This is a genomic window from Flavobacterium sp. FG68 (genome assembly GCF_057808895.1).
Genome location: NZ_JBMDIY010000005.1, coordinates 115,343 through 173,013, shown reverse-complemented (window position 1 = coordinate 173,013; position 57,671 = coordinate 115,343). Strand labels below are relative to the sequence as shown.

The 57,671-nt window shown below is 32.6% G+C and carries 54 protein-coding genes (1 of these 54 cut by a window edge); 28 read left to right on the top strand and 26 right to left on the bottom strand.

Annotated features, from left to right (window positions below; translation table 11 throughout):
* The first annotated feature begins 248 nt into the window (after positions 1–248).
* The 12 genes from ACODSB_RS05310 (at position 249) to ACODSB_RS05255 (ending at position 8,756) form a co-directional block, all read left to right on the top strand.
* Positions 249–926: a Crp/Fnr family transcriptional regulator gene (locus ACODSB_RS05310; RefSeq protein WP_488936255.1), complete on the top strand. Its 678-nt coding sequence runs from the start codon at positions 249–251 to the stop codon at positions 924–926.
* A gap of 315 nt (positions 927–1,241) precedes the next feature.
* Entirely contained in the window at positions 1,242–1,838 is a 597-nt protein-coding gene (locus ACODSB_RS05305; protein ID WP_488936254.1) for a peroxiredoxin-like family protein, read from the top strand.
* 7 nt (positions 1,839–1,845) lie between these two features.
* Positions 1,846–2,304: a YHS domain-containing (seleno)protein gene (locus ACODSB_RS05300; RefSeq protein WP_488936253.1), complete on the top strand. Its 459-nt coding sequence runs from the start codon at positions 1,846–1,848 to the stop codon at positions 2,302–2,304.
* 9 nt (positions 2,305–2,313) lie between these two features.
* Positions 2,314–2,694, top strand: a complete 381-nt coding sequence (locus ACODSB_RS05295; protein WP_488936252.1) for a DoxX family protein — start codon at positions 2,314–2,316, stop codon at positions 2,692–2,694.
* Positions 2,695–2,699: 5 nt separating this feature from the next.
* Positions 2,700–3,188 (top strand): DinB family protein, encoded by a 489-nt coding sequence (locus tag ACODSB_RS05290; protein ID WP_488936251.1) that lies wholly within the window; start codon positions 2,700–2,702, stop codon positions 3,186–3,188.
* Positions 3,176–3,886: an NRDE family protein gene (locus tag ACODSB_RS05285; RefSeq protein ID WP_488936250.1), complete on the top strand. Its 711-nt coding sequence runs from the start codon at positions 3,176–3,178 to the stop codon at positions 3,884–3,886. Before ACODSB_RS05290 ends, ACODSB_RS05285 begins: the two co-directional genes overlap by 13 nt.
* 11 nt (positions 3,887–3,897) lie before the next feature.
* Complete coding sequence (locus ACODSB_RS05280; RefSeq protein WP_488936249.1) at positions 3,898–4,932, top strand: D-alanine--D-alanine ligase; 1,035 nt, start codon at positions 3,898–3,900, stop codon at positions 4,930–4,932.
* Between the two features lie 2 nt (positions 4,933–4,934).
* The gene (locus ACODSB_RS05275) at positions 4,935–5,591 is read left to right on the top strand and encodes a hypothetical protein (RefSeq protein WP_488936248.1); all 657 of its coding nucleotides are present in this window, start codon (positions 4,935–4,937) and stop codon (positions 5,589–5,591) included.
* A 27-nt stretch (positions 5,592–5,618) separates the two neighbouring features.
* Positions 5,619–6,590, top strand: coding sequence for a M20/M25/M40 family metallo-hydrolase (locus tag ACODSB_RS05270; protein ID WP_488936247.1), 972 nt, complete (start codon positions 5,619–5,621; stop codon positions 6,588–6,590).
* 35 nt (positions 6,591–6,625) lie between these two features.
* Entirely contained in the window at positions 6,626–7,303 is a 678-nt protein-coding gene (locus ACODSB_RS05265; protein WP_488936246.1) for an SDR family NAD(P)-dependent oxidoreductase, read from the top strand.
* 77 nt (positions 7,304–7,380) lie between these two features.
* The gene (locus ACODSB_RS05260; protein ID WP_256636110.1) at positions 7,381–7,986 is read left to right on the top strand and encodes a SprT-like domain-containing protein; all 606 of its coding nucleotides are present in this window, start codon (positions 7,381–7,383) and stop codon (positions 7,984–7,986) included.
* A 179-nt stretch (positions 7,987–8,165) separates the two neighbouring features.
* Complete coding sequence (locus ACODSB_RS05255; protein WP_488936245.1) at positions 8,166–8,756, top strand: hypothetical protein; 591 nt, start codon at positions 8,166–8,168, stop codon at positions 8,754–8,756.
* A 97-nt stretch (positions 8,757–8,853) separates the two neighbouring features.
* On the opposite strand, the gene ACODSB_RS05250 is transcribed toward ACODSB_RS05255, so the two are convergent.
* The 6 genes from ACODSB_RS05250 to gcvP form a co-directional block, all read right to left on the bottom strand.
* On the bottom strand, positions 8,854–9,615 hold the full coding sequence (locus ACODSB_RS05250) for an ABC transporter ATP-binding protein (protein ID WP_053470781.1): 762 nt from the start codon (positions 9,613–9,615) through the stop codon (positions 8,854–8,856).
* Complete coding sequence (locus ACODSB_RS05245; protein ID WP_053470782.1) at positions 9,615–10,361, bottom strand: MlaE family ABC transporter permease; 747 nt, start codon at positions 10,359–10,361, stop codon at positions 9,615–9,617. The genes ACODSB_RS05250 and ACODSB_RS05245 overlap by 1 nt, the downstream gene beginning before the upstream one ends.
* An 80-nt stretch (positions 10,362–10,441) precedes the next feature.
* Complete coding sequence (locus tag ACODSB_RS05240; protein ID WP_488936244.1) at positions 10,442–11,290, bottom strand: glycosyltransferase family 2 protein; 849 nt, start codon at positions 11,288–11,290, stop codon at positions 10,442–10,444.
* A 127-nt stretch (positions 11,291–11,417) separates the two neighbouring features.
* The gene (locus ACODSB_RS05235; RefSeq protein WP_488936243.1) at positions 11,418–11,942 is read right to left on the bottom strand and encodes a methyltransferase; all 525 of its coding nucleotides are present in this window, start codon (positions 11,940–11,942) and stop codon (positions 11,418–11,420) included.
* 153 nt (positions 11,943–12,095) lie between these two features.
* The gene (locus ACODSB_RS05230; protein ID WP_488936242.1) at positions 12,096–13,154 is read right to left on the bottom strand and encodes a 3-oxoacyl-ACP synthase III family protein; all 1,059 of its coding nucleotides are present in this window, start codon (positions 13,152–13,154) and stop codon (positions 12,096–12,098) included.
* Between the two features lie 329 nt (positions 13,155–13,483).
* Positions 13,484–16,333 (bottom strand): aminomethyl-transferring glycine dehydrogenase, encoded by a 2,850-nt coding sequence (gcvP, locus tag ACODSB_RS05225; protein WP_488936241.1) that lies wholly within the window; start codon positions 16,331–16,333, stop codon positions 13,484–13,486.
* A 211-nt stretch (positions 16,334–16,544) separates the two neighbouring features.
* Between gcvP and ACODSB_RS05220 the strand changes: the two genes are divergently transcribed.
* Positions 16,545–17,351 carry a UbiA prenyltransferase family protein gene (locus ACODSB_RS05220; protein WP_488936240.1) on the top strand — a complete coding sequence of 269 codons (807 nt, stop codon included), beginning with the start codon at positions 16,545–16,547 and terminating at the stop codon, positions 17,349–17,351.
* A gap of 351 nt (positions 17,352–17,702) precedes the next feature.
* Here the strand turns inward: ACODSB_RS05220 and ACODSB_RS05215 are convergent, their stop codons facing one another.
* The 9 genes from ACODSB_RS05215 to ACODSB_RS05175 all read right to left on the bottom strand — a co-directional run bounded on the left by ACODSB_RS05215 (position 17,703) and on the right by ACODSB_RS05175 (position 23,493).
* Complete coding sequence (locus ACODSB_RS05215) at positions 17,703–18,098, bottom strand: DUF1090 family protein (RefSeq protein ID WP_488936239.1); 396 nt, start codon at positions 18,096–18,098, stop codon at positions 17,703–17,705.
* Positions 18,099–18,168: 70 nt separating this feature from the next.
* Positions 18,169–18,624, bottom strand: coding sequence for an SRPBCC family protein (locus tag ACODSB_RS05210; RefSeq protein WP_488936238.1), 456 nt, complete (start codon positions 18,622–18,624; stop codon positions 18,169–18,171).
* Between the two features lie 181 nt (positions 18,625–18,805).
* Positions 18,806–19,711: a TIGR01777 family oxidoreductase gene (locus tag ACODSB_RS05205; protein ID WP_488936237.1), complete on the bottom strand. Its 906-nt coding sequence runs from the start codon at positions 19,709–19,711 to the stop codon at positions 18,806–18,808.
* 117 nt (positions 19,712–19,828) lie between these two features.
* On the bottom strand, positions 19,829–20,611 hold the full coding sequence (locus ACODSB_RS05200) for a fatty acid desaturase family protein (RefSeq protein ID WP_488936236.1): 783 nt from the start codon (positions 20,609–20,611) through the stop codon (positions 19,829–19,831).
* Positions 20,612–20,676: 65 nt separating this feature from the next.
* On the bottom strand, positions 20,677–21,063 hold the full coding sequence (locus ACODSB_RS05195) for a hypothetical protein (protein ID WP_053470792.1): 387 nt from the start codon (positions 21,061–21,063) through the stop codon (positions 20,677–20,679).
* Positions 21,064–21,068: 5 nt separating this feature from the next.
* Complete coding sequence (locus ACODSB_RS05190) at positions 21,069–21,428, bottom strand: hypothetical protein (protein ID WP_488936235.1); 360 nt, start codon at positions 21,426–21,428, stop codon at positions 21,069–21,071.
* A gap of 19 nt (positions 21,429–21,447) precedes the next feature.
* Positions 21,448–22,185 (bottom strand): YqjF family protein, encoded by a 738-nt coding sequence (locus ACODSB_RS05185; protein WP_488936234.1) that lies wholly within the window; start codon positions 22,183–22,185, stop codon positions 21,448–21,450.
* Positions 22,182–22,532 (bottom strand): hypothetical protein, encoded by a 351-nt coding sequence (locus ACODSB_RS05180; RefSeq protein WP_488936233.1) that lies wholly within the window; start codon positions 22,530–22,532, stop codon positions 22,182–22,184. The genes ACODSB_RS05185 and ACODSB_RS05180 overlap by 4 nt, the downstream gene beginning before the upstream one ends.
* A 457-nt stretch (positions 22,533–22,989) precedes the next feature.
* Positions 22,990–23,493: a GbsR/MarR family transcriptional regulator gene (locus ACODSB_RS05175; RefSeq protein WP_053470795.1), complete on the bottom strand. Its 504-nt coding sequence runs from the start codon at positions 23,491–23,493 to the stop codon at positions 22,990–22,992.
* Positions 23,494–23,878: 385 nt separating this feature from the next.
* Between ACODSB_RS05175 and ACODSB_RS05170 the strand changes: the two genes are divergently transcribed.
* The 3 genes from ACODSB_RS05170 to ACODSB_RS05160 all read left to right on the top strand — a co-directional run bounded on the left by ACODSB_RS05170 (position 23,879) and on the right by ACODSB_RS05160 (position 26,581).
* Complete coding sequence (locus ACODSB_RS05170; RefSeq protein ID WP_488936232.1) at positions 23,879–24,211, top strand: hypothetical protein; 333 nt, start codon at positions 23,879–23,881, stop codon at positions 24,209–24,211.
* 332 nt (positions 24,212–24,543) lie between these two features.
* A complete protein-coding gene (locus ACODSB_RS05165; protein ID WP_488936231.1) occupies positions 24,544–24,957 on the top strand; it encodes a DUF1842 domain-containing protein in 414 nt (137 codons plus the stop codon).
* Between the two features lie 139 nt (positions 24,958–25,096).
* Complete coding sequence (locus ACODSB_RS05160; RefSeq protein ID WP_488936230.1) at positions 25,097–26,581, top strand: hypothetical protein; 1,485 nt, start codon at positions 25,097–25,099, stop codon at positions 26,579–26,581.
* An 82-nt stretch (positions 26,582–26,663) separates the two neighbouring features.
* Here the strand turns inward: ACODSB_RS05160 and ACODSB_RS05155 are convergent, their stop codons facing one another.
* Both ACODSB_RS05155 and ACODSB_RS05150 read right to left on the bottom strand, forming a co-directional pair.
* Positions 26,664–27,323, bottom strand: coding sequence for a SanA/YdcF family protein (locus ACODSB_RS05155; protein WP_488936229.1), 660 nt, complete (start codon positions 27,321–27,323; stop codon positions 26,664–26,666).
* Positions 27,324–27,479: 156 nt separating this feature from the next.
* On the bottom strand, positions 27,480–29,507 hold the full coding sequence (locus ACODSB_RS05150) for a M3 family metallopeptidase (RefSeq protein WP_488936228.1): 2,028 nt from the start codon (positions 29,505–29,507) through the stop codon (positions 27,480–27,482).
* Between the two features lie 222 nt (positions 29,508–29,729).
* On the opposite strand from ACODSB_RS05150, the gene ACODSB_RS05145 reads away from it, so the two are divergent.
* The gene (locus ACODSB_RS05145; protein ID WP_488936227.1) at positions 29,730–30,398 is read left to right on the top strand and encodes a hypothetical protein; all 669 of its coding nucleotides are present in this window, start codon (positions 29,730–29,732) and stop codon (positions 30,396–30,398) included.
* A gap of 159 nt (positions 30,399–30,557) precedes the next feature.
* On the opposite strand, the gene purE is transcribed toward ACODSB_RS05145, so the two are convergent.
* From purE to ACODSB_RS05120, 5 genes are all read right to left on the bottom strand, one after another.
* Entirely contained in the window at positions 30,558–31,043 is a 486-nt protein-coding gene (purE, locus tag ACODSB_RS05140) for a 5-(carboxyamino)imidazole ribonucleotide mutase (protein WP_012022518.1), read from the bottom strand.
* A 364-nt stretch (positions 31,044–31,407) separates the two neighbouring features.
* Positions 31,408–32,562: a 5-(carboxyamino)imidazole ribonucleotide synthase gene (locus ACODSB_RS05135; protein WP_488936226.1), complete on the bottom strand. Its 1,155-nt coding sequence runs from the start codon at positions 32,560–32,562 to the stop codon at positions 31,408–31,410.
* A 291-nt stretch (positions 32,563–32,853) separates the two neighbouring features.
* On the bottom strand, positions 32,854–33,435 hold the full coding sequence (locus ACODSB_RS05130; RefSeq protein ID WP_235992122.1) for a hypothetical protein: 582 nt from the start codon (positions 33,433–33,435) through the stop codon (positions 32,854–32,856).
* Complete coding sequence (locus tag ACODSB_RS05125; RefSeq protein WP_488936225.1) at positions 33,436–35,526, bottom strand: TonB-dependent receptor family protein; 2,091 nt, start codon at positions 35,524–35,526, stop codon at positions 33,436–33,438.
* Between the two features lie 157 nt (positions 35,527–35,683).
* Positions 35,684–36,958, bottom strand: a complete 1,275-nt coding sequence (locus ACODSB_RS05120) for a PQQ-dependent sugar dehydrogenase (RefSeq protein ID WP_488936224.1) — start codon at positions 36,956–36,958, stop codon at positions 35,684–35,686.
* A gap of 185 nt (positions 36,959–37,143) precedes the next feature.
* On the opposite strand from ACODSB_RS05120, the gene hpt reads away from it, so the two are divergent.
* From hpt to obgE, 4 genes are all read left to right on the top strand, one after another.
* Positions 37,144–37,674 carry a hypoxanthine phosphoribosyltransferase gene (gene hpt / locus ACODSB_RS05115; protein WP_488936223.1) on the top strand — a complete coding sequence of 177 codons (531 nt, stop codon included), beginning with the start codon at positions 37,144–37,146 and terminating at the stop codon, positions 37,672–37,674.
* Positions 37,675–37,748: 74 nt separating this feature from the next.
* On the top strand, positions 37,749–38,321 hold the full coding sequence (locus ACODSB_RS05110; protein ID WP_053470808.1) for an adenylate kinase: 573 nt from the start codon (positions 37,749–37,751) through the stop codon (positions 38,319–38,321).
* A gap of 215 nt (positions 38,322–38,536) precedes the next feature.
* A complete protein-coding gene (locus ACODSB_RS05105; RefSeq protein ID WP_408611614.1) occupies positions 38,537–39,811 on the top strand; it encodes a hemolysin family protein in 1,275 nt (424 codons plus the stop codon).
* A gap of 145 nt (positions 39,812–39,956) precedes the next feature.
* On the top strand, positions 39,957–40,958 hold the full coding sequence (gene obgE / locus ACODSB_RS05100) for a GTPase ObgE (RefSeq protein ID WP_180861082.1): 1,002 nt from the start codon (positions 39,957–39,959) through the stop codon (positions 40,956–40,958).
* A gap of 118 nt (positions 40,959–41,076) precedes the next feature.
* Here the strand turns inward: obgE and ACODSB_RS05095 are convergent, their stop codons facing one another.
* Positions 41,077–41,607 carry an outer membrane beta-barrel protein gene (locus ACODSB_RS05095; RefSeq protein ID WP_053470811.1) on the bottom strand — a complete coding sequence of 177 codons (531 nt, stop codon included), beginning with the start codon at positions 41,605–41,607 and terminating at the stop codon, positions 41,077–41,079.
* A gap of 312 nt (positions 41,608–41,919) precedes the next feature.
* Between ACODSB_RS05095 and ACODSB_RS05090 the strand changes: the two genes are divergently transcribed.
* Complete coding sequence (locus ACODSB_RS05090; RefSeq protein WP_488936222.1) at positions 41,920–44,064, top strand: S46 family peptidase; 2,145 nt, start codon at positions 41,920–41,922, stop codon at positions 44,062–44,064.
* A 228-nt stretch (positions 44,065–44,292) separates the two neighbouring features.
* Here the strand turns inward: ACODSB_RS05090 and ACODSB_RS05085 are convergent, their stop codons facing one another.
* The gene (locus tag ACODSB_RS05085) at positions 44,293–50,844 is read right to left on the bottom strand and encodes an alpha-2-macroglobulin family protein (RefSeq protein ID WP_488936221.1); all 6,552 of its coding nucleotides are present in this window, start codon (positions 50,842–50,844) and stop codon (positions 44,293–44,295) included.
* A gap of 206 nt (positions 50,845–51,050) precedes the next feature.
* Here ACODSB_RS05085 and ACODSB_RS05080 point away from each other — a divergent pair, with 206 nt between their 5' ends.
* From ACODSB_RS05080 to ACODSB_RS05065, 4 genes are all read left to right on the top strand, one after another.
* The gene (locus tag ACODSB_RS05080; RefSeq protein WP_488936220.1) at positions 51,051–52,406 is read left to right on the top strand and encodes a UDP-N-acetylmuramate--L-alanine ligase; all 1,356 of its coding nucleotides are present in this window, start codon (positions 51,051–51,053) and stop codon (positions 52,404–52,406) included.
* 130 nt (positions 52,407–52,536) lie between these two features.
* Positions 52,537–53,226 (top strand): RadC family protein, encoded by a 690-nt coding sequence (gene radC, locus ACODSB_RS05075; RefSeq protein ID WP_488936219.1) that lies wholly within the window; start codon positions 52,537–52,539, stop codon positions 53,224–53,226.
* A 3-nt stretch (positions 53,227–53,229) separates the two neighbouring features.
* Complete coding sequence (locus ACODSB_RS05070; RefSeq protein ID WP_488936218.1) at positions 53,230–53,916, top strand: YjjG family noncanonical pyrimidine nucleotidase; 687 nt, start codon at positions 53,230–53,232, stop codon at positions 53,914–53,916.
* Positions 53,917–53,918: 2 nt separating this feature from the next.
* Positions 53,919–54,668 carry a hypothetical protein gene (locus ACODSB_RS05065; protein WP_488936217.1) on the top strand — a complete coding sequence of 250 codons (750 nt, stop codon included), beginning with the start codon at positions 53,919–53,921 and terminating at the stop codon, positions 54,666–54,668.
* 13 nt (positions 54,669–54,681) lie between these two features.
* Here ACODSB_RS05065 and ACODSB_RS05060 read toward each other — a convergent pair whose 3' ends face one another.
* The gene (locus ACODSB_RS05060; RefSeq protein WP_053470818.1) at positions 54,682–55,959 is read right to left on the bottom strand and encodes a replication-associated recombination protein A; all 1,278 of its coding nucleotides are present in this window, start codon (positions 55,957–55,959) and stop codon (positions 54,682–54,684) included.
* Positions 55,960–56,121: 162 nt separating this feature from the next.
* Between ACODSB_RS05060 and ACODSB_RS05055 the strand changes: the two genes are divergently transcribed.
* Both ACODSB_RS05055 and ACODSB_RS05050 read left to right on the top strand, forming a co-directional pair.
* Positions 56,122–56,895: a rhomboid family intramembrane serine protease gene (locus ACODSB_RS05055; RefSeq protein ID WP_488936216.1), complete on the top strand. Its 774-nt coding sequence runs from the start codon at positions 56,122–56,124 to the stop codon at positions 56,893–56,895.
* Between the two features lie 61 nt (positions 56,896–56,956).
* Positions 56,957–57,463: a hypothetical protein gene (locus tag ACODSB_RS05050; protein ID WP_488936215.1), complete on the top strand. Its 507-nt coding sequence runs from the start codon at positions 56,957–56,959 to the stop codon at positions 57,461–57,463.
* A gap of 2 nt (positions 57,464–57,465) precedes the next feature.
* Here ACODSB_RS05050 and ACODSB_RS05045 read toward each other — a convergent pair whose 3' ends face one another.
* Positions 57,466–57,671, bottom strand: the 3' end of a protein-coding gene (locus ACODSB_RS05045; RefSeq protein ID WP_488936214.1) for a DUF2490 domain-containing protein. The gene runs 595 nt beyond the window's last position; 206 of the gene's 801 nt are visible here — the last part of the coding sequence; the start codon falls outside the window, past its right edge; the stop codon is at positions 57,466–57,468.

Genomic DNA, 57,671 nt, shown 5'->3' with positions numbered 1-57,671 from the left:
TCAGGCTTTCTGCTTCGAAAGGGTTTTTTGTTGTCCAGCTAAACTATAATTTGAACGCTGATGACGCGGATTCGCTATCGCGAAGACACAGATTGACGCGGATTTTTTATTTTCAAAAATAATAGAAATCCGTTTTATCATCGTTTTCGCGGTAGCGAATCTGTATAATCCGCGTGCTTAAAACTTATCAGAAAGATAATCACGCAATTGTTAAATTAATTACATTTACACCAACAGATTTAATTTTTATGTACGAAGATTTAAAATATTGGTACTTGCGGGATCATAAATTGTTTAGAACGTTGAGCTATTCACAAATCAAGCAATTGTGTATTATTACCGGTTTTAAAAAAGCAGCAAAAGGAGAAATTATTTATTTTTCTTCTTCGGATGTTCCTCGTATCTTTTTACTTAAAAAAGGGAATATAAAAATTGTTGCCATTGATGATGATGGCAATGAAACGATAAAAGACATTATTCAAAAAGGAGATTTATTTGGCGAATTGACTTTAGAAACAGATAATAAAGTCGAAGAATATGCAAAAGTACTTTCTGATGATGTTGTAATCTGCAGTTTTTTAATGTCTGATTTTGAAGATTTATTGCTGCGAAATCCAACATTGGCTATTTCATATACCAAATTTGTTGGTTTAAAAATGAAGCGTGTTAAAAATAGTTATGCCAATTTAATTTCTAAAGATGCCAAAACGAGATTGTACCAATTCCTAAAAGACTGGGCAGAACAAGAAGGCGTTAGAAACGGAAACACGGTAGCTATTGAAAACTATTTAACCCAAAATGATATTGCGCAAATCATCTGTACTTCAAGACAGACGGCTACGCAATTACTAAATGAAATGGAAACGAACCAGCTGTTAAGTTACAACAGAAAAGAAATTATCATTCAGGATATAACCAAATTATAGTGAATCTGTTGTGTGTAATTAATTTTAACACATAGAAACATAGATTTAGCACTATCAAAAAAGGCGTTTCACTTATTTAAAATGCACATAGAGAGTTATGTGTTAGAAACAAGTTTCTTTTAATATTCTTTTGCGACACATTATACCTATGTTTCTATGTGTTAAATAATATTTTATGACCTAAGTGAGGCTAATAGATTAAGTATACACTCAATGAATTATAATTATTTTAAGCGAAGTGTAAATTAGACGACATTTTGCTTTTTCATAGTGCAATAATTTTACATCATCAAAAAGATGTAAAACCACTATACTATGAAAAAAATGCTTTTAATTTTTGTGGCAGCGCTAACCTCGGCTGCTCACGCGCAAAGCGAGATTCCTAAATCTGCGCTCGATATTGCTCCTTTATTAATAGGAGAAAAAATCCCGGAGTTTACTTTAAAAACTGCTGAGAATGCAGATGTAAACCTTTCAGAATTACTTAAAAAGAAAAAAACAGTTCTTGTTTTTTATCGCGGCGGCTGGTGTCCGTATTGCAATTTGCATTTACAGTCATTGGCTGGAGCCGAAAAACAAATTATCGACTTAGGTTATCAAATTATAGCCGTAAGTCCGGATTCTCCAGAAAATTTAAAAATCACAGAAGAAAAGGACAAAGTAAAATACACCTTACTTTCTGACTCAAAAGGAGAATTGATAAAAGCGGTAGGAATTGCTTATCAGGTTCCGGAAAACTACAAATCAGTAATTAACGTACATTCTAAAGGAATCAATACCAGTTTGCTGCCTGTTCCTTCTGTTTTTGTTGTTAATACTGAGGCCGATATCCTTTTTGAATATATCTCGCCAGATATTAAACAGCGCATTTCCACAGAATTATTAGTGTCAGTATTAAAAAACCTTAAATAAAACAAAGATGAAAAAGATAGTATTATTGTTATTGATTTTAGTTTCAGGCAGTTCATTTGCTCAAAATGATGCCAAAAGAGTTAGCCAGTATAATTTAGAAAATAAATTAGGGATTCAGGGTTATGATCCGGTTGGCTATTTTAATCAGGGAAAAGCAGTTAAAGGGAAAAAAGAAATTTCAACTTCATATCAGGGAGTGACTTATAATTTTTCATCAGCAGAAAATAAAAATGCGTTCTTGAAAAATCCATCAAAATATGAACCTCAATATGGCGGATGGTGTGCGTATGCAATGGGAAGTGAAGGAAAAAAAGTAGAAATTAATCCGGAGACTTTTAAAATCAGCGATGGAAAACTTTATCTGTTTTACAATGCTTATTTTAATAATACCCTAAAAAGCTGGAACCCGGATGAAGCAGAGTTAAAAGTGAAGGCTGATAATAACTGGAAAAAAATATACAAATAACCCAAAGCCATGAAAAACGAAATTATACAATGGATTTTGAGAATAACGGCTTCGGTAATTTTATTGCAAACCTTGTTTTTTAAATTCAGCGGAGCAGAAGAAAGTATTTATATTTTCTCGACTTTAGGTGTAGAACCTTACGGAAGAATTGGTTCTGCAATTACCGAATTGATTGCCGCAATTTTGATTTTAATTCCCAAAACAACATGGCTTGGCGCACTTGGCGCAGCCGGAATTATGATTGGCGCTATTCTGTCACATTTATTTGTTTTAGGAATTGAAGTTCAAAACGACGGCGGATTACTTTTTGCTTTAGCTGTTATTACGCTATTATGCAGTTTAGGTTTGCTTTATTTCAATAAGAACAAATTGTTTAATCTTCTAAATTAAAAGTTATGTTACTAAAATCAATACGTCGCAGTTTAGATGAGTTAACGGATTTATTAAATCAATTATCTGATAAAGATTATTCAAAATCTTGTCAGGCTTTAAGCAATGCCACAATTGGCGAGCACACAAGACATATTCTGGAAATGTTTCAATGTCTTCAAAATGGCTATGAATCGGGAATTATAAATTATGATAACCGCGAGAGAAATATCAGAATTCAAACGGAGACCGAATTTGCAAAACAATGCATTACCGAAATTAAAGCGGGTTTGCAAAGCGAGAATAAAATAATGTTTCTGGAGCAGTTTATTGACGGACTTAATATGAGAATTCAAAGTAATTATTACAGAGAATTGCTTTATAATCTGGAACACTGCGTGCATCATCAGGCTTTAATAAAAGTAGCTGTACTGAAATTTGAAAATATTTTAGTAGATGACAATTTTGGCGTAGCGCGCTCGACTATAGAATATAGAAAACAATGTGTACAGTAAGTTTTATTAATAATAACGGAGTTGCCATTATTACTTCAAACCGGGACGAAAAAGTAATTCGTCCCGGTGCTGTTGTGCCCAGAAATTATTGTCACAATGGTAAAAATATAATGTATCCAAAAGATTCAAAAGCGGGAGGAACCTGGTTTGCAATGGATGAAAACGGAACTGTTTTGTTTTTATTAAATGGCGGAATTACAAAACACATTCCGGTACTTCCGTATAGAAAAAGCCGTGGATTAATTGTTCTGGATATTATTGAAAAGGATTCACCAAAGGATTTTTGGAAACAAATTGATCTCCATAATATTGAACCTTTTACGCTGGTTCTGTATCAGGAAAAAATGTTGTATGAGTTGATTTGGGATGGTTTCAGTAAAAGAACGACAAAGCTGGATGAAACTCAAAACCACATTTGGTCATCGGTTACTTTATATCCTGAAGAAATTAGAAAAGAAAGAGCCAATTGGTTCTTTGATTTTGTAAAAGATAAAAATGAAATCTCGGCTCTGGATATGCTGGATTTTCATAAAAATACACACAGCGATGACACACAAAACGGTTTGATCATTAACAGAGAAAATATGATGAAAACCTTAAGTGTGACGCAAGTAGTGACAGAACAAAATAAAGGCGCAATGAAATATTACGATTTAATAAAAACAGAAGATTTTTCAACCTCTTTTATTCGAATTTAAAATGTAAACCTATGAAACTATTTTTTCACAAAGTAACCAATTGGGAATATTGGCCCTTTCAGGTTTTATACATTCCTATTTATTTTCTTTGGGCGTATTATGCAGTCAAAGCAAGATCAATTTTCTTCTTTAATGCCTCCAATCCCAAAATTAAAAATGGCGGTTTTATTATGGAAAGTAAAAAACAGATTTACGATTTACTGCCCAAAAAACATTATCCCAAAACAGTTTTGATTCGGGAGAAATCGGAGTTAAAAGATATTGTCAATTTATTGGTCGAAAAACAAATTTATTTTCCTTTAATCGCAAAACCAGATATTGGCTTGCGTGGTTCCGGCGTAAAGAAAATCAAAACAGTTTCTGAATTGACTGATTATGCGAGTAAAGCAAATTTTGATTTTTTACTGCAAGATCTTATTCCGTTTGAAAAAGAAGTCGGCATTTTTTACGTACGCCGTCCGCTTCAAAAAAACGGAAAAATTACAGGAATTGTTTCTAAAGAATTTTTGATCGTAACCGGTGACGGAAAATCTACAATTGAAGATTTAATCAAACAAACTCCCAGATTTGAATTGCAGTTTGAGGTTTTAAAAGAAGAATATGGAGAAGAATTGCAGCGAATTTTACCTAAAGATGAAACATTAAATTTAGTTCCGTTTGGCAATCATGCACGAGGTGCAAAATTTCTTGATGGCAGCGATTGGATTACACCAAAATTGACAAAGACAATTGATGAAATTGCAACTCAAATTCCGGGATTCTATTTCGGACGTTTTGATATCATGTATAACACATTTGAAGAATTAGAGCGAGGAGAAAATTTTCAAATTGTAGAACTTAACGGAGCCGCGAGCGAACCTACGCATATTTATGATCCCAAACATTCCGTATGGTTTGCCTGGAAAGAACTGGCAAGACATATTACGTATATGTATGAAATAAGTGTTGAAAACCATAAAATGGGAGTTCCATATTTAGATTACAAAGTAGGAATGCGCGAGTACAAACTGCATTTGGCGCAAAACAATAAAATCATGAATTTTTAAAAATGAAAAGTTTAAAAAATAGCTTAGTTGGATTTCTCGTGAGTTTTCTCGGATCAATTCCGTTAGGATATTTAAACCTTGTTGGCTTAGAAATTTATACCAAATCAGGACTTCATGATTTAGTTTTCTTTTTATTCGGAGTTATTGTAGTAGAAACTTTTGTTATTTATTTCACGCTGCTTTTTGCTAAACAACTCACTAACAATAAAAAATTAATGAAGATTATTGATTTTTTTGCGGTAGGATTTATGTTTGTTCTGGCCTTTGCTTTTTATTTCAATTTTAATCAGGAAACAAAATCAAACGGAATTTTACAGAACTATTTAATCTATTCTCCGTTTGTAATTGGGATTATTTTAAACTGTTTCAATTTTTTACAGCTTCCTTTTTGGGCGAGCTGGAATTTATATTTGCTTAACGGAAAGTACATTACCATCGAAAGAAAGTTAAAATATTATTATATTGCAGGAACTTTGATTGGTGTTTTTTTTGGGATGTTTAGTTTGATTGTAATTTTGCAGACTTTTTTTCAAAAAACGAATCATTTTTCAGAGTATATAATGCCGGTTTTTATTCCCGCTTTTTTCATAATTCTGGGAAGTATTCAGGTATTTAAAGTGTATAAAAAATATTTTAAATCAGCAGCTTTAGAAGTTTAAAAGCTAGAGTGCATCAAATTTTCGTTTATGAAAAAACTATACTTTCTACTTCCATTTGTTTTTATTGCCTGTAAAACGAGTACATCGACTGTCAATCAAAAAGAAACAAAACCAGAATCAACTGAGATCACATATAAAGTGGAAGAATCTGAAGTTTCTGATTTTTTAAAATATCTTTCTTCGGATGAATTAGAAGGACGTGAAACGGGAACAAAAGGAATAGAAAAAGCAGCAGTTTTTTTAGAAGATTTCTTTAAAAAGAATAATGTAAAACCGTATTTTGCTTCTTATCGAGATACCTTGACTAATTTTAAATCTCCGGCTTTTAATATTGTTGGCGTTTTAGAAGGAACAGATCCGGTTCTTAAAAACGAATATGTTGTTTTAAGCGCACACTACGATCATATCGGAATTGAAAAAAAGAAACAAGCTGATCAAATTTTTAATGGTGCCAATGATGATGCTTCGGGCGTAACGGCTGTGGCGCAATTGGCAAAATATTTCAGTAAAACCCATTCCAATAAAAGAAGTATTCTTTTTGTGTTTTTTGCCGGAGAAGAAAAAGGTCTTTTGGGATCAAAAAGTATGGCTCCGAAACTAAAAGCAAAGAACTTCAATTTATACACACAATTAAATATCGAAATGATTGGCGTTCCTATGAAACGTGATTATTTGGCTTACATTACAGGTTTTGATAAATCGAATATGGCCGAAAAAATAAATGAATATACTGGAAAAAAGACAATTGGTTTTTTACCAAAAGAAGCCGAATATAAATTGTTTTACAGATCTGATAATTATTCGTTTTTTGAAGCTTTCGGGAAACCGTGTCAATCGATAAGTACTTTTGATTTTGAAAATTTCGATTTTTACCACCACGTTTCAGATGAATTTAAAGTAATGGATATTCCGCACATGACGGCTTTTATTCAGGAGTTTTTACCAGCAGTAACTAAAATTGCAACAACTCCAACAGAAGAAATTACAATGAATAAATAACAGTCCATTATTTTGGTTTTGCTTATTTTTGCTGCATGAAAAATATTATTGTTACTGGAACGAGTAGAGGAATTGGATATGAATTAGCATTGCAGTTTGCCAATGCCGGAAATCAGGTTTTGGCGATTTCGAGAAAAATTCCAAAAATACTTTTAGAACATCAAAACGTAACCTGCTTATCAATTGATTTAGCAAATGAAACGGCGTTGCAGGAAGTAGAAAATTTTCTTTCTTCAACATGGAAAAAAGTCGATGCTGTAGTTCATAATGCTGGAGCTTTATTATTAAAGCCTTTTGCAGAAACCACACAAGCGGATTTTGAAAGTATTTATAAAGTAAATGTTTTTGCTGTAGCAAATCTTACCAGAATTTGTCTGCCGTATTTACAAAAAGGAAGCCACGTTGTAACAATAAGTTCAATTGGCGGTGTAAGAGGAAGTTTAAAATTTGCCGGATTAGCAGCTTACAGTTCAAGTAAAGGTGCAGTCATTACTTTAACCGAATTATTAGCAGAAGAATATAAAGAGAAAGGTATTTCATTTAATGTTTTAGCTTTGGGTTCGGTTCAAACAGAAATGCTGAATGAAGCTTTTCCAGGTTATCAAGCTCCAATTTCTGCGGAAGGAATGGCGACTTATATTTATGATTTTACATTGAATGGTAATAAATATTTTAATGGAAAAGTTTTAGAGGTTTCGTCAACTAATCCGTAATTGAAATTCCAATTTTTAAATTCCAAATTCCAATTGAAAAACAACTCATAACTCATACTTTATAATTCATAATTATTTTGAGCGATACATTAGCAAAATATATTCCGGAACATGCAGTAAAGCCTGTTTTTGATTTGATTGTAGCCAATCAGGTTCATCTTAAAATCGTAAATGAGCGTCAGACGCGTCATGGCGATTATAGGAGAGGGCCGAGCGGTAAACATGAAATTACGGTTAATGCGAGTTTAAATAAATACCGATTTTTGATTACACTGATTCATGAGATTTCCCATTTAGTTGCTTTTGAGAAATTTGGACGAAATATAAAACCTCACGGAAATGAATGGAAATATTCTTTTCAACGTTTAATGGTTCCGTTTATAAGACCAGAAATATTTCCGAGTCATTTACTGCCTTTGCTGGCGCGACATTTTAAAAATCCTTCGGCAAGTAGTGATACAGATACTACTTTATCTTTGGCACTAAAACAATATGATTTAACCAATGATAAGAACTATGTTTTTGAAATTCCCTACGGAAGTGTCTTCCGAATCAAAAATGGTAAAATATTCAAGAAAATAGCCGTTAGAACCAAACGTTTTGAATGTCTCGAAATAAGCTCAGGAAAGACCTATCTATTTAACCCAAATGCTGAGGTTGAACTTCTGCCTGGTAATCATTAGAATATAAAAATTCCAATATATTAAATTCCAAATTCCAATTTTATTAAGATTGGGATTTGGAATTTTTTTATTGAGATTTCCCCAATTTTATTGAATTTTAAAAACGGTTAGTTTTACGTATAAATAAGATATTCGATTTGTCTATATTTAGAAAATTATTTCATTCTTATAAATAGATTATGATAAAAAAACTACTTAAGATTATTTTTGTTTTAATGCTTTCCAATTCACTTTATGCACAAGAAACCAATGATTCAGAATTAAAACCCAAATCAAATCCCATTATTTATGTTGAGGCTTTTGGAGGTTTTGTCGGAATGAAACATTTTGGTCTTGCTGGCGGAGGCGAATTAAATTATCAATATAAGAAACATCTTTTTACTTTACGGTATTCGCATGAATCGGGATATGTAAAACAAGATAGTGTTTTTGCTTTCTCAAGTGTAGAAGACAATGATGAATATGCCATTTTATATGGAAAAAGATGGCTGACCAGAAATCATTCTTATAGTGTTTCTGCCGGAATAAGTTCTAATAATTTAAAGCTGTCTTTCAAAGATTCTGATGATAATTATTATTATCAATATAAAAGATTTGTTGGTGTGCCATTCGAAGCTAACTTTAAGTGGTTTGCACCTAAGAAAAGATCTAGTTTAATATTTAATGCATTAACTCCCAGTATTGGACTTAAGCTGTTTGGCAGCATATCTAAGAATAGTTTTGTGGGAGCAGGACTGGTAATTGGATTTGGATTACCAAAAGAATATTAAATCACATCAGAACTAAAATCTCAATATATTAAATTCCAAATTCCAATCTTAATAAAATTGGAATTTGGAATTTAATATATTGGAATTTAAAAAACTTCTAGCCTTTCAAATAAGCCTCACGTACTTTTTTAAACAAGTTTGAAGAATAAACAAATTTGACAATGTCTTTGTTGTCTGTTATGAATATTTCTTCTTTAGTTCCCTGCCACGCTTTTACACCTTTTTTAAGGAAAACGATATTCTCTCCAATTTCCATTACAGAGTTCATATCGTGCGTATTAATTACAGTTGTGATGTTGTATTCTTCTGTAATTTCCTTAATCAAATTATCAATCAAAGTTGAGGTATTTGGATCAAGACCAGAATTAGGTTCATCGCAAAACAAATACTTTGGATTATTTACAATCGCACGGGCAATCGCCACACGTTTCTGCATACCTCCAGAAATCTCAGAAGGAAGTTTTTTATGTGCATCAACCAAGTTTACTCTTTCTAAAACAAAATCAACGCGTTCTTTTATTTTAGCTTTATTATCGTTTGTGAACATCTTTAGAGGGAAAGCGACATTTTCTTCAACAGTCATTGAGTCAAATAAAGCACTTCCCTGAAAAACCATTCCAATTTCAGTTCTTAATTCTCTTTTTTCATCTGGATCTAATTCAGAATAAACTCTTCCGTCAAATTCAATTGTTCCAGAATCCGGGGTATGAATTCCTAGTAAAGTTTTTAATAAAACAGTTTTCCCAGATCCACTTTGTCCAATAATCAAGTTGGTTTTTCCAGTTTCAAAAACCGTCGAAACGCCTTTTAAAACTTTGCTGTCACCAAATGATTTTTCTATGTTTTTTACTTCGATCATTATCCTAATAATAATTGAGTTAATATATAATTAAAAAGAATAATACAAACCGATGTCCAAACAAATGACACCGTACTTGCTTTACCCACTTCTAATGCTCCACCTTTCATGTAATATCCGTGAAAAGATGGAATTGTAGCTAATAACATTGCAAAAATTAAAGTTTTAATGAAGGCATATGTAATGTGAAACGGAATAAATTCCATTTGAGCACCCTGAATAAAATCCTGACTGGTCGAAAATCCGCCGTATGCACAAGCAAGCCATCCGCCAAAAATTCCCAAAAACATACTAATCCCAATTACAAAAGGGTACATTAATAAAGCTACTATTTTAGGAAAAACAAGATAGTTTAGGGAATTAACTCCCATAACTTCTAAAGCATCGATTTGTTCTGTAACACGCATTGTCCCGATACTTGAAGTAATATAAGATCCCATTTTTCCGGCCATAATTACCGAAATAAAAGTAGGAGCAAACTCCAGGATTACAGATTGACGTGTAGCAAAACCAATTAAATATTTTGGGATTAAAGGATTAGTTAAGTTTAAAGCCGTTTGAATGGCTACAACTCCTCCAATAAAAAAAGATATAAAGCAAACGATTCCAAGAGAGTCAATAATTAAATCATCAATTTCTTTAAAAATCAAATTTTTCATAACAGGCCATTTGGTCTGTTTATTGAAAATTTCTTTAAGCATTAAAAAATATCTTCCTATTTGGGATAAATAACGAATTAGCATCATAAGTTTTACAAATATTGGCTAAATTAAGGATTAGTTTACAGTTTACCGTTTCACTTTACAGTTTTTTAAGTTTTAAAAAACTAGAAAAGCTTTTGTTTCATTTTTTGTAAACGGTAATTTCTAATAAATTTAGCTTGTTCAGAGGTAACTAATAAAGGAGTTTTAGCTTTTTTAGCTTTCAAAAATCCTTTGATATAATCTAAAAAGAGGAAAGGTTTTTTCTTCATCATCGCCAGTTTTGCCGAAGCAATTGCTGTGATCCAAAAACCATAACCTAAAGTATAAAAAGCTTCGCCTTGTTTATAACGAGCTGTTTTGTTGTAATTAGCGCCTGTTGGTTTTAAATGTTTTACATGTAAAGATTCATCGGTAACAATTTTCCAATCATAATATTTACAAAGTAATTCATCAACCGTGTCCCAGCCCATAGCAGGTTTTAAACCGCCAATTTGCTGATAAGTTTCTTTTCTATACGCTTTTAAAGCACCGCGAATATGATCTTTATCGGTTAGGTTTTCAAGAACCCATTCGCCGTTTTTGTCGATATAACAAAATCCGCCAACCATTCCGATTTTTGGATCAGATTCGAAATGTTTAATTATAGTTTCAAAATAATTAGAAGGAAAAATTAAATCCCCGTCTATTTTTACAATAATATCGTAATCCTGATCCAAAGTTTCAAAACCTTTCTGGAAAGCCTGAATTACTTTACTTCCCGGAAGGTGAATCGCATCTGAAGTTTTGTTTACAACAGAAATGAAAGGATTTTCCTTTGCAAAACTCAAAACAACTTCTTCTGTTTTATCAGTAGAATTGTCATTTACAACCACAACTTTTGATGGCAAAACAGTCTGTGAAACCAATGATTGTAAAGTCAGGCCAATTAAATCTTGCTCGTTGTGCGCGGGAATGACGATGTAATATTTCATTTTAAATTCCAATTTTTTAAAAATTCCAAATTCCAATTCTCGAGAATAAATCCCAATCTTCTAAAATTCCAAATTCCAATCTTACCGATATGGTTAAATTGGAATTTGGAATTTAAATATTGGATTTTTATTTTATTTTTTCAGCAACAACAAGATAATATCTTGGAGTGAAATATCTTAATAAGGGTCTCAATCCAAACTTTTTTACTGGGTGTGTAAACTGTAAACGGTCTGTTATTTTCCATCCCGTTTTTTCTAAAAGCCAGTCTAACTGCCAGTCTTCAAATTCATGATAATGTCTGTCCCACATATCAGTTTTAGAGCGATATGCCGGAGAAAACCATAAACGTAACGGAATTGAAATTAGCAATTTATCACATTTTACATTTTCTAAAATCGTGTATGGATTTAGTAAATGTTCGAAAATTTCAAATGCCGTAAAAACAGTATAGTCTTCTGTTTGTAAAGCCGTTTGATCGTTGTCTAAATCTTCGCCTTTTGTGTTTTTCACCGTATAACCATTTTCTTCCATTATTTTAGAAAACGGATTTGGAACACCAAAATCAAAAATGGTTTCTGATGTGCTAACGTGCTTTTGTAAAAACTCTAAGGTAAGTTTGAATCTCTTATTCGGAAATGTTTTTTCGTACATTTTTTATTTTTTATCAGCAAAGGCGCAAATATACTAAAAAAGTCCGCACTATTAAGATGCGGACTTTTTTAGTTTTCAGTCTCAGTCACAGTTTACAGTCTGTTAAACTGAATACTGTGACTGTAAACTGAGACTAGTGTCTATAAACTGAGACTAGTGTCTATAAACAAAAGCATTGATATTCATTCCGGCTCCTACAGAAGCAAAAATGATAACATCGCCTTTGTTGATTTCTTGATTTTCAATTTTTCCTTGTAGAATCAAATCGTATAAAGTTGGAACGGTTGCAACACTGCTGTTTCCTAAATCATGAATACTCATTGGCATAATATCTATAGGAGCCGTTTTATCGTATAATTTGTAGAAACGTTCGATAATCGCTTCGTCCATTTTTTCATTTGCCTGATGAATCAGGATTTTTTTCACATCGTCGATGGCAATTCCGCTTTGATCCAAACAGCTTTTCATTGCTAATGGAACGTTGCTCAAAGCAAATTCGTAGATTTTACGACCGTACATTTTGATGTATTTAATATCCGGATCTAAATCTGGATTGTATGATTTTCCGAAGAAAAGATAATTTGCTTCATCATTAGCATAAGTAGCACTTTCATAAGATAAAAGACCAGCTTCATCAGTAGAAGCTTCTAAGATAGAAACTCCGGCTCCATCAGAATAAATCATCGAATCACGATCGTGATCGTCAACAACTCTCGAAAGCGTTTCTGCACCAATTACCATAACTCTTTTTGCCATTCCAGATTTGATAAAAGCGTTTGCTTGTAAAACACCTTCAATCCAGCCCGGACATCCAAACAGAATATCATAAGCCACACATTTAGGATTTTTGATACCTAATTTGTTTTTAACACGAGTCGCTAAACTTGGCAAAATATCAGTTTGATGCGTTCCGGTTTTTACATCGCCAAAGTTGTGGGCAAAAATAATGTAGTCTAAAGTTTCGGCATCGATTCCTGCATTTGCAATTGCTTTTTCAGCTGCAAAAAAAGCTAAATCTGATGCTGTATATTGAGGTTCGGCATAACGGCGATTTTCAATTCCGGTAATCCCTTTAAATTTTTTTATTACGACTTCATTCGGGTAACCAAAAGGGGTTCCATCTTCATTCAAAAAAATATGCTTGTCAAAATCTGTGTTTTTTACTTCTAAATTAGGAATATAACTCCCAATGCCAATAATTTTTATTTTCATTTTTTCCCTTAATTATCCGATAAATTTCCTGCTAAAGTATAAATAAAAACATGATAACTATCATAAAAAATACTATGCATGCATATAATTATGAAATAACTATTTTTTGAATGATATAATGGTTATTTTCTAATGATTTTTTAATTTTTCCGAGATTTCAAACGATTGAAGTCAAAGTGGTAGTAAAAGTTTTTTTTGTTTCAAGTTTCTCCCAAGGCTTCGGGATCAGGTTTTTGTTTAGACTTGAAACCTGAAACTTGAAACAAAAACAAAACCCGACAAGTTTTCAAAACTTGTCGGGTTTGAATATTTATAAGAAAAATAATTTCTTAGTTTTCCATGTAAGCTTCGATAGGAGCACAGCTGCAAACTAAGTTTCTGTCACCGTAAGCATCATCTACACGACGAACTGATGGCCAGAATTTATTGTCAGCGATATATTCTAATGGATAAGCCGCTTTTTCTCTGGTATAAGGGAAATCCCAAGAATCAGTAGTTAACATTGCCAATGTGTGAGGTGCATTTTTCAATACATTGTTTTTATCATCAGCAGTTGCAGCTTCAATCTCTTTTCTGATTGAGATAAGAGCATCACAAAAACGATCTAATTCTGCTAAATCTTCAGATTCAGTTGGTTCGATCATTAAAGTTCCTGCTACAGGGAAAGAAACCGTAGGAGCGTGGAAACCATAATCCATTAAACGTTTTGCGATATCACCAACTTCAATTCCGTTTTCTTTAAACGAACGACAATCTAAAATCATTTCGTGAGCTGCTCTTCCGCATTCTCCAGTATAAAGAATTGGGTAGTGTCCTTCGAAACGAGATTTCATGTAGTTAGCATTCAAAATAGCGTGTTCAGTAGCGCTTTTTAATCCTTCAGCTCCCATCATTGTGATATAACCGTAAGAAATCAAACAAACTAAAGCCGATCCGTAAGGTGCAGATGAAATAGCTGTAATGGCTTGTTCGCCGCCTACTTTTAAGATTGGGTTTGTTGGCAAGAACGGAACTAATTTTTCGTTCACACAAATTGGTCCAACTCCAGGTCCACCGCCACCGTGAGGAATAGCGAATGTTTTGTGTAAGTTTAAGTGACAAACGTCAGCACCAATTGTAGCAGGATTTGTTAATCCAACTTGTGCGTTCATGTTTGCACCATCCATATATACTAATCCGCCATTATCGTGGATTAATTTTGTGATTTCGATAATTGAAGATTCGAAAACCCCGTGAGTAGAAGGATACGTTACCATTAAACAAGATAAATCATCTTTATGTTCAATTGCTTTTTCTCTTAAATCTTCTACGTCAATATTTCCTTCTGGAGTCGTTTTAGTAACAATGATTTTCATTCCGGCCATCGCTGCAGAAGCAGGATTTGTTCCGTGGGCTGATGATGGAATTAAACATACATTACGGTGACCTTCGTTTCTTGACAAATGGTAAGCACGAATCGCCATTAAACCTGCATATTCCCCCTGAGCTCCAGAGTTTGGTTGTAATGTTGTTCCTGCAAATCCGGTAATTACATTTAATTGCTGCTCTAATTTTTTAAGCATTGTGATGTAACCTTCTGCTTGCTCAACTGGTGCAAACGGGTGAATGCTGTTCCAGTTTGGCATTGATAAAGGCAGCATTTCAGAAGCTGCATTTAATTTCATCGTACAAGAACCTAATGAAATCATCGAATGATTCAACGATAAATCTTTACGCTCTAATTTTTTGATATAACGCATTAACTGACTTTCTGAATGATGATTATTGAAAACATCATGCGTTAAGAAAGATGATGTTCTTTCTAATGAAGCCGGTAATTGACTTGCAGTTGCTAATTCAGAAACAGTGAAAGTTTCTTTTCCTAAAGCCTCAGCAAAAATCGCAATAATTTGGTTGATGTCTGTAATTGAAGTTGTTTCGTTTAATGAAATAGAAACAGAGTCAGCATCAGGATAGAAGAAGTTTACTTCGTTTTTTTCAGCAACAGCTTTTACTTTTTGAGCGTCTGCTTTTACTAAAATAGTGTCAAAGTAAGCCGTGTTAGTTTGGAAAACTCCTAATTTATTTAAAGCTTCAGCAGTAGTAACCGCCGATGCGTGAACTTTGTTTGCAATATATTGTAATCCTTTTGGTCCGTGGTAAACTGCATACATTCCGGCCATAACCGCTAATAAAACCTGAGCTGTACAAATATTTGAAGTTGCTTTTTCACGTTTAATGTGCTGCTCACGAGTTCCTAAAGCCATACGTAAAGCGCGGTTTCCATTTACATCAATAGAAACTCCAATAATACGACCTGGCATAGATCGTTTATATTCGTCTTTAGTCGCAAAAAATGCAGCGTGAGGACCACCGTAACCCATTGGTACACCAAAACGTTGTGAAGTTCCAACCACTACAGCAGCTCCCATTTCTCCAGGAGAAGTTAAAGCAGCAAGTGATAAAATATCGGCAGCAAAGGCAACTTTGATTTCATTTTCTTTTGCTTTAGCAACAAAAGCGCTGTAATCGTTTACCTGACCATATTTTCCCGGATATTGTAAAATCGCTCCAAAAAACTCAGTTGAAAAATCAAAAGTTTCATGGTTTCCAACAACTAATTCAATTCCAATAGGAGTTGAACGTGTTTGCAGTACCGATAATGTTTGTGGTAAAATTTCTTCAGAAACGAAGAATTTGTGTGTATTGTTTTTCTTTTGATCTCTCGTACGGACATCAAAAAGTAAAGCCATAGCTTCTGCAGCAGCAGTACCTTCATCTAATAAAGAAGCATTTGCAATTTCCATTCCTGTTAATTCGATAACAGTAGTCTGGAAATTTAAGATAGCCTCTAAACGACCTTGAGCAATTTCTGCCTGATAAGGTGTATAAGCTGTATACCATCCCGGGTTTTCGAAGATATTTCTTTGAATTGGCGCAGGAACGATAGTTGGATGATAACCCAAACCAATATACGATTTGAATACTTTATTTTTCTTTCCTAATTCCTGAATATGATTTGCAAATTCGTATTCCGTCATTGCAGGATCTAAATTCAAAGGCGCTTTTAAACGAATATCGTCCGGAAGGGTTTCGTAAACAAGTTGTTCGATCGAGTCAACACCAATGGTTTGTAACATGTGTTGAAGATCTGTTTCTCTTGGACCAATGTGTCTTAAAGCAAAAGCATCTGTTTTCATCTGTAGCAGTCTATTTTTTAAAGATCAAAAGTAATTTCCCGAGTGTTTCTATGCGATTTCACAAGGTTTATTACATTTTATAGTAAATGTGTTGTTTTTTTGTGGCGCAAAATTAAGTATTATTAATAATTTAATGGGTATTTTTAACTTCAATTTTTATCAAATTTATAACTAAAGAGTTGATTTGTTACCAATTGATTAGATTTGAGGCATGAAACTTCTAAAACAAATATTAGATTTTTATTTAAACAGCAGTATTCACGTGGCTTTATCGTGTTATGCTTTGGTTCGGATTACTTTTCATTTCTTTCATATTCAGTATGATGAACCTATGGCATTGTTTGTTTTTTTCGGAACAATTGTAGGATATAATTTTGTAAAATATGATGCTTTGGTTCGGGTGAAAAGAAAACCGGTTGGGATTCATTTAAAAATTATTGCTGTTTTAAGTTTCATTTCGGTGATTTTAGTTGGCTATTATTTTTTCCATTTAAAAAGAATTACACAAATTGTTTCCGTAGTAATTTTTGCTATAACGGCACTTTATACTTTACCATTTTTCCCAAACAGAAAAAATGCCCGAAACTGGGCGGGAGTAAAAATCTACATTGTAGCACTTTGTTGGGTAGGAGCGACTTTGGTTTTGCCGTATATAAATGCCGAAATTCCGTTTACAGCCAATTTTTTTATAAAATGCATTCAGCGTTTTGTTTTGGTTTTTGTGCTGATTTTAGTTTTTGAGATTCTGGATTTAGCAAATGATGATCCGCATTTACAAACCGTTCCGCAAACCATTGGCGTAAAACGAACTAAGATTTTAGGATTTTCACTTTTGGTCCCGTTTTGGGTTTTAGGAATTTTGTCTTTTACACTTCATGATCTTATTATCAACCTGATAATGGTTTTGACTTTGATGTTGTTTATTTTGTTTGCCAATACAAATCGATCTAAATATTATACTTCTTTTTGGGTCGAAAGTGTGCCCATCTTTTGGTGGCTGATGATTGCGTTTTTATAAATAAGGCATTCAAGTTTCTAAATGATTTGGGCGTGTCCCTTCGGGTCGGGCTTTCGGCTAAATTCCCGATTAACAAAAACTACGGCTGAAAAAGCCTTGTTTTTCTAAATCGGGAGATACCGCCTCTATCCCTCACGCAAACCGTACAATGAGAAAATTCATTTTTAAAAGAAGATTTGTTGCCATAATCTTGTCATTTCGACGAAGGAGAAATCTCCGCGAGAAGCTCGACAAAGATTGGATTCTCGTTGCGGAGTTACTTGTGGATATTTCTCCTTCGTCGAAATGACAAGATTGCGTTTAAATATTGGGCTTTGCCAAATTAATTTAAAATCTTCGAGAGCGAAAAATCTATTTCGTTTTTTGTTCAGCAAGCGCTTTATTTAATTCAACTTTAGCTTCATTTAGTTTCTTTCTTTTTTTGTCGATTTTTTCTTTGCTTTCTTTGTCTTTAATCGCTTCGTTCAAATCGGCAGTTCTTTCGTTTACTTTTTGCTGTTTCTCTTTTACTTTTTTGTCCAGATCTTTATTGACTGTTTTTGTGGTACAGTTTTTCTTAGTCTGCGCGATAGCATCTTCAACACCTTTTATCTGGTTTTGATTTCCTGCTTTTTTAGCAGCGGTTAATTTTGTATTTAACTCACATAATTTTCGTTCGCAGCCTTTTAAAGATGTACAATTGCTTTGCGAAAATCCAATAAAAGAAACAGTAAAAAGAAGTACAGTTAATATCGTTTTTAATTTCATAAGTATGTTTTTGATTAATTTATCTGAATCATTCACAAATGAATTACTTAATAAAAGTAAGAAAATTATCTTAACTAAGTTTTTCCGAAACTTCTTTCAGAACCTTATTTCTTTCCAAAAGAAAATTAGTCATATGTTTTTCTAAAAATAAAATATCAAAAAGTTCTCCGAAAATCCCAAACGGAGTTTCGTACTGTAATACATCTTTCATGATTGTTACGCCATTTTGTTCCTCAAAAATATGTTCATGTCTGAAAGATTTGAATTTTCCTTCTTCCATTTCATCCACAAAATAATCATAGAAATCCATTACGGGAATTCGGGTTTTGTGTGTAAGATAAAATCCGAAATGTTTGCCACGCCAGGTTACCGTTTCGTTTAAATTTATTAAACCAGAAGTTACACCGGCAATTGCTTTTTCTTTTGTGGGACTTGCAGATTGTTGGTGAATATCAATATTTCGTGAAGCATCAAAAACGATTTGTTTTGGTGCTTTTATTTTTGTTGTGAGGTGTATTGTTGTCATGATTTGTTAGGTTTAAGTTTTTTTTGCACAATCTTGTCATTTCGACGAAGGAGAAATCTTCGCAAGTAACTCCACTATGTGAATCCAATCTTTGTCGAGCTTCTCGTGGAGATTTACTTCGTCTGTTCGCTATCGCTCGAGTCTCCTTCGTCGAAATGACAAAATTGTCTGAATTTGGGATTTATATTAAATTTTCAAAAGCATTATCAATATCTCCAAACTTAAATTGGAATCCATTTTCCAAAAGCCTTTTCGGAATCACATTTCTACTTTTTAAAACGAGTTCTGTTTCTGTTCGAATAAAAAATGCTCCAATTTCTAGAAAGAATTTGTTAAGCGGAATTCCAAAAGGAAAACCAACAGCTTTTCGAAGTTTCTGCATAAAATCAACATTTCGAATAGGTTCGGGAGAAACCACATTTATAACGCCTGTAATTTCTTTTTGAATAATAAGATCAACCGCATTCGCAAAATCTTCTTCATGAATCCAGCTTACAAATTGATTTCCTTTTCCTTGTTTTCCTCCAAAACCAATTTTAGCCAAAGTTTTCAACGGAATTAAAGCACCGCCATTTTTGCCTAAAACAATTGAAGTTCGCAAAGCCGTTTTTAAGGTATTGGGAGTTTCTGTTTTAAAGAATGCTTTTTCCCAGGAAAGCGCAACATTTATAGAAAAATCATTCCCAATTTCGCCATCAACTTCATCCATTTGTTTGTCTAAAGAAAAACGATAGATTGTTGCTGTTGAAGAATTCAGCCAATGTTTCGGCGGATTTTTGCAATTCAAAACAGCTTTGTTTAAAATCTTGGTACTTTCAATTCTAGACCAAAGAATTTCTTTTTTATTCTCTTTAGTATAACGACAATCAACAGATTTTCCGGCGAGATTAATTAAAACCGTCGCATTCTCCAATTCATTTTCCCAACCAGATAAAGTTCTGGCATTCCAGTTTATATATTTAATTCCATCAATTGTCTGAGATTTTCCTCGGGTCAGAATTACAATTTCTTCAAATTTATCTTTAAAATGATTGACTAAAACTTGTCCGAGAAAACCTGTTCCGGCTGCGATTATGAGTTTTTTCATTGGGTGTAGATTTTTTGCCACTAATTGCACGAATTTTTACTAATTTTTTTGGAAATGTTTTTGTTGAATATTAATTCGTGAAAATTCGTGCAATTATTAGCAAACTATATTTTACAATTAAAAAGTATTCTTTTTTTCAATATCTGGAAATACATTATCAATTCTTTTTGCCAGTTCTGGTAATTTAATTGTTGGAACTGCCGGAAATAAATGATGTTCTAAATGATAAAACATGCTGAACGTAATTTTGTTTTTCCAGCCTTCTCGTTGTGTTCTGGCAAATTCCGGAGAATCTTCTGTATCATGATGCACGGTCCAGACAGCAAAGAAAGCCATTAAAAATTCGGCGAAGATCATTATAATAAAATGATAGATCAGGAAATGAATTTGAAAATAGAAAATTATAAAGGTTACTACAGCAATTGAAACAAGCTCTAAGATTACATTTTTAACATAATTTCTATTTCCTTTCTGCAATGTTACTTTATGAATCAAAAACATATGAATTGGTCCATAAAGAATAGCGCCGTACCAAGTCATTTTAGCTGATTTTCCTTCGTAATCTTCATCAGATAAACAATATTTATGATGTCGTATATGATTGAATTTAACGGCATGAATTGAAACCATCAACAAAATACTGTTTGAATAAAGCGTAAACCAGGTTAAAAATTTATTTGTTCCTAATGAATTGTGAAAACCATTATGTACTTGTCTTAATCCGGCTAGAAAGAAAAAAGCTGAAAAAGGAATCGCTGCTAAATAATATCCAAAATAAGCAAGCGTCATAGAAACTAGAAACCACGGAATTGTCAAGTTGTTTTCAATTAGCATTTCTTTAAGGCTAAGCGTTTTCAAATCTTTCCATTGCACTTTTTTGAGTATTTCCTGATGTGTCATTTTTTATGATTTAAGGTTTTCTTTAAACCTAACAGATTTTTAAGTCTGTTAGGTTTGATTTGAAGTTAAGCTTTAAAGACCAATCTTTCTTCTCTTTGAGCTTCTTTGGCTTTTCGTTTTCCTCTAAAAAAGAAATACAAATTGAAGAATAACATGATGCCAAGATAAATAGAAAAACCGCCAATTTTATAACTTAAGTTTTCAATTAATTCCTGATAACTGTCTCTATATAATTGCATTTCTAAGATCATTAAGGCAAAACCAATGTTTAAAAGATAAAATCCGGTTTCAAAAAGTTTGTTAGTTGCCTCAGCAATTTCTTCCCGGCCTTTAAAGATGTCAAGCATAAAGATTTTTCCATTTTTAAAAAGCGTTTTAGAAACGTAATAAGTTAGAAATAAAGCGACTGGTAAATAAATACTGTAACCGATTAAGATTTTTGTAGTTTCCATAATATTTAGTTTTTGTTGTTATGAATTAGTTTTTGAATGTATTTTGTTATAATTAAAATGTTGAGGTAATGCAGAATTGAAATAATAAAAATTATGACAGCTGTTTTTATGCAGATAGTTTCAATCAATTGTGTTGATGAAATAATTTTCTGCCAGGAAATTAAAGTCATAGCACAATAACCAATATTTAAAAGGTAATAAGCTAAAAGCAAAATCTGATTAATTTTTTGGCAAATGTCAGCATGATTCGGGATTAAATCTGCCACATAAATATTTCCGTTTCTGTAGCAGACTTTTCCAACTTTTAGAATGATGAAAGTCGTAATGCTGAGATATATTAAATATCCAATGATGTTGAAATTCATGACTGGTTTTGTTTATGGGTTAATACATTTCTTCTAAAACTGGAATTGCTTGTAGCTTTCTCTTATTTTTAACTGTAATTTTTGAGCCTTTAGCCATGAAAACTGAAGTTGGCTGCATGTACTGAAGAAATGTAAAATCGTTTCCATAAGTTTTTTCAAAATCAATATCAATTGTATGATTTAAAACTTCCAATTGCTCCCATCTTGGATGAGTGACTTCATATTCAAAAGCTATTTCTTCATCAATTTTTGTATATCCAAAATAATGTTCTGTTATAAATTCAGCTTCAGAATCAACTTCAATTTGAGTTAAGGCATTTTTAGTTTCCAGTTGAATTGTATTACATTTTTGATTATTCTTCCATTGATAAATAAAAGTATTAGTATTCTCATTCTCAATAATTTCATGTCTCATTTTTTGAGTTTCATAATGTTCCTGATACAAAGTATTAGCGATAAAAGTTATGGCGCTTTTAGGAACAATCTCTTTAATGAAAACTACACCGCGTTTCCATTCGCCATTTTCAAAGCGTTTTACATAAAATCTTAAATTAACTTCTTCAAAATCTACATGAAACGGAACTTTCAATCCTAAAACCTTTGTGTTTCTAAACATAAAACTAACTAAGCTTACATAACATTTGTTATTCCAGATATCAATCTCAGTTCCAGCGGGAAGATATTTTTCTAATATTTCAGCATCAACTTCATAATTGAAAAGTGCTAAATTTTTCCATTCTGCTTTTAAGAAGTTCATTTGTGTGCTTTTTTATAAATTATTATTGAAAGGTATAATGCGAGGACAGCTGGCATTCCAAATATGAAATGTTTTTTAAAAAAGTAATCGGGTAAAAAAGGGTTGATAATAAATAAGGTTATAAAATAGAAAATAACTCCGTATACATATAATTGAAGATTTCTATCTCTTGGCTCATCGGCAAGCATACTTCCTCCAATTGCAACCTGAAATAATCCTGTCAAAATGCTCAAAAGCAATCCATATACAAAGAGGCCAGAAAGAGGGGAATTATCTAAAAGACCAATCAGGATTAAAATAGCTGGAACTCCGGTAAAAAAATAATTAAGGTGATTTATTGCTTTCATGGTTATGGATAGTTTTTAAGTTTGATGAAAAAAGAATTTTGAGAAATTTCAGATCACAGATCCTAAATCTTCGCATTTAATTAGTATTCTATAAAAATAAATGGCAGTAATATTCGGAATTAGAGTTACAAAAACAACTTGTAAAAAATCATTCCACATTATGAAATTAAAAAATGAGAAAAGAATGATCGCATTTAGAATCGTAACTGTCCAATATATTTTTATTTGTTTTTTAATTTTATAGTTCTTTGGTTTTGAAAATATTTCAATACTTAAAAAAATTGCTGAAATTAATTGTATTATTAATAAAAATGCTTGTCCGGCAAAACGTAAATAACATGTTAAATAGAAAAGAAAACAGATTATTAGGGCAAATTTGTTTATGCTTTTTGTTGGTATCATAGTTATTGATTGTTTTAAACTTTCAGAAAAAAATGAAAGTTTTGATTAAATTTTTTTACTTCATCATTTTTATAACTAATTTCCCTAACCAGTTTTCATTGAATTCAGTCATTTTATCTAACATATTATCTGCCTTTAAAACGAAATCGTATAATTTGGAAGTTTGATCCACAAAGTGTTTTTCTTCTGCAGAATCTTTTGCTTCAATTGTCGAAACTTCTTTTAAGATTTTAAGAGCAGGTTTGATTTCTCTTTTGCTTCTTTCTCTGGAGATTTTTGCTGCTAATTCATCTAAATCTTTTTCGGCAGTAAAAAATTCTCTTCTTTCTCCTGCTTTAAATTCTTTATATACAATTCCCCAATCCATTAATCCTCTCAGGTTCATGCTTGCATTTCCGCGTGAAATCTGCAGTTCTTCCATTATGTCTTCCATAGAAACAGCTTCGTTTGAGATCATTAATAAAGCGTGGATTTGTGCCATCGTTTTATTAATTCCCCATTGAGAACCTAAAGCTCCCCAGGTTTGTACAAACTTATTTTTTGCTTCTTTGAATTCCATAGATCAAAAGTAATTAAAAGTTTTTAAACTTTCAAAAATAATTGAAAGTTTATTTTCGATTATTTTTTTATTCTTTTTTAGACTAAATAAAAACGTGTTTCATGTATTGATTTTAATTAATTGATAACCAATATTCTCTGTTCTGCGGCAATTTTTTTATTTGGCTAATACATCTGCAATAATTTTGAAATCAGAAAAAAATAAGCTAGCAATCTTTTTTTCAAAGCTTGTTTCAAGTTGAAAAGAATAAATTTTATGACATTCTCCCTGAAACAGCAAATCAAACAAAATCACTAAGTGAAGCTGTCTCGCACAGAAAAAAAGCGGCTGCGTAAACCGAAAAGCAGAAATAGAGTAGGTCATAAAATTTTAAAAATTAATTATCATGGCAATTCAAACAGTAGGAAAATTTAAATTAAATCAACAAGGCGGATACGTTTGCAGAACTGAGTTTGTATACTTAGACTCAAATGGTCAATTACAAAGTTCTTCTCAAACAGGTAATGAACTTTTAGGTCAGTCGTATACAACAGATCCGGGAAGTCTTGGCGTACCGGACGGATCAACGCTTTGGATGAAAATCTGGGTTATGGCCGGACACGATAATCAGGCGCAGCAAGCATTTATATATCAGTCGGGAAATTCGGCTATTGCTGATTATACTTGTTCAGGAACTACTCTTTCTAATCATTTAGCTTTAGATGGCGTAAGTTCATAGTAATTTAAATAAGTTTAAAAACCACTGATATTGCAATGTAATATTGGTGGTTTTTTGTTTAAAACAGGTGTTTATACGGGTAAAATTTTCTTGTGTCACTCTTAACCTGTTTCATGTCAAAGAAACTCCATTTCACATCATTTTTTCCTTTATGTCTACTTATCTGATATAGTTTTGAAGTAGAAATAAACCAAAGTATTCTTATTTAAAACATTCTAATTTAAATAAGAATATAAAAATAAAATATCAAATAGGTGGAGCAGACCCCACTTAAAAAAACGAGGCGGTTCCGAAAAGCCTTATGAGTAGGAAAACCAAAAAATACAAAAGTTATGGCAGATTTATTAGCAGGTGCTTATTTAGTAAGCGGAACAATAGGAAATGTAGGAACACCAGGTGCTCCAATCGTATCATTTAGTTTAGTTGTTGTACCATCACAAAATTCAGTTTCTGGTACGGCAGTTATTAAACAAGCAGTAAATGGTCCTGATGGACATATTGTTGTTCCTGTAACAGGAAAAATATATGCAGCTGGACTTGGACAGTATACACAATTAGTTAGTTTTAAAGGACAATATGTTCAAACTTTTCCAGCTCCGGCAATTGGTGCTTTTTTAGCCGATTTTGACGCTCATTTATCTGTTGATGCAGAATGGAACGGAGTAGGAGGTTTTTCATACTACCAACATCATATTGAAAACGTACCTGTAAAAGCAGTAAAAAATTTACAACCAGAGTTGGCATAATAAGAGACCCCAAATATTAACAACTCGAATTACGAAACATATTAGGATTTAATTACGCCTGATTTGGTTACAGTTTTGATTGAAAGGGTCGTCTTTTTAGACGGCCTTTTTTATTGCCAAAAAAATAAATCACAAAAACATGAATAGAAAACCGATTATTATAATCGTATTAGTTGTCTTTATTGCTGCAGCTGTTACAATATTCTTTTTGAATAAAGAAAAAATATTTGGAAAAGCCGGAGTTTCAGGATATGCTAAAACGGAAGCAGCAGCTACACCTTGCGAATGCGAAGCAAGCTGGTTTCCGCACGAACAAACACCGCCGCCTGCAGAAGGAGACGAAAGTCCTTTTGATACTTCAAGTACCACAAATTGTATTTTCCATCAATGGTCATGGCAAAAATTCCTTTGGGTCACAAAACCACTTCCATCTGGAAATCCGTTGTTTTTAGATTCTTTGGATGTTGTTAGTCCTGAGATGGCGGCAGTTGCTCCGCAATTAGGATTAAAATTAGTTTTAAGTTCCATTAATCAGGCTGGTCCGGAAGGCGTGTTAGTTTCTAACCCAAAATTTGTTTCCGGAAAAACAGCTGGCGATACGGTATATTATTCTATACACGTAAATAAAACATTGCATGATAAAGCCATTATTGCAGCTTCTGAAATTAACAGCGGAAAAGTTCCTTATTCTAATTTAGAAACATTTCCTGTTGGTTCATTGGAGTTAAAAGTTTCATGGATTAGTACCGATGCAATTCCGAAAGAAAAAATTGGAGAGTATTTCGTTACTAAAGCGGCATTCAAAAATAAGCAAGGACAATATGTAGCAAAATCTGTTGCGCTATTAGGAATGCACGTTGTGGGAGTTGTAAAAAATCATCCTGAATTTATCTGGGCAACTTTTGAGCATAAAGAAATGGCTCCGGTTTATGACTGGAAAAACAATTCTGTGACATCAGCAACTGAAATGCTGCTTTATCAAAGCGGAACAACTTCTGGCTTAAAAGGAATAAAATGGGATAAAGTAAACAAGAAACCATTAGAGCCGTATAAAGCTTTTGTTCTTTATGAATATGGAGTTCCAAAAGTGATAAGTACAAATGCTTATATGACAACAAGCCAGGCAGAACCTGCTAATTTTGACAACATCGATACGATCAATAAATGTGTAGCCTCAAAATTAACAGACGTTTTCAAGAATTACTTCTACAACGGATCAATTTGGTTAAATACAGACGGATTAACTCCGGCGCAGCAGGCGCAAACTATTGTAAAAAGTGATATATCAAGTGTTCTTCCGGATTCATTGGCAAGAGGTTCTGCTAATTTAGCAAACATTACAATGGAGACTTACACGCAGACTTTTCAGGATAGTATACATAAAATTAATGCTGGTAATTTAGCAAATTGTTTTAGCTGTCATCAATCTCAAAATTTTGACACTACAAGAGGAATTGGAAAATCTCCTTTGTATTTAAGCCACGTGTTTGAGTCTTATTTGTATACTACAAAACCTCAGCCGGCAACTGCTAAAAATGTTAACTTAAAAGCTAAACGCATCGAAGAAACAAAAGCACTTAAACTTAAACAGTTTGAAGAAGTGTTTGTTCGCCGACATAAATAGTTCATTTTTTGCAAAACAAAAAATGTCTTATTTTAATTTTGCTCCAAATGAAAAGCCGAAGTATTACTTCGGCTTTTCTATTTTATCGTTTATCTTCTTTAGAATAATTAGAAGGACCATTAATGTTAATTGGAGTTCCCAGAAAACGAGGCTCGCGATTTCTTAAAACATCAAAAAAGGATTTAAAAATGGAACCATATTCTCTAAAACAAACATATTTATATCCGTGATATTCTCCATTATTTGCAGAATATCCAGCCGATTTTATTCCAAGTTTTTGTCCAATATAAATCGCTCGGTTCAAATGATATTCCTGAGAAATTAAAGTAGCTTTTTTAATCTTGAAAATATGTTTTGCACGATACATTGTTGAATAAGTATCGAAACCTGCATAGTCAATAAATATTTTTGTCGTGTCAACTCCATGATTAAAACAATAGTTTTTCATAACCGTTAATTCATCATATTCATCACGGCCATTATCTCCCGAAAGTAAAATTTTATTGATGCGTTTCATTTTGTACAATAAAATCCCGGCATCAAGACGATCTTTTAAATATTTGCTTGGCTGATTTCCATTAATTCCCGCACCAAAAATAATTCCGACATCATTTTTTGGAAACTTTTTAACCGAATAATAAATCTTGTTTTTGGTAGAAGATATTACATAGTAGTTTACAGAAACAATAGCAATCAATCCAATAATTGCAAGATAAAGAACTATTCTAAAATATTTTTTCACGGCTTGTATTTGTAAGATTAAGATTTAAAAATACGAAGATAACTAAAATTATTTCTAAGAGAAATCAAATAAAAAAACCGAAGCGATTATGCTTCGGTTTAATGTAAAAATTTATTAGAGATTAAGATTAAAAAATCTACAATCAAAAATCTGCAATTACAGAAGTCCCGCTCTTTTCAATAAAGCTTCTGGTTTTGGTTCCTGACCTCTAAAACGTTTGTATAAAGTCATAGGATGTTCAGTTCCTCCTTTAGAAAGAACATTATCTTTAAATTTCTTAGCTATTTCTTCATTGAAGATTCCGTTTTCCTGAAAATATTCAAAAGCATCAGCATCTAAAACTTCTGCCCATTTGTAGCTGTAATATCCGGAAGAATATCCGCCTTGAAAAATATGAGAGAAAGCTGTACTCATCGCATTTTCTTTTACATCAGGATACAATTGCGTGTTGGCAAATTGTTCTGTTTCGAAAGTTTTTAAATTGGTAATGCTTGTTGGATCTTGTCCGTGCCAAGCCATATCTAATAATCCAAAACTTAATTGACGTAACGTTGCTAAACCTTCCTGAAAACTTGCACTTTCTTTAATTTTCTGTACATATTCAATCGGAATAATTTCTCCCGTTTCATAATGATTCGCAAACAAAGCCAAGGCTTCCGGTTCGTAACACCAGTTTTCCATAATCTGACTTGGCAATTCTACGAAATCCCAATAAACAGAAGTTCCAGATAAACTTGGATAAACTGTGTTTGCTAACATTCCGTGTAAACCGTGTCCGAATTCATGAAATAAAGTCGTTACTTCATTAAAAGTCAATAAAGAAGGTTTTGTTTCTGTTGGTTTTGTAAAATTACAAACGTTCGAAATATGTGGTCTTTCGTTTACGCCGTCTTTTACATATTGAGATTTGAATGAAGTCATCCACGCGCCGTTTCTTTTTCCTTTTCTTGGAAAGAAATCAGCGTAGAAAATTGAAACTAAATTGTCATTAGCATCTCTTACTTCATAAGTCGTAACTTCTTCATGATATTTGTCAATATCAAAAACTTCCGTAAAAGTTAAACCGTATAATTTTTTGGCAACGGTGAAAGCACCATCTAATACTTTCTCTAATTGAAAATAAGGTTTCAGCTTTTCATCATCTAAATTAAAAAGCTGTTGTTTTAATTTTTCAGAATAATAAGCGCCGTCCCATTTTTCTAGCTGTTCGATTCCGTCCAGTTCTTTTGCGAAAGCAGTTAATTCTGCAAATTCTTTTTGAGCTGCCGGTTTTGCTTTTGCCAGTAAATCATTCAAGAATGAAAAAACTTTCTCCGGACTTTCGGCCATTCTTTCCTCCAGAACAAAATGTGCGTGCGTTTTATATCCTAATAAATTAGCTCTTTCAAAACGCAGTTTAGCAATCTTTAAAACATTTTCCTGATTGTCAAATTCATTATTCTGAAATGCTTTTGCACCAAAAGCAATCGCCATTTTTTTACGTAATTCGCGATTATCCGCATAAGTTAAAAACGGAACATAACTTGGATGGTCTAAAGTAAAAATCCAGCCTTCTTTTTCTTGATTTTTAGCCAATAATCTTGCTGCTTCAATCGTGCCTTCCGGTAAACCAGATAAGTCTTTTTCATTAGTTAAATGCAATTCGAAGTTGTTGGTTTCTGCCAAAACATTTTCGCCAAACTGTAAACTCAATTTAGATAATTCTTTATCAATTTCTCTTAATTGGTTTTTCTTGTCTTCTGGCAAATTGGCCCCGTTTCTGGAGAAGCTTTTGTATTTTTTATCTAATAAAGTAGTTTGTTCAGGATTTAAACCTAAACTTTCTTTTTGATCATAAACGGCTTTTACCTTTGCAAATAATTCAGCATTCAAACGAATATCATTTCCGAATTCTGAAAGTAAAGGCGAAACTTCCTGAGCAATTTTCTGCATTTCATCATTCGTTTCAGCCGAATTCAAATTGAAGAAAATACTAGAAAGACGATCTAAAATATCGCCCGAAAAATCCATCGCTACAATTGTATTTTCAAAAGTCGGCGCATCCGGATTATTTACGATTGCATCAATTTCGGCTTTAGCTAAAGCAATTCCTTCGTTGAAAGCAGGAACATAATCTTCGATTTTAATTTGCGAAAAAGGTGCGGTGTTATGTTTAGTTATAAATTTTGAAAGTAAAACACTCATTATGATATTATATTTTTTATTAATAGAAGTCGATTTTTTTGAATTTCAAAGATAGCAATTTATAAAAACCTAATCATCTAAACAAGATCGATTCTCGGCATAAAATCCTCTTAAATTGTGTTATAGATATGTTATTTATTTCTGTAAGCGTTTTTAAAAGCGTAAATTGAAAAAATAGATTTAGCATTATAAAATGCTGATCATAACTAAAAATAAAATAGGATGAATTATCAAGTTGTTATAAAGAATATTGATACGGTTAATGAAGTTGAAGGGTATTGGTCAGACGAAGATTTTATTGCGTTATTAGAAAAATTCAATTATCCCGATGGCGCAGCCGCAGAGAAAAACAGTTTACCGGAATTATTAGAAATGGCTATTTCAGATTATGAGCCTAACGAAGCTGCCGAAATAGTTTTGCAATATAAATTAGGAGATCAATTAAGCGAAGGACAAATTGAGCAAATATCGAACAATATGTTAATTGATAAGGTTTGCGAAGAATATCCCGAAATACACATGCAAGGCACTTTATTTCATGTAAATCAATTGCTTTTTAAAGCATACAATGGAAAATTTCCAAATGCAAAAGCTTCTATTGTTCATTTTTCACTGATGCCAACCGATGGAGAAGTACAAAAGCTGACACCCGAAAATGTGTTGAAATTATTGAATAATGGCTTATCTGATAGAAATCTGATCAAAAGATTATTCGAAAATCAAATATCTCAAAATATTCCATTTCCTGAGGCTGAAAGTATTATTTGGGAATTGAAAACTGAAGACAATATAAATTACGATTTGGTGACTTCAGAAAATTGGATAAATAAGGAAGATATAAAAGAATCTGAATTTGAATCTATTTTGGAAGAGGTTGAAGATGTAATTTAATTTCAAAAAATAAATAAAAAAAGGCTTCCGTACAGGGAAGCCTTTGCATTTTTATCCTGCAAGGTTTTCAAAACCTTGTAGGTATTTTGAAGTATTTAATTTTGATTGCGATAATCAAGACCTACAAGGTTTTGAAAACCTTGCAGGAATCGGGAAAACTTATTTCTTTAAACCTTCAGCAGCTTTATTAACCGCCGCTTTTAATTCTTCTTTATAAGAAATAATAGTATCCAAAACTTTTTTGTCGTGGCTTCCGATGATTTGTGCTGCTAAAATTCCCGCATTTTTTGCACCGTTTAAAGCAACAGTTGCAACTGGAACACCGCCCGGCATTTGCAGAATCGATAAAACAGAATCCCAGCCATCAATAGAATTGCTTGATTTTACCGGAACTCCAATTACAGGAAGCGGAGACATTGAAGCCACCATTCCTGGTAAATGTGCCGCACCACCCGCACCGGCAATAATTACCGAAATTCCGCGAGTATGTGCATTTTTACTGAAATCAAATAATTTCTCCGGCGTTCTGTGTGCCGAAACGATATCTACTTCAACTTCTACATTAAATTGTTTTAATATGTCGATTGCATCCTGCATAACTGGCATGTCTGAGATGCTTCCCATTATAATGGCTACTTTGCTCATGTTTTTATTTTTGTTGTGTTTTGTTTCAGGTTTAAAGTTTCAAGTTATTGGAAACTGAAAACTATTTTATGTTATTGGTTTAAGATCTTAATTTTAATAGAATTGTATAGATTAGAAATAGAATGAAAACTAGTAATGCTAAAGAAAATAAAACAAGAATTGTAAATAGAATAAAACTTTTTATTCTTTCTCCTGTATATTCATATTTATCAGTAAATTTTTCAAAATGAATTTTAAACAAATTTGAATTATTATCTAAATTCAAAAGGTTGATTAATATTTCTACAATATCCATTTAAAAATTAATTAAACTAAAAAACTGTATATTTTGTTTAGTTCTGTAAACTGTGACTGCGACTGAAAACTATTGAGAAATCACTTTAATCGTATTCTTAACTTCCTGTGCAATTCTCCTAGCTTCCTGCATATTCTCATTTACGATTGTAACGTGACCCATTTTTCTAAACGGACGTGTTTGTTTTTTTCCGTAAATATGTGGCGTAACGCCATCCCATCCTAAAATGGTTTCGATATTTTCATAAACAACATCTCCAGAATGACCTTCGGCGCCGACTAAATTTACCATAATTCCGGCAACTTTACTGTCTGTGTTTCCTAACGGAAGATCTAAAATAGCACGTAAATGATTTTCGAATTGCGAAGTATAACTTGCTTCGATTGAATAATGTCCAGAATTGTGCGGACGCGGTGCGACTTCATTCACTAAAATTTCATCTTCATTGGTTTGGAACATTTCAACTGCTAAAAGTCCAACGTGATTGAATTTTTCAGAAACATTTAAAGCAATTGCTCTGGCCTTTTCTGCAACTTTTTCATCGATTCTTGCAGGGCAGATTACGTATTCAACCTGGTTTGCTTCTGGATGAAATTCCATTTCTACAACCGGATACGTTTTAATTTCTCCTGATGGATTTCTTACCACAATTACCGCCAATTCATTTTTGAACGGAACCATCGTTTCTGCAATACATTCTACATTTGGTAAATCATCCATATCAGAAATCTGGCGAATTACTTTTACGCCATTTCCGTCGTAACCAAACTCGGTGCATTTCCAAACAAACGGAATTGTGATTTCATTATTTCCAACTGATTTTTGCAAATGCAATGGACTTTCAAATCGTAAATATGATGCAGTTGGGATATTACTTTCCGTGTAAAAATCTTTTTGAGTTCCTTTATTCTGAATTCCTTTTAAAGTTTTTGGAGACGGATATACTTTTACACCTTCGTTTTCTAATTGTGTTAAAGCTTCAAGGTTTATCAATTCGATTTCAAAAGTTAGAACATCGACTTGTTTCCCGAAGTTGTAAACCGTGTCATAATCCATTAAATCTCCTTGAAAGAATTTGTTGCAGGCAATTTTACTCGGCGCTTCATCACTTGGATCTAAAACATAAGTTTGTATGTCAAATTTTCTGGTGTCGAACAAAAGCATTTTACCCAATTGTCCGCCGCCTAATATTCCTAATTTAAAATCAGAAGAAAAATAATTCATTTTGTGTTGTGTTTTTGCAAAGATACCTTTTAATCTTTTTTTAGCCAAAATTTAGTGGTTTTCTAGTTTTTAGCCACGAATTGCACGAATTTTCACGAATTGTATTTTAAAGTTTTGCCACAGATTAAAAGGATTAAAATGATTTATCTCTGTGCGGATTTTTGTTTACCACGAATTACAAGAATTACCACTAATTTTTAGATTGAATCTAAAAAAAATAATTCGTGAAAATTAGTGTAATTCGTGGCAAACCAAAAAATCCTTCTAATCTTTTTAATCTGTGGCAAAAAACTATTCGATTTTCTTCAAAACTTCGCGGGCAACGGCTTTGTAAGCTGCGGAATGATCTCCGTAATCTTTGTTTAAAATAACCTGAAGTTCAGGATGAATCCAGTTGTAATAATTTCCCAGAACGTATAAAGTTCTTATAGAATAGGCTTTTGTAGCTACTTTTACATCATTTATAAGCCAATCGAAACTCGCTTCAATACAATCCTGAAGATTTTCTTCGGATAATGAAATACTGTTTTCGTCTTTTTTAAAATGAGATTTTACTAAAAGCTGTACCACTTTTGCAATTGGTCTGAGCGAACTTTCATCTTTCAGAACTTTCAAATTAGAACAGAAAAAATCAACGTGAGGCTGAAGCCAGATTAATTCTTCATACGATACAAATTCCAGAATCCAGCAGGCTTTATGATTGTTTTTATTTTCGGGCGAAAAGCAAATCGAAACTAATTCTTCAAATAAAGATGGATTTTCGAGAATGTCTTGCGCACACTTTAACCGGTTTTCCCGATAGGCACTTACATAATCCAGTTTTTCTTGTAATACAGAAAGCATTTTTTTAGGTTTGGGGGTGATTTCAAGCATCTAAAATAAATAATTTAATGAGATAGTTCCGTAATAATTTATAGGAAGTCCTGGATAATAATAGCGGGGCGCCGTGTTTCCAACTGCAACAGCATTTGGCAGTATTAGAGAGGCATATTTTGTATTTGTAACATTATTTACTCCAACAGCAAAATGTGAGGTTAAGCCTTGCAGGATCTCAAATCGATAACCTGTTTTTAAATTGATAAGATTATAAGAATCAGAAAAAGCTGTATTGGCATCATTCATTGGGATTTCATCTGCGAATTGATAATCAGCATTAAAATAAATTCCAAGATTGGTGTTTAAAGTAATTCCGGCGTTGACTTTGTTTGCTGCAACTCCCGTTAATTTATTTCCGGAATAATCATTTCCGTTATCAACGAATTCTTTAAACTCATAATTTCCTAAAGATCCGGCTAAATAAGAATTCAGAGAAAAGAATCGATTGATTGGCCAATTGTGATTTAAAGTAATTTCGATTCCTTCATGAAATGTTTTTCCAGCATTTAAACCCACATATTGATCATCGCCAACTCTTTTAGCAACTAATAAATCTTTAATTTCCATTCGGTAAACCGCAATTTCGGTGTAAAGTTTTTTATTGAAGAAATAAAACTTTCCGCCTACTTCAAAATTATAACCGTTTTCAGGTTTTATATTTGTATTAATTGTGCCTTCGCTTGTAAGAGTTTCTTCTGTCGCTGGCAATGAAAACCCTCGGCTGACCGAAAAATAAACCGTCTTTTGAGAATCTGGTTTAAATAATAAAGACAATTGCGGTGAAAAAATACCGTCATAACTATATTCCTGATTTGAGTTTTCAATATAATTGTCAAGACTGAATTTAGTTTTATTATAATTTAAACCTGCCTGAACTTCAAATTGATCTGAAAGTAAAGTTCGTAACTGAGAAAAGATATTATAGAAATGTCTTTTTTGTCCGGTTTCGGTAAGCTGGTCGCCTTGTAAACTTCCCAAACCATTATTTTGCTGATACAGATTTTCGAAAGTATTACCTTTATAAGTATCCGTAAAATATTCAATTCCGGTAATGAAGTTATTTTCTATTTTTCCAATTTTAAAGTTTCCAGAGAATTGTGTTCTTACGCCCGTTGCAAAAGTATATTGACGTAAAATATCAAAAGGTCTCGGTTCATTGCTGTCTTTATAATTGATAAAAACTGAAGTTGAGTTTTTTAGATTTTCATTAATTGAAAAATCATAAGCCAATCCGCCCAAAGTCGATTTGTATTCTTTATAACCTTTAGATGCAACCCAGGTTGGCGCGCCTGATTCCGGATTGTTTTCAAAAGCGTTTTTATTTATCGAACTCGGAATAAAAGCTTTTAAATAAGTATAGTTTGAAAAGTAAGTCAGTTTGCTGTTTTTCTTTCGAAATAATTCTCCTGCAAGCGTAATTCCTTCGCGTTTGTATGCACTGTTTTCTCGCCAGCCATCGGTTTTTAAATTGTGATAACTAATGTTTAAACTTCCGTTTTTTTCATCTAAACCAAAATTCACACTGTTCTTCAATAATCCAAAAGAGCCAAAAACAGAACTTATTCCAGCACTTTGATTTCCGTTTTTAGAAAGCTGAGGTGAAATTAAAATTGCACCACCTAATCCAGCTCCATAAACACTCGAAAGCGGACCTTTAATAATTTCAATTTGGTTGAGGTTTTCCAGATCAATATCGTCAATTACGGTTTCGCTGTTTCCGGACGTCAGCGGAATACTGCCATAAAAAGCCCTGATTTTATTGGTTCCGTAAGTGGTTCGCGCGCCAATACCGCGAATCGAAATTCGGGTTGTGGTAAAATTAGACGATTGCATAAAAACACCCGGAATGGTATTGATTACCGTTGTAATATCTGTGGTATTATTTTGCAGTAAATCTTTTTTAGAAAGAATTCCAATCGAAGCCGGAGTGTTTAATAAATTGTTATCAATATGAAGTGGACTGATTACAACTTCTTTCAGCTTTTCGGTTTTTAAGGAATCAATTTTTTTGCCTTCTCTTTTCTGCGCCTCAATGTTTTGGAAAACAAAAATCACAAAAAGAAAAAGACAATATTTTTTTAAGGTCATAAATGATTTGAATTAAGACGTAGTTTTTAAAACACATAGAAACATAGGATTCATGGAGGCAAAAAAGGTGTTTCGCTTTTAATAAAATATAAAATCTATGTTTCTATATGTTTAAATTATCTGTACAAATTGGAATTTGGAATTTTTAATTTGGAATTTATTTATTCGCTGTAACCTTCCAAATCGTATTTCCACTGTCATCATTTACTAAAAGCGATCCGTCGTTCATAACCGTAACTGCAACCGGACGTCCGTAAACTTCAGCTTTATTTTCATCCGAAACAAAACCAGTTAAAAAATCTTCTGGTTTTCCCGATGGTTTTCCATCTTTAAAAGGAACAAACAGCACTTTATAACCTGAAATTTTAGAACGGTTCCAAGAACCATGCTGTCCAACAAAAGCGCCATTTTTATACTTCGCCGGGAATGCATTTTTAGTATAAAAAGCCAATCCAAGTGAAGCAGTATGCGCACCAACAGGAACATCAGGGACAATTGCTTTTTCTACCAAATCTTTTCTTTCGCCTTTCATTCTTGGATCAGGAATACTTCCAAAATAAGAATAAGGCCATCCGTAAAAACCATCTTTTTTTACACTCGTAATATAATCCGGAACTAAATCGTCTCCCAGATCATCACGTTCATTTACAGCTGTCCAAAGTTCTTTATTAACAGGATTCCAATCCATTCCAACCGGATTTCTAAGACCCGAAGCATAGATTTTTTCGCCGGTTCCGTCAGGATTAATTTCAAGAATTCCGGCACGGCGCACTTCTTTATCCACACCATGTTCAGCATTGTTACTTCCTGAACCTACAGAAACATAAATTTTGCTTCCGTCAGGGCTTGCTAATAAATTTCTGGTCCAGTGATTGTTGTAACCTCCGGCAGGAAGTTCAAGAATTTTTTCGCCTTTAGTTTCCAGTTTCAGCGGATTATTTTTATAAGGATAACGGTATAATCCGTCGGTATTTGCAATGTAGAAAAAGTCCTTTAAAACCAACATTCCAAAAGGTTTATTTAAATCTTTAATGAAAACTTCACGAGTTTCAAACTTTCCGTCTTTGTCTTTATCACGCAAAACCGTGATTTGATTTTTACTGGCGCGTGTTCCGCTTTCAACAACAAAAATATCACTGTTTGGCGCAATATAAGTCCAGCGAGGGTTTTCAAAACCGTCTGCAAATTTCGTAACCGTAAATCCTTCAGGAGCTTTTGGCGTAACACCGTTTGGCCATCCAATAACTTTGCTGTTATTCGTTTTAGATTCAGTGGCATATGGCGGCGGAAGCGTAATGTCGCCAACAGCAGTTTTTACAACATTTCCCGGTTGTTTTGCCAGTGCTTCTTTTTCTTCTTTTTTAACTTGTCCGTTACAGGAAGTCATTAAAATTAATAAGGATATAGAAAATAGTGGTAAGTAATTCTTCATTGGAATTTGGAGTTAAATGATTATTCAACAACAATTTAGTAAATTAAAAAGTAGCTGCAAGAACGATTTTGTAATTATTAACTGATATTTAACATTCGTAAAAAAGTCATCTTTCGATTCTATTTTCATGTGGGCAGATTGGTTGTAATTCTGTATCTTTGTCCATTATTTTAAATTTAAAAATAATGATACAACTTCACGATAAACAATTTGTTCCGTTTATTTCGGCTAAGGAAATTGATTTTGCTTTAACCAAATTAGTTGCACAAGTAGAAGATGATTTTGGAGATGATACTCCAATTTTTATTGGAGTTTTGAATGGTGCCTTTATGGTGGTTGCCGATTTTCTAAAAAAATATAAAAGTCCTTGCGAGGTTTCATTTGTCAAAATGGCTTCTTATGAAGGAACTGAAACAACAAATTCAGTTAAAGAATTGATTGGAATCAATCAGGATTTGTCTGGAAGAAGCGTTGTTATTATCGAAGATATTATAGATACAGGAAATACGCTTGAAGAATTAAAACATTTATTTAAAGCACAAAATGTAAAACACTTTAAAGTGGCTACTTTGTTCTTTAAACCAGAAGCTTATAAAAAAGATATTAAGATAGATTATATCGGAATCAGAATACCGAATAAATTTATCGTTGGCTACGGATTAGACTATGATGGTTTAGGCAGAAACCTGACCGAAGTATATAAATTAGCAGAATAACATTAAACAAACACAACTATATATTCATTTTAAACTTCTTTTAAAAATAAGAAGTTACACAACTCAAACGTACTATGATTAACATTGTTTTATTTGGAAAGCCTGGAGCAGGAAAAGGAACTCAGGCAGAATTTTTAAAAGAAAAATACAATTTAACACACCTTTCTACAGGAGATATTTTCCGTTTTAATTTAAAAAATGATACTGAACTAGGTAAAAAAGCAAGAGTTTTTATGGATAACGGAGAACTAGTTCCGTGCGAAGTAACAACAGCAATGTTAATTGACGAAGTAAATAAACACCCGGAAAGCGCAGGATTTTTGTTCGACGGATATCCAAGAACTTTAGATCAGGCCGAGGCATTAGATAAATTTTTACCAACAATTGGTTCAAGCGTAACAGCAACAATTGCATTAGAGGCTGATGACGAAATTTTAGTAGCACGTTTACTGGAAAGAGGAAAAACAAGCGGAAGACCAGATGATCAGGACGAAGAAAAAATTCGTGTAAGATATCAGGAATACAATGAAAAAACGGCTCCATTAATTGGATATTATAAAGAGCAGAATAAGTTTCACGCCGTAAACGGAATTGGAACTATCGAAGAAATTACAGAACGCTTAACGTCAGTTATAGATAATTTGTAGAAGCTAATCCAGCTGTACGTGAAGTCCCGATAGCTATCGGGACGCTAAAAAAACTATTTTTCCAAACCATAAAACGAGCTTCCGCTGGTCGCTGTTTTCTGGCAGGAAAAATTAGTTTTTTTAGCTCCGGGCTCTTCACTTCCATCTGGGCTAAAAAAGAACAATAAGAATTTATACCAAACAACGAACCAAACAAATAACGAATCTACTAAACATTGGAAATACTAATAATATTTTTTCTAATACTATTAAACGGAGTTTTCTCAATGTCTGAAATTGCATTGATTTCGGCACGAAAAAATAGACTGGAAACAGCAGCAAAAAAAGGGAACAAAAGTGCTAAAACAGCGCTTGATCTGGCGAATTCTCCAAACAAATTTTTATCAACGGTACAAATCGGAATTACCTTAATTGGAATCTTGACAGGTATTTATTCTGGTGATAAAATCACATTAGATGTAGAAACATTTGTGAGTGGTTTTGAAGTTTTAAAACCATATGCACATTCGGTTGCGGTGGGGATCGTGGTTGTAGTTTTAACGTTCTTCTCTTTGGTTTTAGGAGAATTACTTCCAAAACGTATCGGATTAAATTATCCGGAATCAATTGCCAAAATGGTGGCGATGCCAATGAAAGTAATTTCCATTATCACGGCACCGTTTATTTGGTTACTAACTTCTTCAACAGATTTTTTATTGAATGTTTTGCAGATAAAACCAACTGCTGACGGAAAAGTTACCGAGGAAGAAATTAAAGCCATCATTAAAGAAGGAACAGAAGTTGGCGAAGTTCAGGAAATTGAACAAGATATTGTGGAGCGTGTTTTTCACATTGGAGACCGAAAAGTAAGTTCGTTAATGACGCACCGAAAATCGGTAGATATGCTTCCGTTAAATGCTGATAAAACAAAAATAAAAGAGTTGGTTGTTCAGGATTTGCATACCGTTTATCCTGTTTACAATGAAAACTACGATGACATTGTTGGAGTTGTAACGCTGAAAAATATATTTGCCAATATCGAAAACGATAATTTTGATTTTGCTTCTATAATTTCTGATGCGCCATATTTAATGGAGCAGACAACAGCTTATAAAGCATTAGAAAATTTCAAAAAAACAGGTGTTCATTACGCTTTGGTTTCTGATGAATATGGAGTTTTTCAAGGTTTAATTACTTTGAATGATATTCTGGAAGCTTTAGTTGGCGATGCATCTGAGTTTTATAAAGATGAATTCCAGCTTATAGAAAGAGAAGATGGATCGTGGCTGGTTGACGGACATTATTCATTACACGATTTCTTAACGTATTTCGAATTAGATGAACTAACAAACGATTACGAAGTAAACACCGTAAGCGGAATGATTATGACCGAACTTTCACATATTCCAAAAGAAGGTGAAAAACTAATTTGGCAAAAATTCATCTTAGAAGTTGTCGATATGGACGGCGTAAAGATTGATAAAGTGCTTGTAAAAGCGCTTAAAGAATAAAAAAGAAAATAGTATTCAGTCGCAGTATTCAGTCACAGGTTGTGCTGAAAAATGGGATTGAGACTGAAAAGTAAATAAAATAGAGTTTAGACATAGAATTTAGAGCAATCTAAAATCTAAAATCTAAAATCTGAAATTCAGAAAAATGACAGAAGGAAATTTTGTAGATTACGTTAAGATATATGTTTCGTCCGGAAAAGGAGGAAAAGGATCTACGCATTTACATAGAGAGAAATTTATTGAAAAAGGCGGCCCGGACGGTGGTGATGGCGGTCGAGGCGGACATGTGTATTTAGTGGGAAATAAAGGACTCTGGACATTATTTCATTTAAAGTTTGCGCGTCATATTAAAGCCGGACACGGTGGAGACGGTGGAGGAGACCGAAGCACGGGAGCAGATGGAGATGATAAATTTATTGAAGTGCCGCTGGGAACTGTTGTAAAAGACAAGGAAACGGGAGAAGTACTTTTTGAAATTACAGAAGACGGTGAAAAAAGAATTCTTGCAAAAGGAGGAAAGGGAGGTTTAGGAAACTGGCATTTTAGAAGTTCTACAAACCAAACACCGCGTTACGCGCAGCCAGGTTTACCAGGTTTAGAAATGGACGTTATTCTGGAACTTAAAGTTCTGGCAGATGTTGGATTGGTTGGTTTTCCTAATGCAGGAAAATCTACTTTATTGTCTGTGTTAACTTCAGCAAAACCAAAAATTGCTGATTATCCTTTTACTACTTTAAAACCAAACTTAGGAATTGTAGCTTACAGAGATTATCAATCTTTTGTAATTGCAGATATTCCGGGTATTATTGAAGGTGCTGCCGAAGGAAAAGGTTTAGGACATTATTTCCTTCGCCATATTGAGCGTAATTCGACTTTGCTATTTTTAGTTCCGGTTGATACGCCGGATATTAAAGCAGAATATGATATTTTGGTTAACGAATTAACGAAGTATAATCCGGAAATGCTGGACAAAGAACGTCTTTTAGTGATCTCAAAATGTGATATGCTGGATGATGAACTTAAAGCTGAATTGAAAGCAGAATTAGATGTTTCGTTTAAAGATATTCCGTACATGTTTATTTCATCTGTTGCACAGCAAGGTTTAACAGATTTGAAGGATAAACTTTGGAAAATGCTTAACGATTAAAATCGGCTTATTATAAAATATAAAAACCCGACAACTTTCATTGTCGGGTTTTTTACTTTTTGCGCGAAAAAACAAAAAGTATAAAGGATTTTACTTTCTAACTTAAATCCTAATGTAATTATAGTCCAAAGTTTTTAGAGATTCCAAAGTTTACACTTTGCCCAAAATTAAAACCAAAACGTTGTTCTCTGGCAATTCCTTTTCCGCTAAGATTGTCGTAACCAATACCTCCAATATTGAAATTTAAACCAAATCCATTTTTCATATTAATAAATAAGGCTGGTGTTAAACTAGCATATACACCTTTAGTTTTATCAATACTTCTTTCCTGATATCCCACTCCTAAATCAGTGTAGAAAGAAAATAAATCAGAAAGAGGCACTGAGTAACGAGTAAAAGCACCAACTCTGTATGCTTCTTCTCTTTTAGATCCAGATTCTTTGTAGTTCAGGATTGAACCTTCAACTCCTAAAGTCCATTTGTCTGTAAATTGGTATCCTACTTTTGGAGAAAATTCAAAGTTTTCATATTTATCATCCCCAATTTTTTCGGAACCAAATCCAACATTTCCACCAAGCAAAATTGATCCTTTTTGCGCACTCATCATTGTTGTCACTAATAGTACAACTGCTACTAATAATTTTTTCATTTTTATTTTTTTAATTAGAAAGGCAAATTAAAGGAATAATTATTTGTAAGAAATAGATTAAATTAAATATTTTTAATTGAAAGTTAATTTTTACAATTTTTATTAAGATTTAAAATCATGATTTCATTAAATCTAGAATTTTATAAGTTTAATTAACTATTATCTTTTTATATTCTAATAATTTTTCTTTTTCATCAAATTATGAATTTCGCAAAATCATCTTCATATTTATTTATAATGTTTTGTTTTTAGATCGAATGTTTATTTTTTTTGCGAAAATGAGTTATATTCGCAGTACTTAAACAAAATAACATGAAAAAAATAGTTTTATTCTTGACCATGTGCCTTATGGCTTTTCCTGTAAGAGCTGATGAGGGAATGTGGTTCTTGATGTTTATCGAAAGATTGAACCATAGAGATATGGAGAAAATGGGCTTGCAATTAACAGCCGAAGAAATTTACAGTATTAACCATCATAGTTTAAAAGATGCAATTGTGCAGTTTAATGGTGGATGTACTGCTGAAATCGTTTCTAAAAGCGGATTAGTTTTAACAAACCACCATTGCGGATATAACGCGATTGCAGAACTTTCTACTGCAGAACAAAACTATTTGAAAGATGGTTTTTGGGCAAAAGAAAAAAGTGCCGAAATGAAACCAAAATCTTTATACGTTCGTTTCTTTGTTCGTATGGACGACGTTTCTAAAAGAATTTTATCAAAAGTAAATGATACTATGACCGAAACTGAAAGAAACAAAATCATTCAGCAAGAGATTAGTTTAATTGAAAAAGAAAATAGTGAAAACGGAAAGTATACAGTTTCTGTTCGTCCTTTCTTTCAAGGAAATGAATATTACTATTTTGTTTACCAGGATTACACAGATGTTCGTTTAGTGGGAACACCTCCGGAAAGTGTTGGTAAATTTGGAGGAGACACTGATAACTGGGAGTGGCCTCGTCAAACTGGAGATTTCTCTATGTTTAGAGTATATGCTGATAAAGACGGAAATCCTGCAGCTTACTCAAAAGATAATGTGCCTTTACAGCCAAAACATTATTTACCTGTAAGTATTAAAGGGGTGAAAGAAAATGATTTTGCCATGATTCTAGGTTACCCAGGAAGAACAAATCGCTGGATGCCGGCGGGCGGAATTGAGCAAAATATAAAATATGCTTATCCTGCATGGGTTGAAGGTGCCAAAACCGGAATGGATGTAATGAAAAAGTATATGGATACAGATGCAACAGTTCGTTTGAAATATGCATCTAAATATGCTTCGACAGCAAATTACTGGAAAAACCGTCAGGGTATGATCGATGCTTTAACAAAAGCAGGAACGGTAGATACAAAATCAGAGCAGGAAGATAAATTTTATGAGTGGGCAAGTAAACCTGCAAATAAAGATAAGTACGAAAATGTAATTCCTACTATTAACGATTATTACAGAGAAACAAACTTAAAAGCACGTCACGATAATTACTTAACGCAGCTTTTACGTACTTCTGCTTATGCGACAGGTCCAGCAAATTTAGGAAATGAGTTAATAGCTTACTATAAAGAAAATGAAGCAAAAAGAGCAGAGATGTTGCCAAAGATCAACACAATGATTGACAATATCTATGGTAATTTTTATGCTCCGCTTGAAAAAGATGTGTTGACAGCGCAATTAAATTTATATGCTTCTAAAGCTGCTGAATATGGACTTGCTCCAGAAATTGCTAAAATGAAAACTACTAATAATGGTGACTTTACTGCTGACGTAGCAAAAGCAACTGAAATTAGTTATTTTACAACTAAGGAAAAAGTATTAGCATTTATGGCTGATCCAAAACCTTTGGCAATTGTACACGATCCTTTGTATATTATCTCAAATGATTTATTGACTAAATACCGTGCTAAAACAGATGATCAGGCAAAAGCTGATGATGGTTTTGCAACTGCTTACCGCGAATTAGTGGAAGGTTTAAGAGAATCGAAATTAAACGCAATTAAATATCCAGATGCAAACTCTACTTTGAGATTAACTTACGGAAAAGTTCGTGCGTTACCTGCAGATCCTCGTAACGATGCTGCGATCAACAATTATACTACTATGGAAAGCATGGTGAAAAAGTATAAAGCAGGAGATCAGGAATTTGATTTACCAGCTCGTTTGTTAGAATTAAACAAAGCAAAAGATTTTGGTCAATATGCTGATAAAGCGGGTTACATGCCAGTAAACTTTTTAACTGATAATGATATTACTGGAGGAAACTCAGGTTCGCCAGTTTTAAATGGTAAAGGAGAATTAATTGGAATTGCTTTTGATGGAAACATCGAGGCGATGGCCGGAGACGTTATTTTTGATCCTAAATTGCAAAGAACTATTAACGTTGATATTCGTTATGTACTTTGGATTATTGACAAATACGCTGGAGCTAAAAATATTATTGACGAGTTGACGATTACAAAATAATCTCAATTTTATGATAAAAGTAAACCCGACAGATTTTAAATCTGTCGGGTTTTTTGTTGATTTTAATTTTGAAAAAAAATGTCACCCTGAGCGAAGTCGAAGGCTCGTATGCTAAAAAAAGGCTTCGACTTCGCTCAGCCTGACATACAGGTTCAGTAAACCCGACAGGTTTTTTAGGATAGTTTTTTCCGGCATTCTTTGGAATTTGGAATTTATTTTTTCGAATTTTTATTGAACTTTTACTCGAATTCCTTTTGTATGACTTGCAAACTCCGGAGCATACATACTTTGAATTGTTGTAATTCCGTTTGAGAATTCACCGCTGTTATTTACTCGAATATCATATTCTAAAACATAAGTTCCTTTATTGATTCGGTCAAAAAAGAAATGTGTTGCCGCATCTTTTGTACTCATATAATATCCTAAACGATCTGAATATTGATATTGTGAAAGAACATTTACAGGTTCAAAACAAGAAGCTCGCATATCTTTTAAATGGACATATTCTGTATCTTCTTTTGAAGCAATAATTAAACGTACAGTAACCAAATCTCCGGTTTTTAAAGAATTTTTTGCTGTAATTCTTTCTAATTCATCTCCTTTCAAAGTGCTTTTCTTTACATATAATTCTTTTGAAACAGATAAAACTGCTCCCGAATTATTTTTAATCTTATCTAAATCTTCAAAATACTGCCAGTAAATACCGCCAAATCCCGGAACTTTTGATTTATTCTGAATGCTGATAGAAGCCATTTCTTTTTTAACTTCTTCACCTTTCCAGTTTAATTTGATATAACCAGTTTCGGCTTCTTTTTGATTTTCGGCCAGTTTTTTGGTCATGATTTTTTCATCACCTAATTTTATAACCGTATTATCTTTTACAGAAAGCCAATCTGTACCTTGCAGTAATAAAGCATAAATAGCTTCGGTTGTAGATTTTGTTGTTGGCCAGTTTTTGGTTTGTTTGTTTTTTAACAACCAGACTTTCATCGCATCTACAGATTTTGTGTCGTTAGTTACTTCGGCGAAAGCCTCAATCAATAAAGCCTGAGTTTCAATTGGCGCCTGATACCAATACCAGCCAGATTTGTTGGCAATCCAGTACATTCCCCAATCTTCATTATTTGAAGAAGTTTCTTTTAAACTTTCGATGATTTTTTTAGCAGTTTCTTTTTCTCCAAAACGGTTTAAAGTTAAAGCGGCCAATCCTTTTTCGTAAAGTGAATAATCAAGCCATTCTTTTTTTGCAGTCTCTAAATACAATTTAGTAACCTTTTTTAAAGTGTCAGAAATGGGATATTTTTCTAAATAAAAACTTCTGGTATATAAATAATGCAAATTAGTAAAAGTACTTGTCCAGGCAATCTTTTTAGTATTTTTATAATATCGGTTTGTAATTCGATATTCTTCTAAAAAACCGTTATCTATAAACTGAATTCCACTTTTAGTAATGCCATCAATTTCTTTAGTTTCTTGTGTTGTACTCAATTTTGACAAATGACCTAAACCTGCCAAAATATGTCTTGTAATGTATTGACTTTCTTCGCCGCCATCAAACCAGACAAATCCTCCAGAATCTTTTTGTTTTTGTTTTAATTTTTTAAAAGTAGCTTCTTGAGAGGTCTTCATCTTTTCTAAATCAAATAAAAGAGCTGTATTCTTTTTCTGTTCTTCTTCGTCTTGGGCATCATTTAACCAAGGTGTTTCAGCCAAAATAATTGATTTCAATTCTTCGTTTTCTTCTAATTTAGAATTTAATTTTCCGTTCTTTCTCCATTCATCAAATACAGTTTCAATTTTAGGATTACTTGAAATGATTTCAGAAGCCAAAGCATTTGCATAATAGCGAGCAAAGGTTTGTTCTGCGCATTCGTGTTCATATTCCATCAAATACGGTAAAGACTGAATCGCAATCCAAGTTGGATTTGACGTATATTCTAATGTAAATTGATGATTTTTTAAAGTGGTTGAATTGTTATTTTTTAAATTCTCAAACGTATATTCTTTTGTTGAATTCTCACGAACCCAAACCGGAATACTTTCTGTAACGAGCATATTATTGGTCAAAACAGGAATGATGTTTTCTTCTCCATCTGAAAAATTACCTGATTTTGCTAAAATCTTATACTGAACACCTTGCAAACCTTCAGGAATTGTAATGGTCCAGTTTGCAACAGTATTTCCATACGGCGGAATTGTAAAATTTCTAACATTTTTTTCGTTTATCATTTTAGCATCAATTGGCTGCATAGTTACAGCATCAAAAAACTGTAAAATGGCGATTCCGGTTTTTGCCTCGGCTGTAATATTTGAAACTTTAGCACTTATAACAATCGTATCTTTTTCTCTTAAAAAGCGAGGGAAATTAGGTAAAAGCATCAATTCTTTTTGAGTAACAACGCTTTTGTGCAAATACCCGGATACAGCATCTTTATTATGTGCAAACAAGCGAAGTTTCCAAGCCGTTAAAGCTTCTGGAGACGTAAAATTGAAACTTACTTTTCCGTTAGAATCCGTTTTTAAATTAGGTAAAAAGAAAGCCGTTTCAGATAAATTTTTTCTGGCTTTTACTTTAGTCAAATCTTCTAAAGCATTTTTTGTTGTTACAAGTATTGCTCCATTTGCGCCTTTGTTTCCGTATAATACTTCGGCTTTTTCATAATTTAAATAATCTATGTCTAAAAGATCATTTGGACTTAAACTTTTAAAAATATTTTCAGATGATATTTTGCCATCAATTATATACAACGTTGATTCGTTAACAACCATTGACGTAAGACCGCTTACAATTTTCTTTCCCGGAGTAAATACGATTTTTTTCGCTTGAAAATAATATTCAGGACCGTTTATAGAATCTTGCATAACTGTGACACCAGCTACTTTTCCTGACAGAGAATAAACATCATTATCTTCTTCAATAATTTGACTGCTAACAGTTGAAATAGCATATGCAAGTGATTTTTTTTCTCTTTTAAAACCGTATCCAGTAACAACAACTGCCTCTAATTGACTAGAATCGTTTATTAAAGTAACATCAATAATCTTTTTATTTTCGGCCATTATTGATTGGCTTTTAGAACCAATATAACTAAATACAAGTTCTTCTGTTCCTGTAGCTTCTATTTCATAATAACCATCAAAATCACTTTGAGTTCCGCGTTTGGTTCCTTTAATAACAATTGAAACTCCCGGCAGCGGAAGTCCGGAAATATCTGTTACAACGCCAGAAATCAATTTTGTATTAAGTGGCTTTTTTGCTTTTCTGGCAAGTTGTAATTGATATTCTTTTTGAAGATGAATATTTGTATTTTTGCTATTAAAATCGAATCCAAACCACATTAATTTAGTAGTTTCATTAAAAAGTTCCATTCGATTTAAGGGCTGATTTAAATTGATAATATTAGATGAAGTTTCCTCAAATCCCAAAGTCGATTTTGTGTTGCCGCTGTTATAGTTGTATTTATTGATATCCAGCAAGTACCAATCTTTTTTGGCAAACTGATCCAGAGAACTATCATACATCGAAGCTAAAACTTCGGCTTCTTTTTTTGTGCCGTTTGATTTTAATTTGAAAGCCCAGTTTTCGCTGCTTCCGGGTTCTATTTTACTTCTAAATGTTTCTACATTAAATTCTAATTTAGGGATTATCGATTTTAAAACAACATCGATTTGAGATGTAAACGTTTCGTTTTCAAAAACACTTTGAAAACTTAATTTTACAGCTTCTTCAAATACGGTTTTTAACGGAATTTTTACAGTAGCTTCATTATTATCTAAATGAATAGTTTTTTCAAAAAAGATTTGACTATTATAATTTCCTAAAGTCGAAATATAAAGTTCAGGAATTACCGAAGTTATTTTCAGCAAAACAAAACCATCCTTTTTTGCATCTTCATTTATTTGTTTTGCTGTAAATAAAGTACTCGTGAGATACTTGTCTTTACTTTGCATAATTTGAAAATCTGTTGAAGATTCAATATCATTATTAAAACTGTCTTTTGCAGAAAAGACAATTTTATAATTCCCCGATTTGTAATTCGAGATAAAATCTAATGCAATTTTTTTATCTTTTTCAGTATCTACTTTTTTAGAATAAAGTAAAACTTCATCAAGATCATCAAATTCCTCATTGTTTTGTTCGTAAGGAAATAATTTTTCAAAATCGGCTTTGCTAATCGTATCAATTTCTGGTTTTGGCCAGACTCTTTTTTTGAATTTGGTTGAAAATGGAGATACAAAAAAGATTTTAATTTCGCCTTTTACGGCTAAAAATTCATCATTTAAATTCCAGCTCGTTAATGTAATTTCATTTTTGTCTTTGGTTTCAATTTGAGATTTAATATCTGCTTCTAAAACTAAATCATGATAACCTACTTTTACAGTTGTCTGTGTTTCGTGTGTTTCTCCGTTTATATCAGTGACTTCTGCTTTAATAAGATAATTAAAAACAGGAAGTTTAGTTTTATCGCTATCTTCAGATGGTACTGCAACAAAATCAATTACAAATTTTCCATCTGCATCGGTTTTTGTTTCGCCGGTAATTAAAGTTTCATTTTCTTGCTGAGCAAAATGTCGTCTAACATAACTGGTATATCGGGTTACGGTGTAAGTAACTTTTGCATCAGAAATTGTGCTTCCTGCAAAAGCTTTTGCAAGTCCTTTTACTTTTATAGATTGATTAACCTGAAAAGTTTCTTTTTTAGGTTCAAACGTAACTTCAAACTTTGGGCGTTTGTATTCTTCAACCCTAAAATCTATTTCAGAAGTTTCTAAATCAACATAATCCCAAAACGGATGTTCTGCTTCTTCTTTATTATAATTAACATCTTTTTCTGCGTCAGAAGGTTCTTCGGCAGTCATTCTAAAAGTTCCCGTTAAACCAGTTTTTGGAAGTACAAATTCGCCCGAAAAAGAACCAAATTCATTTGTTATAACTTCAATTTCCTTATAAGTGCTATAATTAGGATCTTTAATAGTCAGCGTAAAAGAAGTCTGCGCCACAACGCTTTTTTTGTTTTGCTTTTTTTGAATTGAAATTCCTTTATAATAAACAGTTTGCCCCGGGCGATAAATGGCGCGGTCGAGATAGAATTCGACTTTTCCAGAAAAATCAGCATTTTCATCATCTTTATCTAAATATGCAGCATTGTAATTGAGGTAATTTTTTTGCACTAAAATACTATCGTTTGCAGTAAACAATTCAAGCATTTCATAAGTAGAATTTTGTTTTTTTTGTTTGTAAACTGCGATTCCGTCTTTTGCCGTTTTTATGCTAAAATTTGCTGATTTAATAGTTACATTTTCTATAGGTTTACCCGTTTTTCGATCCAGAACCTGAAACTTTTCATCATAACTGTCTTGAGACCCCAAAACACTTAGGTTTGACGAAGTAATGATTTCATAAGCAAAAGCTTTTGTGTCTTTTAAATCAGAATCACTTTCAAAATAAACCAGATACGATCCTGTTTTTAAGTTGGGCAAAAGTATTTCGGTCGTGTATTGAAAATAGTCTTTTTTGTTTGGAAGAGAATACTCTTTACTCGCAAAAGCTTGTCTTTTTAAAATAAGTGCATTTGTTAAACGGTCTCTTTTATTATACGATTTTTTATATTCAAGAAGTTCTTTGTGACTGATTTTATAGAAAGAAACTTTTAAACGATCAACATTTTTATAACGAATAAAAGCTCTCGTATTTTCATTATTATACATGTATTTTTGAAGCTGTACATATAAGGATTTAGACAAAATATTTGCTTTTTTTTGAATAGCAAGTTTATACGCATTTGATCTGTTGGCAACTTTTAAGATACTATCAAGAATGGCAATCGATTTAATATTATAATCCGGATGCAGTTCTTTTGAAGCCTGATTGCTTAAAATAAAAACTTTTTCCAGTTGAATTTTTTGAATCAGCAATTCGTTTTTTACTGTTTTTTGAAGATTCACTAAAGCTGTAAAATAATCATTTACTGTAATTAATGATTTGTTTCTAAAAAACTGCATGCGCTCAAATTGGTTTTTTTGCGTTGGTTCTATCGTTTCTTGTTTTTGATATAATGATAATAACAAACGCAAATCCTGACTCGCAACAAAATCAAAATTCAATTTTATAAATCCTGCAGCATTTCCTAAAAGTTCTTTTTTATAAGGTTCAAATGCCGTTTGATCGATAGATTGCTGTTGAAGTCTTGTTACATAAATAGTAATACTTTCTTTCATTAAATAATCAAACAAATTTTGCTCTGTGTCTTTCTCTAAAGCCGAATAATCAAAAATAGGTTCGTATTTTATAACAAGAGTGTTCTTTAAAATTTGTTCATTTTCAAGAGTTCGTTTTAATGCCAGATTAATTTGATCCATGAAATTGGTTGTGGTCCAGGTCAAAAAATCAGCATCCAGAATTTCTGTATTTGTTCTTCTGTTAATCGTATAACTGTTTTGGCTATAATAATCATTAAGGCATTTTGCATAAACCAAATTCAAAATTGCTTTTGACGGAATTGAAACGCGATTTATTTCTGTTTTAAGATTATTTAAAATTTTAGTTTGCGCATTTTCATCTACAACCTGTAAATATTTAGACTGATAAAAAAAGCATTTTATCATTTCGACTTCATTTTTGTCTGCAACGGCTTCTTTATAAATTTTTTCGACTATTTCATTTGCAGATTTAATTTTTCCATCATTTTCAAGATCTACAACTTTATCCCATTTTTTGTCGTTTTGCTGTGCAAATATTGTGGTAGAAATCAATAATAAAACAAATAGTATATTTTTCATAAAGTGCTTTTTATCTATAGAGGGCAGTTTCTCGATAAAGGTTGGGAAAGGTTTAAAAATATTTTTCGTACAAAGTACTAATTTATCTATAAAAGGAAATAACACATTTTATATTTCCTTATTTTTGAAAAATAATTATTGGAGTTTTATTAGTTATTGGCTTTTTCGATTAACCAATTAAACAGTTTAACGATTAAACATTTTAAATGAAAACACATTTCATCGCTATAGGCGGAAGCGCTATGCACAACTTAGCATTAGCATTGCACAATAAAGGATATCAGGTTACAGGAAGCGATGATGCTATTTTTGAGCCTTCAAAATCAAGATTAGAGAAAAAAGGAATTCTTCCTGCTGAACTGGGCTGGTTTCCTGAAAAAATCACTGCCGATATTGATGCCATAATTCTTGGAATGCATGCAAAAGCTGATAATCCGGAATTGTTGAAAGCGCAGGAATTGGGACTTAAAATTTATTCTTATCCAGAATTTTTATACGAACAATCTAAAAATAAAACCCGTGTTGTAATTGGTGGTTCGCACGGAAAAACTACTATTACTTCGATGATTTTGCACGTTATGCATTATCATAACATTGAAGTAGATTATATGGTTGGTGCACAATTAGAAGGTTTTGATACGATGGTGCATCTTACTGAAGAAAATGATTTTATGGTTTTAGAAGGAGATGAATATTTATCGTCGCCAATAGATCGTCGTCCGAAGTTTCATTTATACCAGCCCAATATTGCTTTGATTTCGGGAATTGCATGGGATCATATCAATGTGTTTCCGACGTATGAAAATTATGTAGAGCAATTTGAAATTTTTATTTCGAAAATTACAAACGGAGGAATTTTAGTTTATAACGAAAATGATCCTGAAGTTAAACGCGTTTCTGAAGCTGCTACAAATCCTATTCGTAAATTAGCTTACCACACGCCAGAATATTCGGTTAGCGATGGTGTAACTTTATTGAAAACGCCAGAAGGCGATATGCCAATTGAAGTTTTTGGAGCGCATAATTTAAATAATCTTGCCGGAGCTAAATGGATCTGCCAAAATATGGGCGTTGATGAGGCCGATTTTTATGAGGCAATTGCTAGTTTTAAAGGTGCTTCTAAACGTTTAGAAAAAATTGCCGAAGGAAAAGGGAAAGTTGCTTACAAAGATTTTGCGCATTCGCCAAGTAAAGTTGCGGCGACAACAAAAGCAGTAAAAGAGCAATATCCAAACAGAACTTTGGTAGCTTGTTTAGAATTGCATACGTATAGCAGTTTAAATGCCGAATTTTTGAAAGAGTATGAAGGCGCGCTAGAATATGCTGATGTTGCAGTTGTTTTTTATTCTCCGGATGCTGTGAAAATTAAGCAGTTAGAAGAAGTTACGTACGAACAAATAGCAACTTCATTTAATAGAGAAGATTTAATTATTTATACAAACCCAGCTGAATTTAAGGATTATTTATTCAATTTGAATTTAGATAATTCTGCACTTTTATTAATGAGTTCAGGCAATTACGGAGGTTTGAATTTTGATGAAGTAAAACAATTGATTAATTAGGAAATTTGTCAATTTGAAAATTAGAAAATGTGCCAATCGCTTTTTGCAGTTGACACATTTTTTTAATTTAATATATTTTTGAAAGATTTTTCTTCTTTTTTAATATATTCGCTTCTTAAAATATATTATTATGGAAGGAGGTCATTTTGCTATAAAAAATTGGTCAGAAGATGATAAGCCTCGGGAAAAATTAATGCTTAAAGGAAAAGATGCTTTAAGTGACGCAGAATTATTAGCAATCTTAATTGGGTCTGGGAGTCGTAACGAATCGGCAGTTGCATTAAGTAAGAGGATTTTGGCTAGTGCTGGAAATCTAAATTCTTTAGGAAAAATGTCTATTTCTCAATTAATGCAATTTAAAGGAATAGGTGAAGCAAAAGCGATTACCATTATTGCTGCTTTAGAATTAAGTAGGAGACAGAGAGCAGAAGATACATTAAAGTTAAAGAAAATAACGTCTAGTAAAGCTGTCTTTGAGATAATGCAGCCAATTATTGGCGAACTTCCTCATGAAGAATTTTGGGTGATTTTTCTTGATAATTCAAACAAAATAATTTCTAAGGCACAATTAAGCAAAGGAGGAATTACCGGAACAGTTGTCGATATACGATTGATTTTTAAATTAGCATTAGAAAAACGTGCTACAGGTTTGATTTTGTGTCACAATCATCCTTCAGGAAATTTGAATCCAAGTGATGCTGATAAACAAATTACAAATAAAATCAAGATTGGAGGGGAGATTGTAGATGTTAAAATTTTAGATCATATAATCATTACTGAAACAAAATATTATAGTTTTGTAGATGAAGGAATATTTTAATCTATGAATACCAACATTACAGACATTTTTTTTGATTTAGATCACACGCTTTGGGATTTTGATAAAAATTCAGAAATGGCATTTGACCGCATTTTTAAAAATAATTTCGGACAAATTAAAATTGAAGATTTTATTCAAAAATATGTTCCCATAAATCAGGAATGCTGGAGATTGTATCAAAATGATGAGATTACGCATCAGGAATTACGTTATAACCGATTAAAATTTTCTTTTAATGCGTTAAATTATTCTATTTCAGATGAAAATATAGATCAGATTGCTAAAGATTATATCGAATTTTTGACCGACAATAATCATCTTTTTGATGGAGCAATTGAAGTTTTAGAATATCTTAAACCGAAATATAAGCTGCATATTATAACAAATGGTTTTGCACACGTTCAAACTAAGAAAATTAATAATGCTTCGCTTGGCGGATATTTCAGTACCATTACAAATTCTGAATTAGCCGGAGTTAAAAAACCAAATAGTATTATCTTTGATTATGCTGTCAATTTGGCTCAGGCTTCAAAAGAAAAAAGTGTCATGATTGGAGACGATTTTGATGCAGATGTTAATGGCGCTTTAAACGCTGGGATGGATGCTATTTTCTTTAACATCAGAAATATTGATGTTCCTAAAAATTTAAAACAAATTAATCATTTACTAGAACTAAAAAAATACCTATAATTATGAAAATAAAAGTTTTACTAGCTTTACTATTTTGTTCGGCTATTGGATTTTCGCAATCTGTTAACGATTATAAAGCAGTTATAATTCCTCTTAAATATGATTTTATCAAAACAGACAATCAATATCGATTAGCTACTTTAACTAAATCAAATTTACTTAAAGCAGGATTTGAGGCTTATTATACTAATGAGCAAATACCTGGAGGAATTGATAGATGTGAGCTTTTGTATATTGATGTTAAAAGAGATAATGCTTTTTTAGTAACAAAACTTTTTATTCAGTTTAAAGACTGCTACGGAAAAGTAATTTATACTTCTGAAACTGGAAAGAGCAGGGAGAAGGACTACGAAGTAGCGTATAAAGAAAGTCTTGAAGGCGCATTTGTATCTGTTATTGGACTGCACTATAAATATAATGGAAAAACTGCTTCTTCAACTTCTTCTACTGTAACGCAAGCTGTGGCTCCAGTTGCTGCAGCAGTAGTTAGCAGTGCTCCAGTTGAAGAGAAACCTGTAGTTAATCTTTCAGATCCCAATTTATTGTATGCACAGCCAACAGAAAATGGGTTTCAGTTAATTGATAAAACACCAAAAGTGGTAATGAAATTATTGAAAACTTCGCGTGCAGATTCTTTTATTGCCATTAAAGATGGAATTCAGGGATCTTTAAACGCAAAAGACAATCAATGGTATTTTGAGTATTATCAAAATGATAAATTGATTTCAGAAAAAGTTTCTGTAAAATTCTAAAATATATAGTGGTTTAATAACCATATTTATCTTTCCAACGGTTCTTTAAAAATTCGCGGTTGCTGTTCTCTCTAGAATTGCTTCCAGGATTGTAAAGAACCGTTTCTTTTATGGCATCGGGTAGAAATTCTTGCTCGGCAAAATTATTTGCATAGTCATGCGAGTATTTATAGTCTTCGCCATATCCCAATTCTTTCATCAATTTTGTTGGAGCATTTCGTAAATGAATTGGAACTGGTAAATCTCCAGTTTGTTTTACCAATTGCTGTGCATTTCCAATTGCCATATAAGATGCATTGCTTTTTGGAGATGTTGCCAGATATATAGCGCATTGGCTTAATATAATTCTGCTTTCCGGATAACCAATCGTTGAAACCGCCTGAAAAGTATTATTAGCCATAATAAACGCCGTAGGGTTTGCATTTCCAATATCTTCACTAGATAAAATCAGCATTCTGCGAGCAATAAATTTTACATCTTCACCACCTTCAATCATTCTTGCCAGCCAGTAAACGGCGCCATTTGGATCGCTTCCTCTTATTGATTTTATAAAAGCAGAAACAATATCATAATGTTGTTCACCAGTTTTGTCATACAAAACAGTATTTTGCTGAACCAGTTCAAAAACACGATCATTAGTAATAATTACGTTGTCGCTCGGAGAAGCATTAACTACAAGCTCAAAAATATTAAGCAGTTTTCTGCCATCTCCGCCAGAAAGTCGGAGTAATGCTTCCGTTTCTTTTAAAGTGATTTTTTTAGATGCTAATTCTACGTCAATTTTCATTGCACGATGTAATAAGGCTTCTAAATCATCTTTTGTAAAAGCATTTAGTATATAGACCTGACAGCGCGATAATAATGCGGGAATAACCTCAAAACTTGGGTTTTCTGTAGTTGCGCCAATAAGTGTGATCCATCCTTTTTCAACAGCAGCTAAAAGTGAATCTTGCTGCGATTTACTAAATCGGTGAATCTCATCAATAAACAAAATTGGGTTTTTGGCAGTAAATAAACCGCCGCTTTGTTTTGCTTTTTCGATTACGTCTCGAATATCTTTAACTCCAGAATTAATGGCACTCAAAATATAAAACGGACGTTTAGATTCCTGCGCAATAATTTGTGCTAAAGTTGTTTTGCCTGTTCCCGGCGGACCCCAAAAAATAAGTGAAGGAATTATTCCTTTTGAAATTTGCTGTGTCAACGAACCATTTGGTCCAACCAAATGACTCTGACTAACATAATCCTCTAATTTCTGTGGGCGAATACGCTCGGCTAACGGTGCTTCCATTTTGTAAAATTACTATTTTCAAAATTAATTTTGTTACATGAGATACTATATAGCATTTCAATTTTTAAACATTTAACATATAATAGAATAGCTGACAAATTATCAGTAATTTTTATTTGGATAGTTTTTTGATGCCAGAACATCAATTAGAATCGAAACTATATGAATGATAATCAATTTAAATTTTCAACAGCAGTTGTTGGAGTTCCGGTATTTTTTGTGCTTTTTCTATGGGTTATATACTGGATTCAGATTCGATTTGATTTTGATTTTTATCAAAACGGAATTTATCCCAGAGATTTTTCCGGATTACAAGGTGTGTTGTTTAGTCCATTTATCCACGAAAATTTAGAGCATTTATATAATAATTCAATTCCGCTTTTGGTTTTACTGACAGCTTTGCAGTTTTTTTATCCCAAGCAGTCATTAGGCGTTATTTGTTATGGAATTCTATTTTCGGGATTGATAACCTGGATTATTGGCCGTCCAAACTTTCATATTGGAGCCAGTGGATTAATTTATGTTTTGGTAAGTTTTATTTTTTTTAAAGGAATACAAACTAAATATTATCGTTTGGTGGCACTTTCCTTATCTGTTATTTTGCTTTATGGAGGAATGATTTGGTATGTTTTTCCAGATGTAGATGCTGCAATTTCCTGGGAAGGACATTTAGGCGGGTTTATTACAGGATTTGGACTTTCTTTATATTATAAGACTTCTGAATATACAAAACCTATAATTTACGATTGGCAGAAACCAGATTTTGATCCTTCGCAGGATGCTTTTATGAAGCATTTTGATGAAGATGGAAATTTCGTAAATACTGAAATTCCTGAAGAAGAAATTGAAAATCCTGATGCGTATTTTAATTCAAATGTTATTGTAAATTATATTGTAACCAAATCAGAACCAGTTGATAAAGGTTCTGAGGAATGATTTTTATGAATTAAAATGATTAATTTTGTTAAGGAACACTTTAATCTAATTAATCCAACTCATGAAAAATACTTTTTTCTCTGTTTTAATTTTATTGATTTTTGGAAGTGCTGAATCTTTTGCTCAATGCGATGTAAAAAATAGAGTGCTTGCAGACGGTTCCATGGTTTATTATTTCGACCCGGCGGCTTTTTATACCACAAAATCTAAATCTCTAAAAATAAATATTGTTACCGATAAAGAAAATTATTTTGTTGCTCTACAGCCCATGCCTTTTCCGGAAAAAAAGATAGGAAAAGGAATTAAAGATGATTTAATAATACACTTAGCTGATAATAATGCATATAAATTAACGCATTATGATACACAGTATATAAAAAATGATTCTGTTATGCAGGTTTTGTATTTAATTGACAAAAAGGATTTAACTGCGTTTTCTAAATTTGAAGCTGTTGTGGCTTCTATAAATATGAAAGGAACTGAGTTTATTCGTGATTACAATTTCAAATTGCATAAAGATGAAATTGTAAAGCAGCTGGCTTGTTTTTTAAAAGATGAAGAAAAATAAACTTAATCCTCACTTGTAGTTTCTGATTTATGTAAGAACTTTTTGTTTAGGTTTTCAAAAAAATTATTAAATGTAAGTGTGAATGAGGCGGCGTTTACGATTTGATTTCCGTTATCTCTGGGAAGATATTCATTAGCATAAGTTAGTTCAATTTGTATGTCATCTGAAAAGAGATATCCGGCACCAATATTTAATCTGTTTCTATCAA

Bases quoted from the DNA above. Each gene is read 5' to 3' on its own strand.
- ACODSB_RS05310 (WP_488936255.1), top strand. From the start codon at position 249: ATGTACGAAGATTTAAAATATTGGTACTTGCGGGATCATAAATTGTTT.
- ACODSB_RS05305 (WP_488936254.1), top strand. From the start codon at position 1,242: ATGAAAAAAATGCTTTTAATTTTTGTGGCAGCGCTAACCTCGGCTGCT.
- ACODSB_RS05300 (WP_488936253.1), top strand. From the start codon at position 1,846: ATGAAAAAGATAGTATTATTGTTATTGATTTTAGTTTCAGGCAGTTCA.
- ACODSB_RS05295 (WP_488936252.1), top strand. From the start codon at position 2,314: ATGAAAAACGAAATTATACAATGGATTTTGAGAATAACGGCTTCGGTA.
- ACODSB_RS05290 (WP_488936251.1), top strand. From the start codon at position 2,700: ATGTTACTAAAATCAATACGTCGCAGTTTAGATGAGTTAACGGATTTA.
- ACODSB_RS05285 (WP_488936250.1), top strand. From the start codon at position 3,176: ATGTGTACAGTAAGTTTTATTAATAATAACGGAGTTGCCATTATTACT.
- ACODSB_RS05280 (WP_488936249.1), top strand. From the start codon at position 3,898: ATGAAACTATTTTTTCACAAAGTAACCAATTGGGAATATTGGCCCTTT.
- ACODSB_RS05275 (WP_488936248.1), top strand. From the start codon at position 4,935: ATGAAAAGTTTAAAAAATAGCTTAGTTGGATTTCTCGTGAGTTTTCTC.
- ACODSB_RS05270 (WP_488936247.1), top strand. From the start codon at position 5,619: ATGAAAAAACTATACTTTCTACTTCCATTTGTTTTTATTGCCTGTAAA.
- ACODSB_RS05265 (WP_488936246.1), top strand. From the start codon at position 6,626: ATGAAAAATATTATTGTTACTGGAACGAGTAGAGGAATTGGATATGAA.
- ACODSB_RS05255 (WP_488936245.1), top strand. From the start codon at position 8,166: ATGATAAAAAAACTACTTAAGATTATTTTTGTTTTAATGCTTTCCAAT.
- ACODSB_RS05250 (WP_053470781.1), bottom strand. From the start codon at position 9,615: ATGATCGAAGTAAAAAACATAGAAAAATCATTTGGTGACAGCAAAGTT.
- ACODSB_RS05245 (WP_053470782.1), bottom strand. From the start codon at position 10,361: ATGATGCTAATTCGTTATTTATCCCAAATAGGAAGATATTTTTTAATG.
- ACODSB_RS05240 (WP_488936244.1), bottom strand. From the start codon at position 11,290: ATGAAATATTACATCGTCATTCCCGCGCACAACGAGCAAGATTTAATT.
- ACODSB_RS05235 (WP_488936243.1), bottom strand. From the start codon at position 11,942: ATGTACGAAAAAACATTTCCGAATAAGAGATTCAAACTTACCTTAGAG.
- ACODSB_RS05230 (WP_488936242.1), bottom strand. From the start codon at position 13,154: ATGAAAATAAAAATTATTGGCATTGGGAGTTATATTCCTAATTTAGAA.
- gcvP (WP_488936241.1), bottom strand. From the start codon at position 16,333: ATGAAAACAGATGCTTTTGCTTTAAGACACATTGGTCCAAGAGAAACA.
- ACODSB_RS05220 (WP_488936240.1), top strand. From the start codon at position 16,545: ATGAAACTTCTAAAACAAATATTAGATTTTTATTTAAACAGCAGTATT.
- ACODSB_RS05215 (WP_488936239.1), bottom strand. From the start codon at position 18,098: ATGAAATTAAAAACGATATTAACTGTACTTCTTTTTACTGTTTCTTTT.
- ACODSB_RS05210 (WP_488936238.1), bottom strand. From the start codon at position 18,624: ATGACAACAATACACCTCACAACAAAAATAAAAGCACCAAAACAAATC.
- ACODSB_RS05205 (WP_488936237.1), bottom strand. From the start codon at position 19,711: ATGAAAAAACTCATAATCGCAGCCGGAACAGGTTTTCTCGGACAAGTT.
- ACODSB_RS05200 (WP_488936236.1), bottom strand. From the start codon at position 20,611: ATGACACATCAGGAAATACTCAAAAAAGTGCAATGGAAAGATTTGAAA.
- ACODSB_RS05195 (WP_053470792.1), bottom strand. From the start codon at position 21,063: ATGGAAACTACAAAAATCTTAATCGGTTACAGTATTTATTTACCAGTC.
- ACODSB_RS05190 (WP_488936235.1), bottom strand. From the start codon at position 21,428: ATGAATTTCAACATCATTGGATATTTAATATATCTCAGCATTACGACT.
- ACODSB_RS05185 (WP_488936234.1), bottom strand. From the start codon at position 22,185: ATGAACTTCTTAAAAGCAGAATGGAAAAATTTAGCACTTTTCAATTAT.
- ACODSB_RS05180 (WP_488936233.1), bottom strand. From the start codon at position 22,532: ATGAAAGCAATAAATCACCTTAATTATTTTTTTACCGGAGTTCCAGCT.
- ACODSB_RS05175 (WP_053470795.1), bottom strand. From the start codon at position 23,493: ATGGAATTCAAAGAAGCAAAAAATAAGTTTGTACAAACCTGGGGAGCT.
- ACODSB_RS05170 (WP_488936232.1), top strand. From the start codon at position 23,879: ATGGCAATTCAAACAGTAGGAAAATTTAAATTAAATCAACAAGGCGGA.
- ACODSB_RS05165 (WP_488936231.1), top strand. From the start codon at position 24,544: ATGGCAGATTTATTAGCAGGTGCTTATTTAGTAAGCGGAACAATAGGA.
- ACODSB_RS05160 (WP_488936230.1), top strand. From the start codon at position 25,097: ATGAATAGAAAACCGATTATTATAATCGTATTAGTTGTCTTTATTGCT.
- ACODSB_RS05150 (WP_488936228.1), bottom strand. From the start codon at position 29,507: ATGAGTGTTTTACTTTCAAAATTTATAACTAAACATAACACCGCACCT.
- ACODSB_RS05145 (WP_488936227.1), top strand. From the start codon at position 29,730: ATGAATTATCAAGTTGTTATAAAGAATATTGATACGGTTAATGAAGTT.
- purE (WP_012022518.1), bottom strand. From the start codon at position 31,043: ATGAGCAAAGTAGCCATTATAATGGGAAGCATCTCAGACATGCCAGTT.
- ACODSB_RS05135 (WP_488936226.1), bottom strand. From the start codon at position 32,562: ATGAATTATTTTTCTTCTGATTTTAAATTAGGAATATTAGGCGGCGGA.
- ACODSB_RS05130 (WP_235992122.1), bottom strand. From the start codon at position 33,435: ATGCTTGAAATCACCCCCAAACCTAAAAAAATGCTTTCTGTATTACAA.
- ACODSB_RS05125 (WP_488936225.1), bottom strand. From the start codon at position 35,526: ATGACCTTAAAAAAATATTGTCTTTTTCTTTTTGTGATTTTTGTTTTC.
- ACODSB_RS05120 (WP_488936224.1), bottom strand. From the start codon at position 36,958: ATGAAGAATTACTTACCACTATTTTCTATATCCTTATTAATTTTAATG.
- hpt (WP_488936223.1), top strand. From the start codon at position 37,144: ATGATACAACTTCACGATAAACAATTTGTTCCGTTTATTTCGGCTAAG.
- ACODSB_RS05110 (WP_053470808.1), top strand. From the start codon at position 37,749: ATGATTAACATTGTTTTATTTGGAAAGCCTGGAGCAGGAAAAGGAACT.
- obgE (WP_180861082.1), top strand. From the start codon at position 39,957: ATGACAGAAGGAAATTTTGTAGATTACGTTAAGATATATGTTTCGTCC.
- ACODSB_RS05095 (WP_053470811.1), bottom strand. From the start codon at position 41,607: ATGAAAAAATTATTAGTAGCAGTTGTACTATTAGTGACAACAATGATG.
- ACODSB_RS05090 (WP_488936222.1), top strand. From the start codon at position 41,920: ATGAAAAAAATAGTTTTATTCTTGACCATGTGCCTTATGGCTTTTCCT.
- ACODSB_RS05085 (WP_488936221.1), bottom strand. From the start codon at position 50,844: ATGAAAAATATACTATTTGTTTTATTATTGATTTCTACCACAATATTT.
- ACODSB_RS05080 (WP_488936220.1), top strand. From the start codon at position 51,051: ATGAAAACACATTTCATCGCTATAGGCGGAAGCGCTATGCACAACTTA.
- radC (WP_488936219.1), top strand. From the start codon at position 52,537: ATGGAAGGAGGTCATTTTGCTATAAAAAATTGGTCAGAAGATGATAAG.
- ACODSB_RS05070 (WP_488936218.1), top strand. From the start codon at position 53,230: ATGAATACCAACATTACAGACATTTTTTTTGATTTAGATCACACGCTT.
- ACODSB_RS05065 (WP_488936217.1), top strand. From the start codon at position 53,919: ATGAAAATAAAAGTTTTACTAGCTTTACTATTTTGTTCGGCTATTGGA.
- ACODSB_RS05060 (WP_053470818.1), bottom strand. From the start codon at position 55,959: ATGGAAGCACCGTTAGCCGAGCGTATTCGCCCACAGAAATTAGAGGAT.
- ACODSB_RS05055 (WP_488936216.1), top strand. From the start codon at position 56,122: ATGAATGATAATCAATTTAAATTTTCAACAGCAGTTGTTGGAGTTCCG.
- ACODSB_RS05050 (WP_488936215.1), top strand. From the start codon at position 56,957: ATGAAAAATACTTTTTTCTCTGTTTTAATTTTATTGATTTTTGGAAGT.